Annotated in this window: 49 protein-coding genes (1 of these 49 running past the window's edge); 20 read left to right on the top strand and 29 right to left on the bottom strand. The window is 63.1% G+C overall.

Annotated elements, in window-relative coordinates; translation table 11 throughout:
* The 4 genes from T5B8_RS06480 to T5B8_RS06465 all read left to right on the top strand — a co-directional run.
* Positions 1–47: the 3' portion of a UbiA family prenyltransferase gene (locus T5B8_RS06480; RefSeq protein ID WP_353177246.1), read on the top strand. It extends 1,414 nt beyond the left edge of the window; the window shows 47 of its 1,461 coding nt (coding positions 1,415–1,461); its start codon lies off the left edge, out of view; its stop codon occupies positions 45–47.
* Positions 48–82: 35 nt separating this feature from the next.
* Positions 83–1,411: an FAD-binding oxidoreductase gene (locus tag T5B8_RS06475; protein ID WP_353177244.1), complete on the top strand. Its 1,329-nt coding sequence runs from the start codon at positions 83–85 to the stop codon at positions 1,409–1,411.
* A gap of 280 nt (positions 1,412–1,691) precedes the next feature.
* Positions 1,692–2,429, top strand: coding sequence for an SDR family oxidoreductase (locus T5B8_RS06470; protein WP_353177242.1), 738 nt, complete (start codon positions 1,692–1,694; stop codon positions 2,427–2,429).
* Positions 2,430–2,442: 13 nt separating this feature from the next.
* Positions 2,443–3,888, top strand: coding sequence for a hypothetical protein (locus tag T5B8_RS06465; RefSeq protein WP_353177240.1), 1,446 nt, complete (start codon positions 2,443–2,445; stop codon positions 3,886–3,888).
* Between the two features lie 21 nt (positions 3,889–3,909).
* On the opposite strand, the gene T5B8_RS06460 is transcribed toward T5B8_RS06465, so the two are convergent.
* Genes T5B8_RS06460 through T5B8_RS06450 form a run of 3 tightly spaced genes read right to left on the bottom strand, consistent with a single transcriptional unit; the run spans position 3,910 to position 8,614 of the window.
* Positions 3,910–5,475 carry an FGGY-family carbohydrate kinase gene (locus T5B8_RS06460; protein WP_353177239.1) on the bottom strand — a complete coding sequence of 522 codons (1,566 nt, stop codon included), beginning with the start codon at positions 5,473–5,475 and terminating at the stop codon, positions 3,910–3,912.
* A complete protein-coding gene (locus T5B8_RS06455) occupies positions 5,472–7,010 on the bottom strand; it encodes a glycerol-3-phosphate dehydrogenase/oxidase (protein WP_353177237.1) in 1,539 nt (512 codons plus the stop codon). Before T5B8_RS06455 ends, T5B8_RS06460 begins: the two co-directional genes overlap by 4 nt.
* Before the next feature lie 8 nt (positions 7,011–7,018).
* Positions 7,019–8,614, bottom strand: a complete 1,596-nt coding sequence (locus tag T5B8_RS06450) for an FAD-binding oxidoreductase (RefSeq protein WP_353177235.1) — start codon at positions 8,612–8,614, stop codon at positions 7,019–7,021.
* A 120-nt stretch (positions 8,615–8,734) separates the two neighbouring features.
* Between T5B8_RS06450 and T5B8_RS06445 the strand changes: the two genes are divergently transcribed.
* Positions 8,735–9,745, top strand: coding sequence for an AraC family transcriptional regulator (locus tag T5B8_RS06445; protein WP_353177234.1), 1,011 nt, complete (start codon positions 8,735–8,737; stop codon positions 9,743–9,745).
* A gap of 50 nt (positions 9,746–9,795) precedes the next feature.
* Here T5B8_RS06445 and T5B8_RS06440 read toward each other — a convergent pair whose 3' ends face one another.
* The 3 genes from T5B8_RS06440 to maiA all read right to left on the bottom strand — a co-directional run bounded on the left by T5B8_RS06440 (position 9,796) and on the right by maiA (position 16,576).
* Complete coding sequence (locus T5B8_RS06440; RefSeq protein WP_353177233.1) at positions 9,796–10,893, bottom strand: hypothetical protein; 1,098 nt, start codon at positions 10,891–10,893, stop codon at positions 9,796–9,798.
* Between the two features lie 50 nt (positions 10,894–10,943).
* On the bottom strand, positions 10,944–15,731 hold the full coding sequence (locus tag T5B8_RS06435) for an NAD-glutamate dehydrogenase (protein WP_353177231.1): 4,788 nt from the start codon (positions 15,729–15,731) through the stop codon (positions 10,944–10,946).
* A gap of 188 nt (positions 15,732–15,919) precedes the next feature.
* Entirely contained in the window at positions 15,920–16,576 is a 657-nt protein-coding gene (gene maiA, locus T5B8_RS06430; RefSeq protein WP_353177229.1) for a maleylacetoacetate isomerase, read from the bottom strand.
* 102 nt (positions 16,577–16,678) lie between these two features.
* On the opposite strand from maiA, the gene T5B8_RS06425 reads away from it, so the two are divergent.
* Complete coding sequence (locus tag T5B8_RS06425) at positions 16,679–17,062, top strand: DUF4870 family protein (protein ID WP_353177228.1); 384 nt, start codon at positions 16,679–16,681, stop codon at positions 17,060–17,062.
* Positions 17,059–17,529, top strand: a complete 471-nt coding sequence (locus T5B8_RS06420; RefSeq protein ID WP_353177226.1) for a hypothetical protein — start codon at positions 17,059–17,061, stop codon at positions 17,527–17,529. Before T5B8_RS06425 ends, T5B8_RS06420 begins: the two co-directional genes overlap by 4 nt.
* Positions 17,530–17,542: 13 nt before the next feature.
* On the opposite strand, the gene T5B8_RS06415 is transcribed toward T5B8_RS06420, so the two are convergent.
* Both T5B8_RS06415 and T5B8_RS06410 read right to left on the bottom strand, forming a co-directional pair.
* Positions 17,543–18,484 carry a response regulator gene (locus tag T5B8_RS06415; RefSeq protein ID WP_353177224.1) on the bottom strand — a complete coding sequence of 314 codons (942 nt, stop codon included), beginning with the start codon at positions 18,482–18,484 and terminating at the stop codon, positions 17,543–17,545.
* Positions 18,481–21,903, bottom strand: a complete 3,423-nt coding sequence (locus T5B8_RS06410; protein ID WP_353177222.1) for an ATP-binding protein — start codon at positions 21,901–21,903, stop codon at positions 18,481–18,483. The genes T5B8_RS06415 and T5B8_RS06410 overlap by 4 nt, the downstream gene beginning before the upstream one ends.
* Positions 21,904–22,191: 288 nt before the next feature.
* Here T5B8_RS06410 and urtA point away from each other — a divergent pair, with 288 nt between their 5' ends.
* The 11 genes from urtA (at position 22,192) to T5B8_RS06355 (ending at position 34,465) form a co-directional block, all read left to right on the top strand.
* Entirely contained in the window at positions 22,192–23,430 is a 1,239-nt protein-coding gene (gene urtA, locus T5B8_RS06405; protein WP_353177220.1) for an urea ABC transporter substrate-binding protein, read from the top strand.
* 77 nt (positions 23,431–23,507) lie between these two features.
* On the top strand, positions 23,508–24,431 hold the full coding sequence (gene urtB, locus T5B8_RS06400) for an urea ABC transporter permease subunit UrtB (protein ID WP_353177218.1): 924 nt from the start codon (positions 23,508–23,510) through the stop codon (positions 24,429–24,431).
* Between the two features lie 91 nt (positions 24,432–24,522).
* Complete coding sequence (urtC, locus tag T5B8_RS06395) at positions 24,523–25,617, top strand: urea ABC transporter permease subunit UrtC (RefSeq protein ID WP_353177340.1); 1,095 nt, start codon at positions 24,523–24,525, stop codon at positions 25,615–25,617.
* Positions 25,617–26,357, top strand: coding sequence for an urea ABC transporter ATP-binding protein UrtD (urtD, locus tag T5B8_RS06390; RefSeq protein ID WP_353177217.1), 741 nt, complete (start codon positions 25,617–25,619; stop codon positions 26,355–26,357). Before urtC ends, urtD begins: the two co-directional genes overlap by 1 nt.
* Positions 26,358–26,367: 10 nt before the next feature.
* Positions 26,368–27,054 carry an urea ABC transporter ATP-binding subunit UrtE gene (urtE, locus tag T5B8_RS06385; RefSeq protein ID WP_353177216.1) on the top strand — a complete coding sequence of 229 codons (687 nt, stop codon included), beginning with the start codon at positions 26,368–26,370 and terminating at the stop codon, positions 27,052–27,054.
* Between the two features lie 133 nt (positions 27,055–27,187).
* Positions 27,188–28,420: a formamidase gene (gene fmdA, locus T5B8_RS06380; RefSeq protein WP_353177214.1), complete on the top strand. Its 1,233-nt coding sequence runs from the start codon at positions 27,188–27,190 to the stop codon at positions 28,418–28,420.
* 10 nt (positions 28,421–28,430) lie between these two features.
* Positions 28,431–28,766: an FmdB family zinc ribbon protein gene (locus tag T5B8_RS06375; protein ID WP_353177212.1), complete on the top strand. Its 336-nt coding sequence runs from the start codon at positions 28,431–28,433 to the stop codon at positions 28,764–28,766.
* 109 nt (positions 28,767–28,875) lie between these two features.
* The gene (locus tag T5B8_RS06370) at positions 28,876–29,922 is read left to right on the top strand and encodes an aliphatic amidase (RefSeq protein ID WP_353177211.1); all 1,047 of its coding nucleotides are present in this window, start codon (positions 28,876–28,878) and stop codon (positions 29,920–29,922) included.
* An 80-nt stretch (positions 29,923–30,002) separates the two neighbouring features.
* A complete protein-coding gene (locus T5B8_RS06365; RefSeq protein WP_353177209.1) occupies positions 30,003–31,082 on the top strand; it encodes an AAA family ATPase in 1,080 nt (359 codons plus the stop codon).
* Between the two features lie 146 nt (positions 31,083–31,228).
* Positions 31,229–32,137: a hypothetical protein gene (locus T5B8_RS06360; protein ID WP_353177207.1), complete on the top strand. Its 909-nt coding sequence runs from the start codon at positions 31,229–31,231 to the stop codon at positions 32,135–32,137.
* 342 nt (positions 32,138–32,479) lie between these two features.
* Positions 32,480–34,465 carry a hypothetical protein gene (locus T5B8_RS06355; RefSeq protein WP_353177206.1) on the top strand — a complete coding sequence of 662 codons (1,986 nt, stop codon included), beginning with the start codon at positions 32,480–32,482 and terminating at the stop codon, positions 34,463–34,465.
* A 111-nt stretch (positions 34,466–34,576) separates the two neighbouring features.
* Here T5B8_RS06355 and T5B8_RS06350 read toward each other — a convergent pair whose 3' ends face one another.
* From T5B8_RS06350 to T5B8_RS06310, 9 genes are all read right to left on the bottom strand, one after another.
* A complete protein-coding gene (locus T5B8_RS06350; RefSeq protein ID WP_353177204.1) occupies positions 34,577–35,803 on the bottom strand; it encodes an ATP-grasp domain-containing protein in 1,227 nt (408 codons plus the stop codon).
* A gap of 76 nt (positions 35,804–35,879) precedes the next feature.
* The gene (locus T5B8_RS06345) at positions 35,880–37,307 is read right to left on the bottom strand and encodes an ATP-binding protein (protein WP_353177203.1); all 1,428 of its coding nucleotides are present in this window, start codon (positions 37,305–37,307) and stop codon (positions 35,880–35,882) included.
* The gene (locus T5B8_RS06340) at positions 37,304–37,984 is read right to left on the bottom strand and encodes a response regulator (protein ID WP_353177201.1); all 681 of its coding nucleotides are present in this window, start codon (positions 37,982–37,984) and stop codon (positions 37,304–37,306) included. Before T5B8_RS06340 ends, T5B8_RS06345 begins: the two co-directional genes overlap by 4 nt.
* Positions 37,974–38,624, bottom strand: coding sequence for a tetratricopeptide repeat protein (locus T5B8_RS06335; RefSeq protein WP_353177199.1), 651 nt, complete (start codon positions 38,622–38,624; stop codon positions 37,974–37,976). The genes T5B8_RS06340 and T5B8_RS06335 overlap by 11 nt, the downstream gene beginning before the upstream one ends.
* Positions 38,621–39,448: an SDR family oxidoreductase gene (locus tag T5B8_RS06330; RefSeq protein ID WP_353177197.1), complete on the bottom strand. Its 828-nt coding sequence runs from the start codon at positions 39,446–39,448 to the stop codon at positions 38,621–38,623. The genes T5B8_RS06335 and T5B8_RS06330 overlap by 4 nt, the downstream gene beginning before the upstream one ends.
* On the bottom strand, positions 39,445–40,116 hold the full coding sequence (locus T5B8_RS06325) for an iron-containing redox enzyme family protein (protein ID WP_353177195.1): 672 nt from the start codon (positions 40,114–40,116) through the stop codon (positions 39,445–39,447). The genes T5B8_RS06330 and T5B8_RS06325 overlap by 4 nt, the downstream gene beginning before the upstream one ends.
* A gap of 4 nt (positions 40,117–40,120) precedes the next feature.
* Positions 40,121–41,602: an AMP-binding protein gene (locus T5B8_RS06320; protein ID WP_353177193.1), complete on the bottom strand. Its 1,482-nt coding sequence runs from the start codon at positions 41,600–41,602 to the stop codon at positions 40,121–40,123.
* Positions 41,596–42,201 carry a thermostable hemolysin gene (locus tag T5B8_RS06315; RefSeq protein ID WP_353177191.1) on the bottom strand — a complete coding sequence of 202 codons (606 nt, stop codon included), beginning with the start codon at positions 42,199–42,201 and terminating at the stop codon, positions 41,596–41,598. Before T5B8_RS06315 ends, T5B8_RS06320 begins: the two co-directional genes overlap by 7 nt.
* A gap of 106 nt (positions 42,202–42,307) precedes the next feature.
* Positions 42,308–43,249, bottom strand: coding sequence for an ROK family protein (locus T5B8_RS06310; protein ID WP_353177190.1), 942 nt, complete (start codon positions 43,247–43,249; stop codon positions 42,308–42,310).
* A gap of 613 nt (positions 43,250–43,862) precedes the next feature.
* Here T5B8_RS06310 and T5B8_RS06305 point away from each other — a divergent pair.
* Entirely contained in the window at positions 43,863–45,023 is a 1,161-nt protein-coding gene (locus T5B8_RS06305; RefSeq protein ID WP_353177189.1) for an IS30 family transposase, read from the top strand.
* 624 nt (positions 45,024–45,647) lie between these two features.
* On the opposite strand, the gene T5B8_RS06300 is transcribed toward T5B8_RS06305, so the two are convergent.
* The 6 genes from T5B8_RS06300 to T5B8_RS06275 all read right to left on the bottom strand — a co-directional run bounded on the left by T5B8_RS06300 (position 45,648) and on the right by T5B8_RS06275 (position 51,759).
* Positions 45,648–46,514, bottom strand: a complete 867-nt coding sequence (locus T5B8_RS06300; RefSeq protein ID WP_353177187.1) for an NAD-dependent protein deacetylase — start codon at positions 46,512–46,514, stop codon at positions 45,648–45,650.
* On the bottom strand, positions 46,511–47,152 hold the full coding sequence (locus T5B8_RS06295) for an HAD-IA family hydrolase (protein ID WP_353177185.1): 642 nt from the start codon (positions 47,150–47,152) through the stop codon (positions 46,511–46,513). The genes T5B8_RS06300 and T5B8_RS06295 overlap by 4 nt, the downstream gene beginning before the upstream one ends.
* Before the next feature lie 214 nt (positions 47,153–47,366).
* The gene (locus tag T5B8_RS06290; protein WP_353177183.1) at positions 47,367–47,636 is read right to left on the bottom strand and encodes an acyl-CoA-binding protein; all 270 of its coding nucleotides are present in this window, start codon (positions 47,634–47,636) and stop codon (positions 47,367–47,369) included.
* Positions 47,637–47,845: 209 nt separating this feature from the next.
* Positions 47,846–48,370, bottom strand: coding sequence for a dihydrofolate reductase (locus tag T5B8_RS06285; RefSeq protein WP_353177182.1), 525 nt, complete (start codon positions 48,368–48,370; stop codon positions 47,846–47,848).
* Between the two features lie 56 nt (positions 48,371–48,426).
* Complete coding sequence (locus T5B8_RS06280; protein WP_353177180.1) at positions 48,427–49,968, bottom strand: sensor histidine kinase; 1,542 nt, start codon at positions 49,966–49,968, stop codon at positions 48,427–48,429.
* A gap of 69 nt (positions 49,969–50,037) precedes the next feature.
* Positions 50,038–51,759, bottom strand: a complete 1,722-nt coding sequence (locus T5B8_RS06275; RefSeq protein ID WP_353177179.1) for a putative bifunctional diguanylate cyclase/phosphodiesterase — start codon at positions 51,757–51,759, stop codon at positions 50,038–50,040.
* Positions 51,760–51,844: 85 nt separating this feature from the next.
* Here T5B8_RS06275 and T5B8_RS06270 point away from each other — a divergent pair, with 85 nt between their 5' ends.
* Positions 51,845–51,982, top strand: coding sequence for a hypothetical protein (locus T5B8_RS06270; protein WP_353177177.1), 138 nt, complete (start codon positions 51,845–51,847; stop codon positions 51,980–51,982).
* 60 nt (positions 51,983–52,042) lie between these two features.
* Here T5B8_RS06270 and T5B8_RS06265 read toward each other — a convergent pair whose 3' ends face one another.
* The 6 genes from T5B8_RS06265 to tpx form a co-directional block, all read right to left on the bottom strand.
* Positions 52,043–52,849 (bottom strand): thymidylate synthase, encoded by an 807-nt coding sequence (locus T5B8_RS06265; RefSeq protein WP_502950782.1) that lies wholly within the window; start codon positions 52,847–52,849, stop codon positions 52,043–52,045.
* 2 nt (positions 52,850–52,851) lie between these two features.
* Positions 52,852–53,643 carry a prolipoprotein diacylglyceryl transferase gene (gene lgt / locus T5B8_RS06260; RefSeq protein ID WP_353177174.1) on the bottom strand — a complete coding sequence of 264 codons (792 nt, stop codon included), beginning with the start codon at positions 53,641–53,643 and terminating at the stop codon, positions 52,852–52,854.
* 204 nt (positions 53,644–53,847) lie between these two features.
* The gene (locus tag T5B8_RS06255; RefSeq protein WP_353177172.1) at positions 53,848–54,390 is read right to left on the bottom strand and encodes a GNAT family N-acetyltransferase; all 543 of its coding nucleotides are present in this window, start codon (positions 54,388–54,390) and stop codon (positions 53,848–53,850) included.
* 16 nt (positions 54,391–54,406) lie between these two features.
* Positions 54,407–55,342 (bottom strand): carbohydrate kinase family protein, encoded by a 936-nt coding sequence (locus T5B8_RS06250; protein ID WP_353177170.1) that lies wholly within the window; start codon positions 55,340–55,342, stop codon positions 54,407–54,409.
* A gap of 95 nt (positions 55,343–55,437) precedes the next feature.
* A complete protein-coding gene (gene gcvPB / locus T5B8_RS06245) occupies positions 55,438–56,922 on the bottom strand; it encodes an aminomethyl-transferring glycine dehydrogenase subunit GcvPB (protein ID WP_353177169.1) in 1,485 nt (494 codons plus the stop codon).
* A gap of 198 nt (positions 56,923–57,120) precedes the next feature.
* On the bottom strand, positions 57,121–57,627 hold the full coding sequence (tpx, locus tag T5B8_RS06240; protein WP_353177167.1) for a thiol peroxidase: 507 nt from the start codon (positions 57,625–57,627) through the stop codon (positions 57,121–57,123).
* Positions 57,628–57,671 lie beyond the last annotated feature (44 nt).

The raw sequence follows: 57,671 nt of genomic DNA, 5'->3' as shown, positions 1-57,671 counted from the left end.
GTGTATGCGTGCTGCTCGGGGCGTTGATCATGTTCTCGGCGATCTGATCGATGGGTGCCGCGGTAATCGATAGGCTACGGCCATGAGCGCATCGAGCCATCCATCCTGGGGCCGCTATCCGGCCAGCCACCCTGCCCGCGTCCAGCGCCCGGGCGCGCGGCCGAGCGTATTGCCCGCCTCGGATACGCCGCTACTGGCCTACGGCAATGGCCGCAGCTACGGCGACAGCTGTCTGAACAACGACGGTACGCTGCTGGATATGGGCAGCCTCGACCGGTTCATCGCCTTCGACCCGGCCAGCGGCATCATTGAATGCGAGGCCGGCGTGCTGCTGGCCGATATTCTGGAACTGGCCGTGCCCCAGGGCTGGTTTCTACCGGTCACACCGGGCACCCAGTTCGTATCGGTGGGGGGCGCGATTGCCAACGATGTCCACGGCAAGAATCATCACGTGGCCGGCACCTTCGGCTGTCATGTACGCGAGCTGGAACTGCTGCGTTCGGACGGCAGCACGCTCGTATGCACGCCCGAGGAAAACCGCGAGTGGTTCGCGGCCACCATCGGCGGGCTGGGGCTGACCGGGCTGGTGACCAAAGCCACGGTCGCGCTCAAGCGTATCGAAGGCCCGTTCATGGACGTGGACACGCTGCGCTTTGCCAATCTGGATGAGTTCTTCGAACTATCCGCCGCCTCCGACCGCGACTACGAATATACGGTCGCCTGGGTGGACTGCAGCGCGCGCGGCGCGAATCTCGGCCGCGGCTGGTTCATGCGGGCCAATCACAAACCCGCACTCGGCCAGCAGCCGGACCCGCGCAAGCGCGGCGGGCCGACGTTTCCTTTCGTCACCCCGGTGTCGATGATCAACCCGCTCACCCTGCGCCCGCTCAACACGCTCTATTTTCGGCGCAAGCTCAAGGCGCGCAGCCGCGACACCCAGCACTACCAGCCGTATTTCTACCCGCTGGATGGCATCAGGCACTGGAACCGTGCCTACGGGCCGAACGGCTTCCTGCAGTATCAGTGCGTGGTGCCACACGCCGACGCGCGCGATGCCGTAGCCGAGCTGCTGGAACGTATCGCCGCAGCCGGGGCAGGCTCGTTTCTGTCGGTGCTCAAGGTATTCGGCGATGTGCCATCGCCCGGGCTGATGTCGTTTCCGCGCCCGGGCGTGACACTGGCGCTGGACTTTCCCAACCGCGGGCGCGAAACGTTCGAGCTGCTGGAGGCGCTCGACGACATCGTGCGCGCAGCGGGCGGTGCGGTGTATCCGGCCAAGGATGCGCGCATGAGCGCAGCCGCGTTCGACGAGTATTTCCCCAATCTGGAACGCTTCAAGACCTTTGTGGACCCGGCTTTTTCCTCGAATTTCTGGCGACGCGTAACGGATCAGAACAATCATGGAAAATGAAAAGCCCGCAAATGAACGCCAATGAGCGCAAATACGTACCTTTTACTTACTCATCGACGCTAATCCGCGGCATCTGCGGACCATCGTCTTTTTATGTAGAAATCTCAGTTGATGGCTTGATTGCGCCTGTGGCTAAAAGCCTGCGAATGCAAAGCATTTTCTCCTGCCTTATTTGCGCGTATTCGCGTTTATTTGCAGACAAAATACTTTCCTGGACTCAGCCAGCTGAGTGTCTCACCCAATGCACGAACGTCTTCGTCTAAAAAGTCGAGCGAGTGATATGCGAAAAATCCTGATCGTCGGCGCGACCTCGACCATCGCCGAACAGACCGCCCGTCGTTTTGCCGCCAGCGGCGATGCACTGTTTCTGACCGGGCGCAACGAAGCCCGGCTGAAAGCCATCGCCGACGACCTGAAAGTGCGCGGCGCATCCACCGTGGCCACACAGGTCATGGATGCCGACGATCTGTCTGCCCACGCGCCGATGATCGATGCGGCTGAGGCCGCCCTCGGCGGCCTGGATACGGTGCTGGTTGCCTACGGCACCCTGCCCGACCAGCAGGCCTGCGCGGCCGATCCCGCAGCGGCGGTGGCCGCCTGGCATACCAATGCGGTGAGCGTTGTTGCCCTGCTCACCGATATCGCCAATCGCTTCGAACGCCAGGGCCACGGCACGATCGCCGCGATTTCGTCGGTGGCCGGCGATCGCGGCCGTGCCAGCAACTATGTCTACGGCAGTGCCAAGGCCGGCCTGAACGCCTTCATGGACGGTCTGCGCCATCGCCTGTTCAAGGCCGGCGTGCAGGTGGTGACCATTCGCCCCGGCATGGTCGATACACCCATGACCGCCGATTTCGACAAGGGCCCGCTGTTCGCCAGCCCCGAGAAGGTCGGCGGTGATATTCACAAGGCCATCGAGAAAGGCACGGCCGTGTGCTACACCCCCGGCTTCTGGCGTTTGATCATGACCATCATCACCGCGCTGCCGCGGGCGATCTTTCATCGCACCGGGCTTTAGGGATCGACGGTCCATGAAGAAAGACGCGTTTCATTACCCCTCGGACCATCCGGCACTCTGGCTGATCGGTATTTATGTGATATCGCGGCTGTGTTTCTTCGCCGCGGGCGTACGTTTCGACCTGGAACCGATCGCGACCTCCTGGCAGCTACTCGATCCGGTACTGCTACGCGAAAACCTGGCCGAAAGCCTGTTCTACATGCCGGGCCAGCCGCCGCTGTACAACCTCGTCATCGGCCTGGTGCTCAAGCTCGGGGACGATCCGCTCACCCTCACCATCGCGTTTCGTGCGCTCTACAGCGCGCTGGCCATTGCCAGCGTGCTGCTGCTGTATTCGCTGGTGCGCAAGCTCACCGACAACCCGAAGCTGGCCTTCGGCGTAGCGACGCTGTTCATGCTCACCCCCGCGCTCGTACTCTACGAGGCGATTCCCTATTACACGCTGATGATTCTGGCGCTGCTGGGCACCATCGCCTGGCTGTTTCATCTGTGCATGGAACGCTTCACATTCGTGCGCGCGCTGGCACTGTTTTTCGCCATGGCGGCGTTGATCTATACGCGCTCCATGTTCCAGTGGCAATGGTTCGTGGTGCTGGCCCTGTTCTGCGGGCTGGTACTGCCGGGCCATCGCAAGGCCGTGTTCGCGGCCGCGCTCGTGCCGCTTGTGCTGGTGTTCGCCCTGTACGGCAAGAATCTGATGGTCACCGGCCATTTCGCCACCTCCGACTGGATGGGCATGAGTCTGTCCAAACTTACGACCCTGGCCATCGACAAACCCGAGCGCGAGCGCATGGTCGCCGCCGGTACGCTCACTGACATGGCGCTAATGGATTTCCCCTTCAACACGCCCGAGGCGTATGCCGACATCTTCGACAAGGTCGAACCCACCGGCATCACCGTGCTCGATCAGAAGCGCAAGTCCACCGGCCATGTGAACTACAACCATCTGGCCTATGCGGATGTGTCGGAGCAGGCGCTGGCCGATGCCATCACCGCGGTGCGCATCCATCCCGAGTTTTATCTGCAATCGATGGGCACGGCGTGGTTGATGTTCATGCGCCCCTCCAGCGATTATCCGTTCCTGCAGGACAACCGGGCCGCGATCGAACCCTACAGCCGCGCGTTTTCACTGTTGCTGGCCGGCCAGCCGATCTATCCCACCGAACCGAAATTCGATCTCGAAGACGGCCAGATCGGTATTCTGATCACGATCGGCTATACGCTGGCCGTGCTCTACGGTCTGTTCGTGCTCGTTCGCTGTGCGATCAGGCGCCGGGTGAGCGCAGTCGATGCCACGCTGATCTTTCTGTGGCTCAACATCATGTACGTCAGCGTGATCGGCAATGCCTTCGAAGTGGACGAAAACCAGCGCTTTCGTTTTGCGGTGAACCCGTTTATCGCGGCCACACTGGCGGTGCTGGCCAGCCGGATCGTTGCCACGCTGCGCATGCGCAGCTGACCCGCCCCAGCGCTCGCGGCCTTAATCCGCCTGCGTACCGAAGGTCGTTCGAATCCGACAGAAGACCGGTTTCAAACGCGCGTACAGCCCGCGAAAGACATCGCGATAGATCGTGTCGTAGGCCGCGATCGCGAGCGGATTGGGCACGAAATGCGCGCCCGCATGCACCATCGCCTGGACCGCGGCCGCATGGTCGGCATACCAGCCCAGGCCCACGGCCGTATTGATCGCCGCACCCAGCCCACTGGTTTCATGCGTATGCGCGCGCTCGGCCGGCAGGCCGAATACATCGGCCAGAATCTGCATCGCCTGATCGGACTGGGAGCCACCGCCGGACACCCGCAGGCAGGTGATCGGGCCGTGGGTACGTTTTTCGATACGCTCGCGGCCTTCGCGCAGGGCGAATGCCAGGCCTTCGAGGATGGCGCGATAGACATGGGCCCGGGTGTGGGTATCGGTAAAGCCGATAATCGCGCCCCGTGCTTCCGGGCCGGGTATACGCACGCCGGGCGACCAGGTCGGCAATACCACCAGGCCATCGCTGCCGGGGCCGATCGGCGCGATGCGCTCGTCGAGCAGGGCCTCGGCGGCGCGCTGTTCGCGCGCGGCGGCATCCACGGTGTCCAGCGCGAATTCCTGCTTGAACCACGACACCAGCCAGAAACCGCGATAGATCTGGATCTCGTCGGTGAAATAGCCCGGCACTGCTGCCGGGTAGGCCGGCACGAAGCGTGTGACCTCCCGATAGACAGAGCGGCAGGTATTGATCGTGGCCGTGGTGCCCAGCGATACGCAGGCTGTCTGCGCATCGATTGCGCCACAGCCGAGCACCTCGCAGGCCTTGTCCGCACCGGCGCTGAATACGCCCAGCCCCGGCGCCAGGCCCAACGCACGTGCCGCCCCGTCGGTGAGCATGCCCAGCGGTTCGCCCGGCTCGACCAGTTCCGGCAATTGATCACGTGCGATCGCCACCGCCCGCCATTTCCAGTCGAAGCGCGATGCCCAACGGCGGCGTTTGTAGTCGAACGGCAGATAGCCGACCTGGGCACTCACGCTGTCGCGCCAGACGCCGGTCAACCGATGCACCAGATAGCCCGATAGCAGCACGGCGCGGCGGGTTCGTCGATGCGCCTCGGGCGTGTGGGCGGCGCGCCAGTTGGCGGGGGCAGCACGCTGAAAGCTGTCGATCGTGCCGGTCAGCCCCAGCACGGCAAATAAGGTTCGCCACAGCCGCGGCAGGGCCGGCACTTCGGTCGCCCGGCGTTGGTCGAGCCAGGAAATCGCCGGTCCGATGGGCTGGTCATCGGCATCCAGAAATACGCTGGTCGCGCGTTGTGCGGTCAACGCCATGCCGGCAATACGCGCGCCCATGTCGGGATGTTCGCGGTGCAGGGCCTTGCACGCCGCCACGATCGCATCCCAGAACACCGACGCCTGCTGTTCGGCATAGCCCGGCTCGGGGGCATGATACGGGGGCTCGATGTGACTCTGTATGCGGGCATGCAGTGTGCCGTGGCGATCGAATACCAGCGCGCGCACGCTCTGGGTGCCGACATCGATCGCCAGCAGCCGGTCGCGCGTGCTCATGCTGGCGCGTGCACCTGTTGCCAGTGCGCAAGATAGCGCTCGACTTCCGTATTCCAGCGCGTTGCGTCCCAGCCGAGCGTGTCGCGCACCAGCGATTCCAGAGCCGGCAGTTCGGCCAGCCCGCCCTCGGCGAGCAACAGCCCGGCCCGGGTGCGACGCAGCAACAGGTCATCGAGATGAACCACCGCTTCGTGCGCCAGCGCATAGCGCAGTTCGCGCCAGCGGTAGTCGGTCGTACCCAGGCGCGTGTCGTCGTCGGGCCGAGAGGCCATCTGCACAAATTCCGGCCCGTGCCGCACCGCGCCACGGGCGTGTTCGCCACCCTGCACGCCGTGAATGATGGGGGCCTTTTCATTACGCACGAAGCGCCGGCCGAGTGCGACGCCTACCTGTTCGAGCACATCGTTGGCGGTTACGCGAAAAGTGGTGAGCTTGCCGCCGGTGACGGTGATCAACCCTTTCTCGCGCTCGATCGCCGATTCGCGCGATTCCTCGGACGCCGAGGCGCCCGGCGCGCCGCGCACGATCGGGCGCACACCCGCGAAACTGGAGAGCGCATCGGCTGCCTTTATATCGCGGCCGGGAAAATAATGGCGTGCCGCTTCGATCAGATAATCGGACTCGGCCGCGCTCATGCGCGGCGCCTCGTCCATCGACTGGTCGTGATCGAGATCGGTGGTACCGAACACGGTCGCCCCCTGCCAGGGAATGGCGAACAACGGCCGCCGATCGGTAGGGTGAAACAGCGTGATCGCGCGGGCCACCGGCAGCACGTGAAACGGGAAGACAAAATGCGAACCGCGCAGCGGCCGCAGCTGGGCCGGGCCATCGACCTGGGCACGCAGGCGATCGCTCCAGGGCCCGGTCGCATTGACCACCACGCCTGCACGAATATCGAAGCACTGCCCGGTTTCGCGATCACTGACCCGCGCGCCGACCACGGTATCGGCCTCGAACAGCAATTCGTCGGCGCGCACATAGTTGGCTGCCAGCGCCCCATGCGCGCGTGCTTCGATGAGCACGCGCAGGGTCAGGCGTACGTCGTCGGTGAGCGCGTCCCGATACACGAAGCCGCCCCTGAGGCCGTCGCTGTTCAGATACGGCATATGGCTACAGAACGCGGCCGGCTTCATGTAGTGCGAATAGCGCTTGTGCGCCATCAGATCGTAGACGCCCAGCGCGGCATACAGCGCCCAGCGGCCCGGCTTGTCATGCGCATAGACCGGCAGCATGAAATCCAGCGGCGACACGAGCCCCGGCAGATCGTGCATCAGGCGCTGGCGTTCCTGCACCGATTCACGGGTGAGCCGCCAGTCGCCGCTGGCCAGATAGCGCAGCCCGCCGTGCACGAGCTTGGACGACCAGCTCGATGTGCCCGACGCAAAGTCGTTCTGCTCGATCAGTGCCACGCGCAGGCCGGCACGAGCGGCTTCCAGCGCCACCCCGGCGCCGGTGATACCGCCGCCGATCACGAGTACATCGAATGACTGCTCGGCGGCGGTTTCGAAATCCGATCGCCAGTGCTGGCTCCACATAGGCCTGCCTACCTCGAAACGAGTTTGTGCGGGTTCATCATGCCCTGTGGGTCGAGCTCGGCGAGCGCAGCGCGGATCAGGCCCAGGCCCGCCTCGCCCTTCTCAGCGCCCAGATACCGCGCGTGGTCGAAACCCACGCCGTGCTGATGGCTGATCGTGCCGCCACAGGCGACGATCGCCTCGCTCACGGCCTGCTTGAGTGCGCGCCAGCGCGCCATGTCGGTCGCGTAATCGCGCCCACGCCGCCAGACCACGGTCATGTAGATACTGCAGCCCGCCCCATAGACATGCGACAGATGGGCGAAGGCGAGCGCGCGCTCATCGAAAGCCTGCAGCGCCAGATGGGCCGCCTGCTGCATCGCAGTCATGGTCGCAGTCGCCCGCGACCAGGGCACGGCTGTTTCCATGGTGTCGACCGCAAAACCGGCATCCCACAGCCCATTACGCAGATAGGCCCCGGCAAACCGGTTTTTCGCCCAGACGCGGCCCATGGCCGTGCCCACGTGCACCCCACCCGCATGGCGGGCCAGGGCCAGCGCATCCGCGCGTAGGCGGCGCGTGTCGCGCCGGCTGCCGGTGATGCCAAGCATCATCATGGCCGGCCGATCGCCGATACCACGCACGTTCAAATAACGGCGCAGCCAGGCGATGGCCGATTCGTGGCCCGCAATACGCAGCTGGGTATCGGTTTCCTCTTCGTTGGATACGCGCAGCATCGATACGGGCAACCCAGCCTGCGTCATCGCGCGGGCTGCCGCGAGCGCGGCCTGCCAGTCGGCAAAGAACACGGCATGAAGGGATTCGCGCTCGGCGATCGGGGTGATATGCACTGTCGCCTCGGTCACGATACCCAGCCGGCCTTCGCTACCGAGCACCAGTTCGCGAAGATCCGGCCCGGCCGATGAAGCCACCTGGCCGCCGACCTCGAAATCCGTATTCGGGCAGGCCAGGCGTGCGCCGTGCAACAAACGCTCGATACGCCCGTAACGGCGCGACTGCTGGCCGGCCGAACGGGTGACGACCCACCCGCCGAGCGTGGAATAGTCGAACGACTGCGGATAGTGGCCGAGCACAAAACCCTGCGCACGCAACTGGGCTTCGACCACCGGCCCGGCAGCACCCGCGCCGATACGCGCAATACGATCGTGCACATCGAGATCGAGCAGACGCGCACAGGCACTCATATCCACGCTGACTACCGGCCGGCCGTCGTCGATCACCTTCAAGTGGCCGACCACGCTGGTGCCACCACCATAGGGGATGACCACCGCCCCGGCCCTGCGCGCGGCATCCAGCGCTGCCCGGGTCTGTTCATGGGTTGCAGGCGACGCCACCGCATCCGGAAAGGGGCCGACATGTCCATGCCGAAGCGCAGCCCAATCGGCAAAACTTTGGCCATGCGCATGGCGTAGCCGGGCCTCGGCGGACCGATCGAACCCCGGCAACGCATCGACGCGCGACTCGGGCACCTGGGCACAGGCGTTCGCCAGACTTTCATCGGGCAGCGCATCGCCCCGGCCCAGCCGCGACTCCAGAAACGCGCGCGCCGTGGCCGGCAGCTTCCTGTCGATCGTATCGTCGCCCCAGCCGTTCCATCGCCGCATGCGCTTGGTATTCCTATGCTGTTGATAGGACGAAATTAGCGAATCTTGGAGTCAAAAAAATTGACCCCAGACGCCATCCTGGTTGAATAATAGGCTTTGCGTATAGCCCCTAGTTCGCCGATGCACGCCACCGTCGCGGTTTCACTGGTCAGCGCGCTGCTCGATCATTTGGAAAACGCGGGGCTCGAACGGGCCGCGTTGCTGCATGCCTGCGGCCTGGAGCCGGCCGCGCTGGTGCTGCCCCAGCGTTGTATCGATGCCGCGTATTACGAACAGCTGTTATGGGCAGGCATCGCCCGGCTGCATAATCCATTGATCGGACTGGAATTCGGTATGGACGCGCAGCCAGGCCGCTGGGGGCGGCTGGGATTTTTGTTGCGTCATTGCGCAACCCTGGGCGAAGCATTGGCCTATCAGGCGCGCTTTGCGCATCTGGTCAATGCCATCGGCGAGGGGCGCTTCGTCGAACGCACAGACGACGTGGCGATCGAATGGCACGGCCCGCGCCCGGTCATGCCCGCCGTGCTCGAAGAAGCCTTTGCGGCCTGGCTCAATTTCGCGCGCTGGGCAAGCGGGCACGACGCCTCGCCCCTGCGGGTCGAATTCGAACATCGCGCCCAGGGCGATCCGGCGATTTATCGCCACTTCTTCGGCTGCGACGTGCACTTTGGCTGTAGCGCCTCGCGTATCTGTTTCGATGCCGCGCTACTGGCATTGCCCCTGCGCGGCGCCGATGCCCAGCTGACCGCTTATATGAGCGCCGAAATCGACCAGAGCGCGCGCCGGGTCGCATCGCAGGACATCGTCGACCAACTACAGAACTGGCTGCTGGCCAGCCTCGGCATGCCCGCCCCTACCCTGGCCGATGCCGCCGCAGCCCTGCAGATCAACGAACGTACGCTCCAGCAGCGGCTCAACAGCCGCGACACCAGCTTTCGCAAAAGCCTCGACGCGGCGCGCCATACGCTGGCCCTGCGCTATCTCGGCGATGCCGGACTGTCGGTCGGCGATATCAGCCACCGGCTCGGTTTTTCCGAACAAAGCGCTTTCCAACGTGCCTTCAAACGCTGGACCGCGACCACGCCGCTGGCCTGGCGGCGACAGCGCTATCGGCAGTCAGATCCTGCTTAGCGCGACCCACGACGGCTCGCCTAACCCGTGAAAACCGTCTAGATACGCAATTAATCGCCCCATAACGGCAACAGATGGACGCTGCCCAGCGGCCCGGCAAGCGCCATCCCCAGCAACGCGAGCCCGGTATGACGCGCGCTCAGCGGCCGGGATTGGCCGAACCCGCCATCGAGCAGACGTGTGGTCACGACCGTCAGGCTCAGAATGGCGATCAGTCCCATCCAGCGCGCATAGTCGATACCGAAACAGAACAGGGGCAACACGGCCAGCGGCGACAGGATGAACGGGTCGGCGCTGCGCCCGTTGGTACGGGCAAAGCCGATCACCACGGCTACGGCGGCTAACACCAGGGCGGCCATCACCAGCAGCTCGGCCGCGCCGAACAGGCCCTGGTCGAGTCGTGCGAGTACATAGTGCGGGTTGTCGAGCCCGCTGCGTAGCCAGACATTGAGGGCGTTGTGGTTCGGATCGGCCAGGCGCGTGCCCAGGCTGTCGATCAGCGCCGCGCGGCCGGGTTCATAGCGCCCGGCCAGCGCAATCGTGACAAGCGTTGCAAGCCCCGCGGCGACCGGCCATGCCAATCGGACCACGGCCGTGGCTAACGAGACGGGCCGATAACGCACCCAGGCATGGGCCAGGACCGGTATCAGACCATAAAACAGATAGGCCTCGTGGATGAGCAGGCCGGCCACGCTCACGACCGTGAGCCAGACGATGCGGTTTCGATAGACCAGATACAGACTCAGCGCGAGCAACAACAGATTGAGCTGATCGAGGCGGGCGAAATCGTAGCCGAGGTTCATGAACGTCCACGGCGCGGCGATCCACAAAACGGCCAGCAGGCGGAACTGGTCACGATCCATACGTCTGCGCAGCACGTACAGCAGCCGGGTCACGAGCCCGGCCAGCACGGCGATGACCACCCAGCCGAAAACCACGATCGCCGGCGTGCGCGCGGCCTCGGGTACGGCCTGAAAGAGCGTGCCCACGAGCGCGCGTCGAACAAAGCCGTGCTCGAGATAGTTGATCTCGAAGTGCAGGGCATTGAAGCTGCTGAAACCCGGGGCCGAGGGCGACAGCACAAACTGCACACCAAAGCCCACCGCGGCGAACACGAGCATTGCACCCGGCATCAACGCACCGGCCATGCGCGATCGCGTACCCGCCGGTGAGCCGTGCACCGGCGGCGCGTTGTCGTTCAGGCCGCGCCGCCCAGACTGGTGGGCTGGGCGGTCGCCAGCCGGGCCATGTCGCGTACGGCCACGGTCAGATGGGCATGCGCCGGCTGATCGATGGCCTTGAGCTCGTCCATGCGCGCCGCGATAAAGGCCAGCGTACGGGCATGGGTTTCACGCCATTCGGTGAGCGGATCGTCGCCGGCGAAATCGAGCACCTGGGCGACGATCTGCTGATGAATGCGGTAGCTGTCGCCACGCAGGCTGGTTCGCGCCAGCGCGGCCCAGCGCCCGTCTGCCGGCAAGGCATGGATCGCGCCCTGCAGCCAGTGCACCGACAGCGCGTCGCCGACCGCGAAATACAGCGCGGCAACCGATTCGACATCGCGCCCGCGTTCATCCGCCAGCGATACCACGTCCATGATGCCGCCGCCGGCATCCGCGCTGGCGATCCGGCAGGCAAAGTCGTCGTCCAGGCCGGCTTCGACCCAGGCGCTGCGATCGGCCTGCCAACGCTCGGCATAGCCGCCGACCAGATAGTCGGGCAGACGCGCCAACAGCCGCTGGGCGTCCTGCTGATAGCGTTCGACCAATGACGACAGATCGCCCTGGATACCGGGCGTGCCCAGCCACCAGCTCATCGCGTGCTTGAGCAGGCCGATCACGATCTTGTGCAACGCGTACTGATGCTCGGTGGGCAACTGATTATCCAGCGCCTCGATATCGGTAAACAGCGCTTCGCCGCCCAGCCAGGCATCGGCCAGCACATAGGCACGCACGGCTGCATCCATACGTGCGCCGAACCCGGCCGGCAGCCGGTGGGCCGTGGCGATACCCAGGCGATCGACCATCTGGTTGGTGATCAGCGTGGTGATGAGTTCGCGCTTGAGGCGGTGGTTCAACACCGCGTCCGGGAACTGTTCGACCATGGCCGACGGGAAGCCAGCTTCCAGCAGATGGGCGAACCAGGGATCGTCCGGCAATTCGCTGGCGAGCACGCCATCAGCCAGCGCGATCTTGCTATAGGAAATGAGCACGGCCAGTTCCGGGCGCGTCAGCCCCTGACGATTGCGGGCACGCTCTTCGATGGTTTCGTCGTCAGGCAGGCGTTCCAGGCGCCGGTCAAGACGGCCTTCGCGCTCGAGCGCACGCATGAAGCTCACCTGTTCGTCGAAGCGGGTGAGCCCCTCGGCCTCCATGAGGCTGATCTGCTGGGTCTGCAGATAGTTGGTGGTCAGCACCAGATCGATCACGTCCGGCGTCATCGAGGCCAGTAATGTATTGCGATCCTCACGGGTGAGCGCGCCGCCGGCCTCGACCGTGCCGAGCGCGATCTTGATATTGACTTCCAGATCGGAGGAATCCACACCGCCGGAATTGTCGATGGCGTCGGTATTCAGCCGCCCGCCAGCCAGCGCATATTCAATACGCCCGGCCTGGGTCAGGCCCAGATTGCCGCCCTCGCCGACCGCGGCACAACGCAAATCGCGCCCGTTCACGCGCAGGCCATCGTTGGCCCGATCGCCGACCTTGGCATGGGATTCGGTGCGCGCCTTCACATAGGTACCGATGCCGCCGTTCCAGAGCAGATCCACCGGCGCCTTGAGGATGCGGTTGATCAGTTCCAGCGGACTCAGGCGCGCTGCATCGATATCCAGGGCCGCACGCGCCTCCTCGGAGAGTTCGATGGTCTTGGCGCTGCGATCGAACACGCCACCGCCGGGCGAAATGAGCGTGCTGTCGTAGTCGCTCCAGGCCGAGCGCGGCAACTCGAACAGGCGCTTGCGTTCGGCAAAACTTACCGCTGGATCCGGGTTCGGATCGATGAAGATATGCATATGGTTGAAGGCGGCGACCAGCTTGATCTGCTCGGAAAGCAGCATGCCGTTGCCGAACACATCGCCGGCCATATCGCCGATGCCCACCACCGTGAACGGCTCGCGCTGAATATCGCGGCCCATTTCCCGAAAATGACGTTTGACGCCCTCCCAGGCGCCGCGCGCGGTTATACCCATGGCCTTGTGGTCGTAACCGGCCGAGCCGCCCGAGGCAAAGGCATCGTCAAGCCAGAAACCATAGGCCTGCGACAGGCCGTTGGCGATATCCGAGAACGTGGCCGTGCCCTTGTCGGCCGCGACCACCAGATAGGGGTCGTCGCCGTCGCGGCGCACGACATCCTTGGGCGCCTCGATCGCCTGACCGACGCGATTGTCGGTGATATCCAGCAGCCCGCGAATGAATATCTTGTAGCAGGCGATGCCACGGGCCTGGCGCAGCTCGCGCGATTCGTCGGCGGGCGCGTTCTTGACCACGAAACCGCCCTTGGCGCCCACCGGCACGATGACCGCGTTCTTGACCATCTGGGCTTTCATCAGACCCAGCACTTCGGTGCGAAAATCCTCGCGTCGATCGGACCAGCGCAACCCACCGCGGGCGACCTTGCCGCCGCGCAGATGCACGCCTTCCACTTCCGGCGCGTAGACGAAGGTCTCGAACATCGGCAACGGCCGCGGCAGTTCGGGCATCACCGCCGGGTCCAGCTTGATACTGACATAGGGCTTGAATGCGCCCTGGGTGTCGCGCTGGTAGTAGTTGGTACGCAGAGTGGCCTGCACCACGCCATGGAAAGCGCGCAGCACGCGATCGGCATCGAGACTGGCGACATCGTCGAGCAGCTGATCGATCTCGGTCTGCTGCTGGGCATCGTCGGCGCCGGCCTGGCCCGGCTCGAATCGCGCCTCGAACAGGCGCACGAAGCGCTCCACCAGATCCGCATGGCCGGCCAGCTGTTGCTGGATATAGTCGGGCGAGAACGGCAGCTCGGTCTGCAGCAGATAACGGGTGATCGTGCGCACCAGCACGACCTGACGCGGGGTGAAGCCGGCAGCCACGATCAGCCGATTGAGGCCATCGTTTTCGGCCGCGCCCGACATGACGTCGGTAAAGGCCTCGGCCACGTTCTCGCCGCAGCCATTTTCCATCAGCGCCTGGGCATCCGGGTGATCGGCTTCGTATTCGTGGATCCACTGGCGATCCTGGCCGGCGCGTTCGACCCGGTATGGCCGCTGCGTATGCACCGACAAACCGAAATTCTCGAGAATCGGCATGGTCGCCGACAGCGGCGTCTCCTCGCCGCTGCCATAGAGCTTGAGCTGCACGGTATGACCGTCCACGCCGACCACCCGCAGCACGGGCGCGCCGCCGGCCTGGACCGTGGACAGCAGCGTGGCATCGTCGACCGCGGTCTGGGCGGTAAAACGCCCGCGATAGGCGCTGTCGAAGGCCCGCGCATAGGCCGGCATGACCTGCCCGCGCGCCTCGGCCACGGCAGCAAAGCGGTCCGGCCAGGCGCGTGTGGCCGCGATCAACGTCTGTTCGAGCGTCCGGGCGTCGGGCGTATCGACCGTCTCGGCCTCGATGGCGATCTGATAATGAATACGCACCAGCGCGCCGCGCAGAAACTGGGCATCCGATTCCTGGGCGCGCCCGTGCAGACTGCGTTCGAGTTCGGCCTGAATCTGTGCACGCAGGCGGACCGTGTAGCGCTCGCGTGGTACATACACCAGACAGGAATGAAACCGGGCATAACGATCGCGGCGCATGAACAGGCGCAGGCGCTCGGTTTCCCGCATGCCGAGTATGCCCATGACGGTGTTGTAGAGCTCGTCCTCCGAGGACTGGAACAACTCGTCGCGAGGGAAGGTTTCGAGGATGTAGCGCAGGCTCTTGGCGCTGTGCGAGCGCGGACGCAGCGCCGCCCGGGCCGCCACGTCACGCACCTTCTGGCGCAGCAACGGGATCTGACGCGGACTCATGGCATAGGCCTCGCCCGAAAACAGCCCCAGAAAACGATGGGCGCCGATCACGTTGCCCATGTCGTCCATACGCTTGATGGCGATCACGTCCATGGTTTCGGCGTGATGAATCCACGAGCGTCGGTTGGCCTTGGCCACTACCACGATACGCGGCGACTGGCTGTACTTATCCAGTGCCGCGGCCGGCGCCACATAGCCGTCCGGGTCGATATCCTGACGATCCTCGCGCAGCAGCCCGAGACTGGTGCCGGGCATGTCGACCATGGTGTCGGTATCGTCTTCGCCGATCTGCACTTCGCGCTGACGATAGCCCAGCAGCGTGAAATGGTCGTCCGCCAGCCAGCGCAGAAACGCCTGGGTCTGTTCGCATTCGTCGATATCCATGCCGCTGGGCACGGTATCCAGCTCGGCCACGACCTTTTGCAACTGCCGCCGCATCGCCTGCCAGTCGCCGACCACGCGCGCCAGATCGCCCAGGTTACGATGCACGCGTTCGACCAGCGCGTCGCGATCCAGACCGGCGGGGGCGGCGAATTCCAGACGCAGCAACGATTCCTCGTCGCCGTGTTCGGCGCTGTCCGAGGCGCTGCGAATATCGGTGGGCACGCCGGCCGAATCGCGCGTAACGCGCAGAATCGGATGCATCATCCAGTCGATATCGGCCCCGGCCTCGCGCACGGCCATGCTCACGGTATCCACGATAAAGCTCATGTCATCGGCGAGCACCAGCAAGGCCGTATCACAGGCGCCTTCGCTGGCGTCGAGCGCGCGGGTGAGCACGGCGATGTCCTGCTTCCGGCGCGGCTGGCAAAGCAGCTCGAACTGGTCGCAGACCGCGGTGTAAAGCGCCTCCACCGATCGCGCGGCGAGTTCGTCGAGGGTGATGCCTTCGAACCAGGCATCGACAAAGCGCAACAACAGGTCGCGGCGCTCGGCCGGCTCGAAACCGTTCGCCCTTGCCCGCACATCTGCAACTATCGTGGCTATCGTGCTCATTACCCGCCGCCTACACATCTGGGTGGTCGATGCCGCCACCCTAGACCGGGGTGTGCGTCATTCACAAGCACTACGATCAAACCCTGTCCCGCGCCTTACATGGCGCAACATACGCTTGAGCCAACCAGGGCTTCGCCGTACGCGCAAAACACCGCGCACGGACTGCGACAATAGTCTAAGACGCTACCCTAGCGGCCGGTATCAGGCTGGGTTTCCGGGTCGGCGGCCTGGAATGCGGCAAGTGTCATGCAGGCACGATAAACCCGGCGGATGGTCGGGTAATCGCTGAGGTTGACGTCGTAACGGGCCGCCATGGATACCTGGGGCACCAGGCACACATCGGCCAGACTCGGCTTTTCGGTAAAGCAGTAGCTTTGTTCGTCGTGCTCGCGCGCATGCGCGGCCAGAATCGATTCCATCGGCGCGAAGGCCTTGTGAATCCAGTGTTCAAACCATTCGCGCCGTTTTTCGTAGGGCACGTTCATGGCATCGCGCAGATAGCGCAGCACGCGCAGATTATTCAGCGGATGGGTATCCGCAATGGCGATCTGGGCAAACGAGCGAATACGCGCGCGCTCGGCAATATCGCCATGCAGCAGCGGTCGTTCAGGATAGCGCTCCTCCAGGTACTCTAGAATGGCCGACGACTGGGAAATCACCAGGTCGTCTTCGGCCCAGAGGGCCGGGATGAGCCCTTGCGGATTGACATTGAGATAGCTCAACCGATCGCCACGGGTATGGTCCATGTCGGTGAATATCGACTTGTAGGACACACCCTTGTAATTGAGCGCGATACGCACGCGATGCGCGGAGACACTGCGATGGTGCGTGAACAGTTGAAGCATGCCGGTTCCGAGAATGTTGAGCATCCAGACGAATCACGAGTCTAGCAAACCGCGACGTACGTACCCCATGTTGCCGCCCACGCATTCGAACAGGTCCAGCCGATGAGCCAGCCAGGCGACAAGCTAATCGACAAGCCAATCGACGATACCGGCGTATCCCGCCGCGAGCTCGAGCGCAATGTGCTGCTGGTGACCTATATCCTCTACGGGCTGGGCTTTTTCAACGGCATTACCGCGATTGCCGGCGTCATCATCAACCACGTCAAGATGGGCGACTGTCGGGATCGCGTGGCCTATAGCCACCACCGCTGGCTGATGCGCACCTTCTGGTTCACGCTGGCGTGGTCGCTGATCTGTTTCGTGCTGAGCTTCGTGATGATCGGCTTTATCGGCTACGCGATTCTCTGGGTCTGGGGCGTGTATCGCTTCATTCGGGGCGTGCTCGCCTTTGCCGAACACCGCGCCATGCCGGGCATGACGCCGTGAACACGCCCGTCAACGCAGACGCCACGCCGGTGACGATCGGCTATATCGTCGCCGCGGCCATCGTGGCCGCACTCTGGCTCGGGGTCGGTATTCTGCTGCTGCCGGTCATGGCCGTCATCGCCCTGCTGCACTGGTGGGCGGCCGCCGGCCAGGAGGCGCTCGTGGCTTCGCATCATCGCTGGCTGGGCCGCCATCATGCCCTGTCGGTGCTGGCGTTGCTGTTCGTGCTTGTCGCACCGCTGGCCGCCCTGCCGACGCTTTTCACCAGCGCCATGACCGTACTCAACACGCTGGCCTATGCGCCCCATCCGGCAGAGACGCTGGCCGCGGCCTGGCCGGAACTGGGCATCGGCACGCTCATGCTGGCCGTGTTCATTGCCACCGCCGGCTGGCTGCTGGTCACGCTCTGGCTGAGTATCCGCCTGGTGCGGCGCTGGTTGCGCTGGGCGGATCGACGCCCGGCCTAGGCGCGGGTTCGCGCTAAGGCCCGATCACCTGCAAGGCCGTGGCCGCCGCGGCCGCGCGCGTCTCCACGCCCAGCTTGGGAAAGATATGCTCAAGGTGTTTGTTCACCGTGCGCGGCTTCATCGCGAGGATTTCACCGATATCGCGATTGGTCTTGCCCCGCGATACCCAGAGCAGCACCTCGGCCTGACGCGGGGTGAGCCCGAAGCGCTCGACGAAATCGTTGATCGAGGCTTCGTCGTCGAATTCGATGAGCGTGAGTATCCAGCCATCGCCACCCGCGGGCCCGGCCAGCCGGATCGACAACCGCGCCTGGCCGTCGGCGACTTCATAGGGTCTTGACGACGGCTCGGCCTGGCGCATCCAGCGCACCAGCGCGACCGGCAATAAGCCTTGTCGGTCGACACCGAGATAGCGTTGCAGAAAAGCCGCCGCACGCGAGCTGTGCCAACGGACCCGGCCTTCGTGATCGGCGATGATCGCCGCACGCCCGCCCGCATTGACGACCATATCCGCCCGGCGCTGGGCCTGGGCGCGCTTGAGGTGTGCTTCCACGCGCACACACACTTCGTCCGGCTTGACCGGCTTGGTTACATAGTCGGCACCGCCGGCCCGAAAACCCTTGACGATATGTTCGCTTTCGGTGAGTCCGGTCATGAAGATCACCGGCACGCTGGCAAGTACGGCATCCGCACTCATGCGCAGACATACTTCGAAGCCGTCCATGCCCGGCATCAGCGCATCCAGCAGCACCACATCCGGGGTGATCATGCGGGCCCGCTCGAGCGCGGTCGCGCCATCGGTGGCAACGATCACGGTATAGCCTTCGTGATCGAGCACTTCCGATAACAGTGCCAGCGTTTCCGGCTGATCGTCGACCACGAGCACCACGCCGCGCACGAGCGCCGGCGCAGATGTCGTCGGCCAGTCCGTCGTATTGTCGTAAGCCACGCTCATAGGCTGTCTCCCTCGCTCGTCGCGCTCGATGCCGAGGCCACCAGCCGACGCAGGCGATCGAACTCGAACCGGCGTGCGGCCTCTCTCAAGACGCGCGTTTGCGCCTCACCGTCCGGCACGGCACGTTCGATATCGTCGATCACTGCCTGCACCCCGTTCATGACCCCGGTTTCGAGCGCAGCGGATAGCCGCTGCAAAAGCCTTGGCGGCAGCCCCGCCCCGGCCAGGGTTTCGCCATCCTCGGCCCCGCCCACGGCCGGTGGCAGGCGCGCCGGCGACGCCGGTATCCATTCCAGATGCAATAACGTTGCCAGCGTGGATTGCAGGCGGGTGATATCGACGGGTTTGGGCAGGAACGCATCGCAACCGGCAGCCTGGCTACGCGCGACATCCTCGCCGTAGGCGTTGGCCGAAACCACCACGATCGGCGCGCTACACAGGTTGCGCGCGCGGATGAGCCGGGCGGTTTCGAAACCATCCAGGCCGGGCATGGCGACATCCATGACGATGGCATCGGTCTGTTCGGTGGCCAGCCAGTGCAACGCGCTCGCGCCATCGCTGCATTCGTCGATGGCAAAACCCAGCGGTTCCAGAAAATCGCGCAGGATCGCGCGTTGATCGGCCAGATCATCGACCAGCAATACATGCCGCCGTGGCCCGCTATAGCCGGTGGTCGACGCATTCTCGCCTGAATCGGCGCCGGCCAGGCGCTGCTTGCTGCGGGCCAGAAACAGGCGCAGGGTGAAATGACTACCGCCGCCGTCGGCGTGCTTGACCGCCAGTTCGCCGCCCATGAACTGGGTCAGTAGCCGGCAGATGGTCAAACCCAGGCCGGTGCCAGTGGTCAGGCCGCTCAGATCGGCGTCCAGCCGTTCGAACGGCAGAAATATCTGTTCGAGCTTGTCCTCGTCGATCCCCGGACCGGTGTCGATGACCTCGAATGTGGCGACTTCCCAGGCATAGCCGATCCGCAAACGCACCAAACCGGTGCGGGTAAAGCGAATCGCATTGCCGACCAGATTGATCAGAATCTGGCGTAGCCGTTGTTCGTCGCCACGCACGACGGGCGGGATACGCCCGATTCGCTCGATCCGAAAATCCAGGCCCTTGGCATGGGCCTGCGGAGCGAACATGGCATCGATTTGATCGAGCAGTGCCGCGGTATGGATCTCACCGATATTCAGGCTGATGCGTCCGGCCTCGATACGCGCGATATCCAGCAGACCGTCAACCAGCGCGAGCAGATGTTCGCCGCTGCGCTGAATGGTGGCCAGCTTGGCCGACTGGTCGCTTGCCAGGCGATGATCACGCAGCAGCAACTGGGTATAACCGAGCACGTTGTTCAAAGGCGTACGCAGTTCGTGGCTCAGGCCCGATACATAGCGGCTCTTGGCCCGGTTGGCGGCCTCGGCTTCCTGGGTCGCTTTCTGCAGCTTGGCATCGGTTTCTTCATGGGCGCGGATTTCGCGCATGAGTAGCTGGGTCTGGCGCGAGGTTTCCTGCTGGGCGACGGTGCGTGCTTCGCGGGTGAGCACCAGCCACCAGGCCAGCACGCCGGTCAGCGCGGTCATCAGCAAAAAGGTGCGTATGAAGATATCGAACAACAGCGCCGTATCGCTGGCCGATACCAGCGGCGCGACCTGCGCATAGACTGCGACCAGCGCACCGAATACGACCACGCTGAGCAATCCCAACACCAGCCCATAGCGCACCAGTCGCGTATAAAGATGCGGCAAGACCGACTTCGGCAGTACACGTCGAACCACACTCGCGGCCTGGGCCGACACCGTGGCCTGCGGCCGGCACCGATCGCCACAACGCATATCCAGGCTGCAGCACAACGAACAGATCGTGCCGCGATAGGCCGGACACAGCGCCATGTCCTCCACTTCGAAGCGGTTGCGACACAGCACACAACGCGCCTGGGCGGCGCCATCGGGGGCCAGCTGCAGGGGGCTGGCCGGGCGTCGGGCGCGATAGAAGCGCCCGCCGGTCGCCCAGGCAATCAGCGGTGCGATGGTGAAGGCCCCGCCCAGGGCCAGCAGCGGCGCGGCCGCGCGCAGGGCTTGGCCGAACAGGCCGGTATAGGCCGCCAGCGATAATGCACTGGCAATCGCGAGGGCGCCGATGCCGACCGGGTTGATGTCGTAGAGATGCGCACGCTTGAACTCGATGCCCTTGGGCGAAAGGCCGAGCGGCTTGTTGATCACCAGATCGGCCGCCAACGCCCCGATCCAGGCCGCGGCGACATTGGCATACAACCCCAGCACCCGTTCGATCGCGGAGAACACGCCGACTTCGAGCAGGATGAGTGCAATCAGCACATTGAATACCAGCCATACGACCCGCCCGGGATGACTACGCGTGACCCGGGCGAAGAAATTCGACCAGGCCAGCGAACCGGCATAGGCATTGGTGACGTTGATCTTGACCTGGGAGACGATCACGAACGCTACGGTCGCAGCCAGCACCACGCCGGGCGAATCGAACACATAGCCAAAGGCCACCTGGTACATATGCGTGGGTTCGGTGGCCTGTTCGAAGGGCAACTCATGCTGAAGTGCGAGAAACGCTAACAGCGCCCCGCCGAACATCTTCAGGCCGCCCATGATTACCCAGCCCGGCCCGGCGACGATGACTGCCGACCACCAGCGCAGCCGGTTGGCGTGTTTTTTCTCGGGCAGGAAACGCAGGTAATCCACCTGTTCGCCGATCTGCCCAATCAGCGCCAGCGCCACCCCGCAGGCCGCACCGAATGCGCCCCAGCTGAAACTGCCGTCATGCTGGCGGCCGACGAAACCGACGAAATCGGTAAAGGTTTCCGGCCGTTTGAGGGCCACGCAGATATAGGGCAACACCAGCAGCACCAGCCAGATCGGCTGGGTGAACCATTGCAGGCGGTTGATTGCGGTAATGCCGAAGGTCACCAGCGGAATGACCGCCAGCGCGCTGACCAGATAGGCCACCGGCAACGAGACCCCGAAATACATCGAGATCGCCTGACCCATGATCGCGGCTTCGAGCGCGAAGAATAGAAACGTGAAGCTGGCATAGATCAGCGACGTGAATGTCGAGCCGAGATAGCCAAAGCCCGCGCCGCGGGTAAGCAGGTCGATATCCACACCGTAGCGCGCAGCGTAGTAGCTGATCGGCAACCCGACCAGGAATATGGCGGTACATACGGCAGCGATCGCCCAGGCCGCGTTGACGAAGCCGTAGCTCATCATCAGCACCGCACCGATCGCTTCCAGCGCCAGAAACGAAATACCGCCCAGCGCGGTATTGGCGATCCGCAGCTCGGACCATTTACGAAACGTGCGCGCGGTAAAGCGCAGCGCGTAGTCCTCGAGCGTTTCGTCGCCGACCCAGCGGTTATAGGCACGCCGGATCTTGACGATGCGTTGGGGTGCGTTGTCCATGAAACAAGTCGTTCTAAAGCCCGCAACGGGCACAGCAAAAGGCCGATAGCCCGCCTGCAGGAAACGCGCCATTACGCGCGCATGGCGCGGGCCACGGCCACCCAGCATCGGCCGCGTGGCTGCAGCAGGCGAATGCGTCAAATGACGTAGGCCGGTGCGTTGATCGGCGTATGGGCGGCTCGGATGAGACAGGCCAGTCTGAATGACGAGCGAGGCCGCCGGCGCCGATCCGGCTTTACCCGATGGCGGCGAGCGCGGTCTGTTTCGTTACCCAAAGGGAGACTATCGATGAATTTGCATACCCTGAGCCGATCATGGCTCGCCGGCCTGACCGCCGTGACGCTGGGCGCGTCCACGCTGTTCGGCGCCGCCCAGGCCGCGGCACCGGCCACCGACGAGGTCATGACCACGGGTCTGGCCGTGACCGACGACACCGTGAATGTGGGCATTCTGCATTCGCTGACCGGCACCATGGCGATCAGCGAAACCGGCTCGATCCAGGCCGAAAAGCTCGCCATCAAGCAGATCAACGAACAGGGCGGCGTGCTGGGCCGTCAGATCAAGTACACGGTCGAAGACGGCGCCAGCGACTGGCCGACCTTTGCCGAAAAGGCCCGCAAACTGCTCCAGGGCGACAAGGTCGCCACCGTGTTCGGCTGCTGGACCTCGGCCTCGCGCAAGGCCGTGCTGCCGGTGTTCGAACAGAACAACGGCCTGCTCTACTACCCGACCTTCTACGAAGGCCTGGAGCAGTCGCATAACGTGTTCTACACCGGCCAGGAGGCCACCCAGCAGATCCTGGCAGCCCTGAACTGGGCCAACAAGGAACTGGGCGCCAAGACGTTCTATCTGGTCGGCTCCGACTATATCTGGCCGCGTACGTCCATGAAGATCGCACGCACCCATATCGAGAAGCATCTCGGCGGGCGCGTGGTCGGTGAGGACTACTACCCGCTGGGCAATACCCAGTTCGGTTCGCTGATCAACAAGATCAAGCTCAAGCGTCCGGACCTGGTCTTCGCGGCCGTGGTCGGCGGCTCCAACGTGGCGTGGTTCAAGCAGCTCAAGGCGGCCGGCATGACCGCCAAGCGCCAGCCCATGCTCACCATTTCCGTCACCGAAGACGAAGTGCTGGGTATCGGCAAGCAGAACGTCGAAGGCTTTTACTCGTCGATGAAGTATTTCCAGAGCCTGGATATCCCGGCGAACAAGGACTTTGTCGCCGCATTCAAGAAAGAGTACGGCGAGGACGCCGTCATCGGCGACGTGACCGAATCCGCCTATCTCGGCCCGTGGCTGTGGAAGCGCGCGGTGGAAAAAGCCGGCAGCTTCGATGTCGACAAGGTGGTCGCCGCCTCCGACAACATGGAATGGAAGACCGGCATGCCGCACGGCTATACCAAGGTCGACCCCAACCACCATCTGTGGATGCGCACCCGTATCGGCCAGTGGGGCAGCGACGGCCAGGCCAAGGTGGTCTGGGAATCCGACGTGATCGAGCCGAACCCGTTCCCGGAAGGCTACTAGGCCAACCCCTGACCGCTTGAGCAACACGCGTCTGCCGGGGCATCTCAGCGCCTCGGCAGACGCCCAAGGGAGCAACCATGGGCGACTTCACCGCACAGGAATTGACCGCAATCTTTGTGATGCAGGGGTTTTCAGGCCTGAGCCTGTTCTGCGTCTTTCTTCTCATGGCCCTGGGGCTGGCGATCATCTTCGGCCAGATGGGCGTGATCAACATGGCCCACGGCGAATTCCTGACGCTGGGCGCCTATATCACCTATCTCGTGTCGTACCAGGCTGCCGAATGGGGCGCGACCGCGCTCACCTGGTACTTCCCGGTCGCCATCGTCGCGGCCTTTATCGGCACGTTCGCGCTCGGCTATCTGGTCGAGCGGTTCATGATCCGTTATCTCTACAACCGACCGCTGGATACGCTGCTGGCGACCTGGGGTCTGGGCCTGATTCTTCAGCAGGTGTTTCGCTCGGTCTTCGGCCCGCGCGAAAAGACCGTCACCATGCCGGACTGGCTGCTGGGCTCCTACCGCGCCACCGACATGATCGATATCCCGCTCAACGGGCTGTTCATTCTCGCGATCACGCTGGTACTCACGATCGCCCTGTTTGCCCTGCTCTATCGCTCGCGCTGGGGTATCAAGGTACGGGCGACCACCCAGAACCGCAGCATGGCGAATGCCGCCGGCATCAATACCGACCGCGTCGATCGCATGACCTTCGCGCTGGGCTGCGGCATCGCCGGCGTGGCCGGCGCGGCATTTACCACCATCGCCTCCACGGGCCCGACCACCGGCTCGCTGTATATCGTCGATACCTTCCTGGTGGTCGTATTCGGCGGCGCGGCCAGTCTGCTGGGCACCGTGGTATCGGCATTCGGCATCGCCCAGTCGCAGTCGATCCTGTCGTTCTTCTGGTCGGGTTCGATGGCCAAAGTCTTCACCCTGCTCACCGTGGTCGTGATCCTCATGCTGCGTCCGCAGGGCCTGTTCGCCAGCAAGGTGCGCCGCTAGGCGGCCCGGGAGAGTCATCGTGCAACGTCTCATCAAGGCATTCGGCGGCACATCGGCATTGATCCAGATTGCGGTGATCGCCGCGATTCTGATGGTGCTGCTGCCCGCCACCACCGAAATCTTTCGTCTGAATCTGTTCGGCAAGTATCTGACCTATGCCTTCGTGGCCGTCGGTCTGGTGCTGTGCTGGGGCTATGGCGGCATTCTGAGTCTCGGCCAGGGCGTGTTCTTTGGCCTGGGCGGCTATTGCATGGCCATGTTCCTCAAGCTGGAAGCCTCCACGCCCGAAGCCACCAAGATCCAGACCACACCGGGCATTCCCGACTTCATGGACTGGAACCAGCTCACCGAACTGCCCTGGTTCTGGGAACCCTTCCACAGCTTCGCGTTTACCGTGTTCGCGGTGATCGCGGTGCCGGCCTTCTTCGCCTGGCTGATCGGCTATGCCATGTTCAAGCGCCGGGTGGGCGGTGTGTATTTCGCCATCATCACCCAGGCGATCGCGGTGATTCTGACCATTCTCATCGTCGGTCAGCAGGGCTACACCGGCGGCATCAACGGCATTACCGACCTGCGCACGCTGCTGGGCTGGGATATCCGCACCGACGGCGCGAAATACATCCTCTACTACGCCTGCTGTATTGCCCTGCTGCTATGTCTTCTGGTGGGCAATTTCATCATCAACAGTCGCTTCGGGCGCCTGCTCATCGCCATGCGCGACCAGGAAGACCGAGTGCGTTTCTCCGGCTACGACGTGGCCAACATGAAGGTGTTCGTGTTCGTCATGGCGTCGGTGTTCGCAGCCATTGGCGGGGCGTTCTTCACCCTGCAGGTGGGTTTCATGTCGCCCACCTTCATTGGCGCGGTGGCCTCGATCGAAATGGTGGTGTTCTGTGCCGTCGGCGGGCGTCTGTCGATCGTGGGTGCGGCTTGTGGCGCCTTCATCGTCAGCTGGGCCAAGACCTCGCTATCCGACAGCTTCCCGCAGATCTGGCCGGTGGTCATGGGGGCGTTGTTCATCGGCGTGGTCATGTTCTTTCCGCGCGGACTGGCGGGCCTCGTGTCCGACTACGGCACGAAGCTCATGCCGGGGCGTAAATCCCAACGCCCGGTCAAGCCATCGACCAGTGCGCAAGACACCGCCAAACCGTCATCCACCGGCGCCACCGCCCAGGAGCAAGCCTGATGAACAACGCCATGATTCTCGAGGTCGAGGACCTCGGCGTGTCCTTCGACGGCTTCAAGGCGATCGATGCGCTGAACTTCTATGTCGAACGCAACGAACTGCGCGTGGTCATCGGCCCGAATGGCGCCGGCAAGACCACCCTGCTCGATCTGATCTGCGGCAAGACCCGCGCAACCAGCGGCAAGATCAAGTTCAAGAACAAGGATCTGACCAAGCTTTCGGAGCACCAGATCGTGCATGCCGGCGTGGGCCGCAAGTTCCAGACGCCGTCGATCTACGAAAACCTGACCGTCCGCCAGAACCTGGAGCTGTCCTCGCCGGGCGGGCGCACCGTGCTTTCCAGCCTGTTCTTTCGGCGCACGCCCAAGCTCGTCGCCCGTATTCAGGAAATTGCCGAGACCATCTATCTGGTCGACGAACTCGATATGAGCGCCGGCCTGCTCAGCCACGGCCAGAAGCAGTGGCTGGAAATCGGCATGTTGCTCATCCAGGACCCGGAGCTGCTCATGCTCGACGAACCCGTGGCCGGCATGAGCGTGCCCGAACGCGAAGCCACGGCCGCCCTGCTCAACCGCATCAAGGAAAACCGGGCCGTCATCGTGATCGAACACGACATGGATTTCGTCAAGGACATCGGTCGCAAGGTGACCGTGCTGCATCAGGGCAAGATCCTTGCCGAGGGCCCGATGGAGAAGGTGCAGGCCGACGAACGCGTCATCGAAGTCTATCTAGGCCACTGAGGACATCATCATGCTCAGCACACAGGATCTGCGCGTCAGCTACGGCATGAGCGAGGTCATCCACGGCATCTCGTTCGACGTGGGCGAAACAGAAACCGTGGCCATCATGGGCCGCAACGGCATGGGCAAGACCACGCTGTTCAAATCGCTTATCGGCATCATGCCCGCCAAGGGCAGCATTCGTATCGGCGACGAGGACGTCGGCAAGCGCCAGCCCTACGAACGCGTGCAACGCGGGCTCGCCTATGTGCCCCAGGGGCGGCTGGTATTCGGCACCCTGACGGTCGAAGAGAATATCGCCGCGGGTCTGGAAGCGACGGGCCGGCGCAAGATCCCCGGCGATATCTACGACCTGTTCCCGGTATTGCGCGACATGCGCCGCCGCAAGGCGGGCAACCTCTCTGGCGGCCAGCAGCAACAGCTGGCCATCGCACGAGCGCTGGCGGCCGACCCCAAGGTGCTGTTGCTCGACGAACCCACCGAAGGCATCCAGCCGTCGATCATCAAGGATCTCGCCAAGACGCTCAACGAGATCAAGCGCACGCGCCAGATCAGCATCGTGGTGTCCGAACAGGTGTTGAGCTTTGCCACCGCGATCGCCGACCGGATGCTGGTGCTCGACAAAGGCAAGATTGCCCACGAAGCGGCGGGTGACGAGATCGACGCCAAGCAGATCAGCCGCTACCTGACCGTCTGATGTGCGGCCTTGCGACCAACACGGCGTTACGTCATCCAACGTATTGCCGCGAACCCGACCGCATTCAAGACTGATTCCCGACCCACGCGAGCCGCGCTCGCACCGTTGAAACCGTTCGCAGGAGAACAACGCCATGACCGATACGCTCATCAAGGTCGATCTCGACACCCCGGCCACCCAGAACGAAAAGGTGCACAACCGCTGGCATCCGGATATCCCCATGGCCTGCTGGGTGAACCCGGGCGACGATTTCATCCTCGAAACCTACGACTGGACCGCGGGCGCGATCGCCAACGATGACGATGCCTCGGACGTGCGCGACGTGGATCTGTCGACCGTGCATTACCTGTCCGGGCCCGTAGGCGTGAAAGGCGCCGAAGCCGGCGATCTGCTCGTGGTCGACATTCTCGATATCGGCGCCCTGCCCGGCGCGGAATGGGGCTTCAACGGCTTCTTCTCCAAGCAGAACGGCGGCGGCTTTCTCACCGAGCATTTCCCGCATGCCCAGAAATCCATCTGGGATTTTCACGGTCTTTACACCACCTCACGGCACGTACCGGGCGTGAATTTCGCCGGGCTCATCCATCCGGGCCTGATCGGCTGCCTGCCCAGTCAGGATCTGCTCGATACCTGGAACACGCGCGAACTCGAGCTTATCGCCACCGATCCCGAACGCGTGCCGCCGCTGGCCAACCCGCCTGTCGCCGAAACCGCGCATATGGGCGCGCTCTCGGGCGAAGCCCGCGACAAGGCCGCAGCCGAAGGTGCACGCACGGTGCCGCCGCGCGAGCATGGCGGCAACTGCGATATCAAGGATCTGTCGCGCGGCTCGAAGGTCTATTTCCCGGTCTATGTCGACGGTGCGGGCCTGTCGGTGGGCGATCTGCACTTCAGCCAGGGCGACGGCGAAATCACTTTCTGCGGCGCCATCGAAATGGCCGGCGGCTGGGTGCACATGAAAGTCGAGCTGATCAAGGACGGCATGAAGAAATACGGGGTCAAGAACCCGATCTTCAAACCCAGCCCGATCGTGCCGACCTACAACGACTACCTGATCTTCGAAGGCATTTCGGTCGACGAATCCGGCAAACAGCATTATCTGGATGCCAACGTGGCCTATCGCCAGGCCTGCCTGAACGCGATCGAATACCTCAAGAAATTCGGCTATTCCGGCGCCCAGGCGTACTCGATTCTCGGCGTGGCTCCGGTCCAGGGTCATCTGAGCGGCGTCGTGGATATTCCCAACTCCTGCGCAACGCTCTGGATTCCGTCGGAAATCTTCGACTTCGACATCATGCCCGGCGCCGACGGCCCGACGAAGTTCCTCGACGGCAGCGTCGACATGCCCATCGCCTACGACCAGTAGGAGATTCGTCATGCCGATGTACGAATACGCCTGTCACGACTGCGGCACCTTCAGCGCCATGCGTCGCATGGCCGAATGCAGCCAGCCCACCGACTGCCCCGACTGCGGGGCAGCCTCGGCACGCATCATCTCGGCGCCGCGCCTGTCGCTGATCTCAAGCCACGCCCGCGTGGCGCACGAGACCAACGAACGCAGCGCCGATCGGCCGCATACGTCCAAGACCTATGACAAGCGCCACCCCGCGGGTTGTGGCTGCTGTTCGAGCAGCAGCCGCAAGAGCAACACGGGCGCCCCACCGGCGATCAAGACCAAGACCGGGCCCCGACCCTGGATGATCAGCCACTAGGGCCTGGCACAACGATTGCTCCCGGCGGCGTCGACCGTTTCCGAACGGCGGCGTCGCCACCTTTTCAGATCCGCGTCGCTAGAACCGGCGCGGTCAACCGGAGAACCGAATGCGACACGGAGATATTTCCAGCAGCGCCGATACCGTCGGCGTGGCGGTGGTCAACTACAAGATGCCGCGCCTGCATACCCGCGCCGACGTGCTCGACAACGCAAACAAGATCGCGGACATGATCCAGGGCATGAAGATTGGCCTGCCCGGCATGGACCTGGTGGTCTTCCCCGAATACAGCACCATGGGGATCATGTACGACCCGGACGAAATGATGGACACCGCTGCCACCATTCCGGGCGACGAAACCGCCGTATTTTCCGAAGCCTGCCGCCAGGCCAATACCTGGGGCGTGTTCTCGATCACCGGCGAGCGCCATGAGGATCACCCCAACAAGGCGCCCTACAACACGCTGATTCTGATCGATAACAAAGGCGAAGTCGTTCAGAAATACCGTAAGTGCATTCCCTGGTGTCCGATCGAAGGCTGGTACCCGGGCGACAAGACCTATGTGGTCGAAGGCCCCAAGGGGCTCAAGATCAGCCTGATCATCTGCGATGACGGCAACTACCCGGAAATCTGGCGCGACTGTGCCATGAAAGGCGCCGAGCTGATCGTGCGCTGCCAGGGCTATATGTACCCGGCCAAGGAACAGCAGATCATGATGTCCAAGTGCATGGCCTGGGCCAACAACTGCTATGTGGCCGTGGCCAACGCCGCCGGCTTTGACGGCGTGTATTCCTATTTCGGCCATTCATCCGTGATCGGCTTCGACGGCCGGACGCTGGGCGAATGCGGCACCGAGGAAAACGGCATTCAGTATGCCCAGCTGTCGGTTTCGGCGATTCGCGATGCCCGCGCCAACGACCAGTCGCAGAATCATCTGTTCAAACTGCTGCACCGTGGCTACAGCGGCACGAACGATTCCGGCGAAGGCGACAAGGGCGTCGCGGATTGCCCATTCGAGTTCTATCGCAGCTGGGTGCTCGATGCAAAACAGACCCAGGCGAATGTCGAAGCCATGACCCGCAGCACCGCGACCACAGCGGATTGCCCGGTCGGCACGCTCTCGCATCCCGAGGTGGAAAAAGAGGCCGGCGCCTGAGCCGAAGCGCCCTGTTCGCTGCCCGTGCCCGTACTGCGTGACAACGCGGGCATGGGCAGCAGCAGAAGGCAGCCGCTGTCATGCCGTTCATCAATGACATGCTCACCGACGGCGAACGCAGGCCACGCCCTGAGCAGACGTTGGCCAATCCAAGTTCGCGTTTTAAATTCGAGCCCGCGGCGGTCATGGGCCTGCTGCGCGAACGCATCGTCGGTCAGGACTCGGCCCTGGAGACGATCGAGACCACACTGAAAATCATCAAGGCCGATATCGGTGATCCGGAACGTCCACTGCACGTCGGCCTGTTGCTGGGCCCGACCGGGGTCGGCAAGACCGAACTGGTACGCGTGCTCGCCGAAGCCATCCATGGCCGGCGCGATGCGATCTGCCGCATCGACATGAACACACTGGCCCAGGCGCACTATGCCGCCGCGCTGACCGGCGCGCCGCCGGGCTATGTCGGCAGCAAGGAAGGCACCACCCTGCTCGATGCTGACCAGATCGCCGGCCATTTCAGCGCCCCCGGTATCGTGCTCTTCGACGAGATCGAGAAAGCCGATGACTATGTGCTGCGGGCATTGCTCAACGTGTTCGACACCGGCTGGCTGACACTGACATCCGGTGCAAAGCGGATCGATTTTCGCAACGCGCTGATCTTCATGACCAGCAACCTCGGCGCCCGTGAGCTCGCCGCGCATCTTCATCGCATGCAAAAGGGCTGGCGACGATTATTGCCATCTTTTTCACGCCGGCGCCTGCACGACATCGTCGATCATGCGCTCACGCAACGATTCGACCCCGAGTTCGTCAACCGTATCGATACCGTCAGCCGGTTCGACGCGCTGGAATACGACACGCTCGATACGCTCATCGATATCGAACTGCGCAAGCTCAACAGCCGTCTGGCCCGTATCGGTCAACGGGCCGAACTCGACGCCTCGGCCCGTGCGCTGCTTCGAAAGCGAGGCTTCGATCGCCGCTACGGCGCCCGCGAAATGCGCCGGGCGTTTCGCCGTCATGTCGAACTGCCGCTGGCCGAAGCCTTGGCTGACGCCGACCTGCGAAAACGCGACGCCAACTCGCTACAGACCCGCTATGGCCGTGCCTATAAAACGGATCAGCTGAAGTTCTATAGCGACGCGACTTCTGACCGTTCTTAAACCGATTTTAAGAATGCGTCATTTGACTTATATCAGGGTGTTACCGAGACGTTCCCATTAACAATTATTGGCGCGCTTCGTGCTTTTTAATGACCGGGAAACCCGGTTTCGGGTCGTTTTCAATCGGACATTTTTCAGGGAGACACATGAACACCAAAGTCACCACCTCGCTGGGCTGCGCGGTCGCCGTGCTGCTATCCGGCGTGAGCCCCCTCGTCTTCGCACAGATGGGTGAAGACACCCCCCATACTGCGCCCAACAGCGATTCGCCCTCGCAGGCCCAGTACGAAGCCGCCACGCCAACGGGGCCTGCGGACAAGATCCATGGCTCGGTAGGTCTGGACTTCGCCTCGCATTTCGTATCCTACGGCGGCGATGTCTGGGGCGGCGGTCATGATTTCTATGGCTCGCAATCCACCAAATTCGCCTATATCGATCTCGGTGCCGATCTGCCCAACGGCTTCGCGCTCACCTTCGGCGCGTGGAGTGATATCAACAACAACGCCGATGAAGACACCATCGGCGGCAATATTCAGGAAATCGACGTCTACGGCGGTCTGACCTATACCACGGGTGCGGTCACACTCGGCGCGATCTACCAGCAGTGGTATTACGGCGGCGATACCGAGCGCGTGCTCGATTTGAGCATCGGCTACGACGACAGCGCCCTCTGGGGCGGCGATTTCGCGCTCAACCCGAGCTTTTTGACCCATATTCGTGTCAACGGCCAGGAAGGCCAGGACGACGGCGCCGTATTCGTCGGCGCGATCGAACCCGCCTTCGATCTGGTCGATAGTCCGAGGACACCGGTCACCCTGTCGATTCCGGCCAGCATCGGTTTCATGACCGACGACTTCCAGGGCGGCGACAGCGGCTTCGGCTATGCCTCGATCGGCGCAACCGCGAGCATGGGGTTGGGCTTCATCCCCGCGGGCTACGGCGATTGGTCGGTCGCTTTCAATACCACCTACTACCACACCGATGAAGACGTCATCCCGGGCAATCCGGAAGACGACTTCCTCACCGGTACGGTAAGTATCGGCATGGCGTTCTAGCCCACCAAGAAAATCAGCTACGACAGCCGGCTGCAACGGCCGGCTGTCGCTTTCAAACCGACCATTGCGACACAGGCCAGCAGATCGCCGCGACACCGCCCGTCGTTAAGCAACCGGCATTTGCGCCGATAACATGGCTACGACCATGCATGGCAGGTGCGTAGAACGCCGGCCGCGCTGTGTTAACGTCCACCCTTTAATTTTAACGGGCAGACAACCGGTTGAGGACGTTCGACCGTCGGCGAGCCAGCGTACGACACCCGAACCGCACGCCAGAACGACCAACGCCGGAGCCCGTGCCCGATGGCCCGTCAAGGCCATCCGTTCACTGGAGGGCGATCCATGGCCCAGGTCACAGTGGGCAGCCTGAGCGATCCAGGCCGCCTCGCAGAAGATTTCGAACAGGTACTCGAACGCCTGGAAGCCGCGCGTTCCTTTGGCAAGGCGATGCAGCAGCAGCAACTGCTCGCCCGTGCCCAAAAACTGCTCAGAAGCCGCGAAGGCGTGGGTCATCTCTATGCCTATGCGCCGCGCTTCGGCGCGGCGGGCGTATTCGCCAATGGCGACTGGGAAAACCCGGAAGCGCTCCAGCCCGCGCTGGTCAGCACCACCCTGCGCGCCGGCGGTGTCAACGCCACACTGGAATGCTTGAGCGAACTGCGCATGCTGGCCATTGCCGAGCAGCTTACAGACGCCCAGACCATGACGCCCGACCAGGCCCGGCGTTTTCTGCAACAGATTCTGGCCAGCAATCTCGATCTGCTTTTCCCGGTGGCCACCGAAGAAACCCGCGAAGCCGATCCCGCGGCCGCCGAGCGCGTCAAGAACCTGTTCGAATTCATCCTCGATCGCCTGGGGGCATCGGCGATTCTGGATGCGCTGGTCTACGAAGCCGAGCGCGTACTGCTGCAACGCCCGATCATGGTTCAACGCGTCGAGGCGCTGCTGCGCGCAGCCGATCGCGCCACCACCGAACTCCCCGACGACGACCCGTCCGTCGCGCGTGCACGCGAATGGATGCACGCGCTCAACGGCCCGACGCCGCTATCGCGTATCGGCACGCGCGAGGATTATGCGGCCGCGCTCGAACAACTGGATATTAACGCCCTGGCCGAAGAGGCCAACAATTTCGGCCAGGCCATGGCCCGTACCGGGCTGGTATCCGCCCAGCATGCCGACCTGTTGCGGCATCTGGTCGATAATGCCCCGGAACTGGTTGGCCCGGCGCTGGCCCTCAACGCCGTCGGCAAGGTCAGTCTCGGCGCCCATCAGACGCTCATATCGGACATCATCCGTTTCGCCATCTGGCGCGAAACCGCGCGCTCGATCTACGGCCTGTCGAAACTGCTCGAACAGGGCATGACCTTCATTCGCCCGGTGCTGCCGGGGTTGCGCCGTCTGATGGTGCTGGCCATTCATCCAACCGTGGCCGAAAACCTGCGGGCAGCCAGCGAGTGGCAGGATCCGCCCGATGCCAACGTGCTGCTGCTTGCCGGTACGCTGTCGGTACTGGGCCAGCCGCGCGGCGTCGACCAGGGCCACAATCCGACCTGTCAGGCCGCACGTGCGATCAGCCTGTGGGCACAGAACGATGTCGGCTATCTGCTGGAGCTGATCGCCTTCGCCGCCCGCGAGAACGAACTGCTCATGCATTTCGAAGGCCAGACCATTCGTTCCAGCGAGCTGTCGTTCGGCTTGGCCACCACCCTGCATACCGAGCTCGACCCGGTCTCACTGCTGCTCACCCCGCATCTCGACCGTATCTATATGGAAATGAGTCGGCGCACCATCGGGCGTGAAGGCGATGGCCACCGCTGGGTCAACCCGGAACTGCACGGCTGGTGGGTACACCGCGGGTTTGGCGAACTGCTGGATACGAACACCGGTGATGTACATGGTTTCGACGCATTCGTGCGCGATTTCTATGCCTCCTACCATCCGCTCTACAACGGCGGTCGGGATCTGGTCTATGCCCAGCCCTGCGGTATCGCCACCACCAACTTCAACGCCGAACTCGTCGGCTGGCATGCCATTTCCATTCAGCGTGTGGCCTACGATCCGGCCGGCGAGTGGCGCGTGTATTTCTTCAACCCCAACCGCGACAAGGGTCAGAACTGGGGCCAGGACATCGTCACCTCGACGCACAGCCACGGCGAGCTCGAAGGCGAATCCTCGCTGCCGTTCGAACAATTCACCTCGCGGTTGTATGTCTATCACTACAAGAACCGCGAAATCGGCGATGCCGAGGCCGTGCCCGACGAAGCGGTCGCCCGCATCCGTACCCTGGTCGCCGAGGGCTGGGCCGCTGGCCGCGGCTGGCAGGACTAGGCTTTAGCCGGGCTCGAGACCGCGGATCACGCACATGAAAAAGGCCGCATCGGTTAACCGATGCGGCCTTTCTGATTATGCGGCACAACGGCCGCAAGCCATCAGGCGCGACTAGACATAGAAGTCCAGTTCTTCCTGATGCTTGAGCAGATCACGCAACTGATGCGGATTGTCGCCAAAGAAGAACACCAGCCCCCAATGGGTACCGAAGGCGGTGCGCTTGGTGACCGTATCCTGCAACGGTGCAGTCAGCTCGTGGAAATCGAAGTACGGATGCTCTTCGGTTTCCTTCGGGATTTCGAGCTTGCTGACCACACGCTTGCGCGGATACACGCCAAAGCAGCCGGCATAGCCCTTGGCATCCTTGACCGGCTCGGGGAAGAACGCGTCGATCTCGTCCTGCTTGGTCTTCGGATCCATGACCAGGATCGTGGCCTGATAGGCGTTGAAGCCGTAGGCACGCTCGATGAGTTCGAAGGCCTTGAAGCCCGGCGGGCGATAGGCGACTTCACCGAAGTACATGGTGCCATCGGAGGTCACGAAGTACTCGGGGTGGATCTGGCCGAACTTGATATCGAAGGTCTTGATGAGCTTCTCGATCTGTTCGGTGATCGCGTTACGCCAGCTCTCCAGCTCCGGCGTGGCCGGCACAAATACCGAGTAACCCAGGGTCACGTACTCGGAGATATTCAGGAACTGGATCTTGCCGTCCCAGATCCAGGCTTCGACCGCGAATTCCCAGCCATCGAGATGGCTTTCCATGAGCAGCGGATATTCGCTGTCCGGAATGGAATCGATCTCTTCGGCCGACTTGATCATGCGATGACCCAGACAGCCGGCCTTGTCGAAGGCCTTGAGATGGATCGGATCTTCCGGGTCACCGTCGAGCTTGAGCAACGTCTGGTTCACGCGCTTGAAGAAACGATAGACGTCGTCCTTTTCGTGCGCTTCCTCGAAAATGCCCACGCGAATGCCGCCGAGCTGGGCACGGCGTTTCATCAGTGCCTTGTCACGGAACAGTACAGCCTGACCGTGCAGGCGCGGGTTGTCCATGAGCACCGAGTTGATGGCGCCGGCCCATTCCACCGTTTCCTCGAACAGCGGAATGGCGACGTCGACGCCCTCTTCCTTGAGCTTTTCCGCGATTTCCATCGAGCGGTCGTTCAAACGCTCGAAATTCCACGGAATATACGGGATATCATGTTGTTTACAGTAGTCTTCTGCCCAATCCGGGGCGACGACTACATAGCGCCGATCAAAACGATCCGCCGCTTCGACTGCGCCTAGCGACCAACCCAGCAGGGCCACATAGCCCTTTTCGGGATTCTTCTCGGCCATAACCACTCCTCTTGAGGAAAATACCCTATTGACTCTAGCATAGTAACTTGTGAGTCCAAGCCGGCGGCGCCCGGTTTCATGCCGTCTTAAGGCGGATACGCACGCACAAACCGCCCATATCGTCGCGTTCAAGAAGTTCCAGCTCAGCCCCGTGCTGCTCGGCAATTCGCGCGCAGATCGCCAGGCCTAGACCGCTGCCCTGCCGGTTCGAACTCAGCCGGCCGAAGCGCGCCATGGCCGCGGCCCGCTGGCTTGCCGGAATGCCCGGCCCTTCATCCTCGATAAGCAGGGTCGGGCGCCCCGCCGCCAGGAGCGCCCGAATATGTACGGTGCCACCGGTGGGCGAATGGCGGATCGCGTTATCGATGAGATTGCGCAGCATCAAACCGAGTAAGCCGGGTTCGGCGCGAACCGCGGGTATGCCCGGCTCTGCCTCGAGCGACAGCGATATACCCGCCCGTTCGGCCAGTGGCGCCATCAGCGCGGCTTCTTCGCGAAGCAGCGGCGCGAGCGCCGTGGGCTTGAGGGCGATCGCGACCTCGTTGGATTCGATACGGGCCAGTGTCAGCAACTGTGACGCCAGATGCGAGCCCCGATTACTGGCCTGGAGCAGGCGATCGAGACTGCGCGCGCGTGCTTCGGCATCGGTTTCCGTAGCCAGGGATTCGGCATGCAGCTGAATCGCTGCCAGTGGCGTACGCAACTCGTGGGCGGCCTCGTCGAGGAAGCGGCGTTCGCGCGACCATGCACGCTGCAAACGCGCGAACAGCGAATCCAGCGCCGTGACGATCGGCCGCAAGTCGCGTGGCGCACGAATCGCAAGCGGGCCGAGATCGCTTTCATTGCGTGCCCGGATGGTCTCGGTGAGCCGTGACAGCGGCCGCAAGCCTAGGCCCACCACAAGCCAGACAAGCAACGCCATCAAAGGCATGCCGTACAGACTCTTCTGGACGGTTTTCCAGGCAATGCGACCTTCCAGTTCGCCGCGGATATCCTCGCGCTGGCCAACCTGCAAAGTACCATCGGACTGAGCCAGCGGCAGCACGAACACGCGCCATGCACGCCCGCTCAGGCGCACCGTGTCGTAGCCCTGCTCGATACGGGTGAACGGCGCCTGGGGCGCACTCAGCGTCTTCGCCTGTATCCGGCCCTGGGCATCGAGCAGTTGAAAAGCCAGCTTGCTTTCATACTCGTGTCCGGTGGCCGCGATTTCTGCGCCTTCGTGCTGATCCTCGGCCTCGTCTTGTTCGTCGTAGTCGCCCATGCCCTGCCAGCCGTGACGCTCGAGCGACTCGCGCAATACCGATGCCGACTCGGGCGTGCCCGCGGCGAGCAGGCCCTCCAGCACGCGTGCGGACTGGGCCAACTGGGCATCGAAGATTTCGTTGATTTCGTGGCGGGCCGCAGTATAGCTCGACGATAACAGCGCGGCGTTCATGCCGAGCATGACCACGATCAGCCCGACCAGCAGCCGTGCGCGAATCGATCCCGGAAGCAGGCTCACGAAGCCTCGGGCACCATGTAACCGACCCCACGCACGGTACGAATCAACCCGTCCGGTAGCTTGCGTCGCAACGCATGGATATGAACCTGGATCGCGTTGCTCTCGATATCGGTATTCCAGCCGTAGACCGCGGCCTCGAGATGATCCGAGGTCAGCACCCGCCCTTCGTTGCGTAGCAGTTCGGCCAGCAGCGCGAATTGGCGCCGACTCAACGCCACCGGTGCGCCGTCGACCCGGGTTTCCCAGGACGCGGTATCGAGTTCGACCGCGCCGTGACTGAGGCGGTGGCTGGCCTGACCCACGCCACGGCGAATCGCCGCGCGCACACGGGCGAGCAGCTCCTGGAGGGCGAACGGCTTGAGCACATAGTCATCGGCACCGGCATCGAGGCCACGTACACGCTCGTCGAGCGCATCTCGCGCACTCAGGATCACCACCGGCACCGTATAGCCGTCACGCCGGATACGCTTGAGCAGGCTGACACCGTCCATATCCGGCAGACCGAGATCGAGCACGATCACCGAGAACTCGTGTACGGCCAGCGCGGCCAGCGCGCTGACCGCATCGCCCGCGGCCACGATACGAAAGTGGGCCTGACGCAGGCCGCTATCCAGGCCGGCACGCAGCGATTCGTCGTCCTCGATGACCAGGACGGCCGGTACCGGATCAGTGGCCAAGGTGCGCCTCCACATCATCGCGCAGTGCACGGATCTCGGCCCGACGCCCCGCATCGGCCACTGGGCGTTCAGGTCGCCTGGGCGCCGCCAGCGCCCGGTCAAGATATTGCAGCGCGCTGCGATAATCGGCTTTCTCCTCGGCGAGATACTGGGCATAGAAATAGTTGGGATCGATACCGTGCGGATTGATCGCCAACGCCTTTTTCAGCTGCGCCTCGGCCTTGTCATCGCTGCCGAAGCCGATCGGCCAGCCAGGTACTTTGTAGTAGAGCACACCCAGGCTCGTATGCGCCGACCCGGCCAGCGCGCGCGAATCGATAGTGATGGCCTGTTCATAATCCTTGCGGGCGCGCTTGACCAACCCCAGTGCGCCCAGACCACCCTGCGCGCCCGCCTGGCTGGAAAGAATGATGCCGTCCCAGATCAGCGGCTCGGCGCGGTTCGGATAGTCCGCAACCAGCTCTGCAGCGCGCTGCTCCAGCGCTTCGAACGCCTTGGCCTGGGCGTCATCGCCCTGGATTTCGTAATTCACATGCGCCCATTCATGCTGCAAATCGAGCAGCCGGACATCCATCGTGTCGGCCGCATTGGCCAGCGGCAACCACAGGGCCAGCAAGACCCCGATCAACATCTTTTTCATGAATCACCTCGAACCGACTCTGTCGGCAGATACGCCAATCGGGACCGAATGATCGGCAACTGCTTGCGCAGTGCACCGTCGACCACACCGGGGGCCATACGGTTCACCCGGGCGAAAAACCGCTCGGGCCAGCCAATGCTGCGCTCTGCGCGCGGGCTGCGAATCATCGTGGTCACGGCTTCGGCGATGCGTGCCGGCGGGTCCACCTTCATGTTCATGGCGGTCTGCAACGCACGAATACGGCTGTCGTTCAACCCGGTATCGACCGCCCGTGGCGACAGCAGTGCCACGCGCAGGCCCGTGTCGGCATATTCACGCCGCAAAGCTTCGGCGAAACCGCGCAGGGCGAATTTGGTCGCACTGTAGGCCGCGAAGCCGGGATAGCCGAGCGTGCCGAAACCCGAGCCCATGAACAGCAGCAGCGCCTCGCGCTGTTGCTGCAGGGCCGGCAATACAGCGCGGGTCAGCTGTATCGGCGCGCTGATGTTGGTGGCCACGATATCGTCGATCTGACAGTCGTCGAGCGACTCGAACAGCCCACTCACATTGCGTCCGGCGTTGTGAATGACCACGTTCACCCCGCCCTGCCATTCGCCGGCTAGGGCGGCCAGCGCGTCGCGGTCGGCGGCATGGGTCAGATCAGCCGGCATAATGGCCACTTGAGCGCCGCGCTCACGCAGTACCCGCGCCAGGCGTTCGAGTTCGCTGGCGCGGCGCCCGGTGAGCAGCAAAGCCGCGCCTTCGCCCGCCAGGCGTTCGGCGATAGCCTCGCCGATACCACCGGTCGCCCCGGTCAACAGCACACGTACCTGTTCGAGCTTCACGAGGCCACCTGCGTATCAGCCGGCAGCGGCAGGGTGCGGAACATGTCGCCGTAGAGCGTAAAGATCACACGCGCGGTATGCGTGACCGCGGCCTTGTCATCGTCGTCGTCGAGCCGGTTCATGAGTTTTTCGAAGAACTTGATATGGTCCTGGTCGAGCGAGCCGTGCGTATTCAGATAGGTCAGTGCCTTGTCGGGCAGACCGAGCTGCTTGCGGATGATTTCGGCCGCAGGCGTGGCGAGTTGAATACTGGTGCCCTCGAGCACGTTGACCATGCCGAAAAAGCCCACGGGATTGCCGCGATCGATCACGTGATAGGCATAGCTGACCATCAGCTCGGTGGGCAGTTCGGGCGTGCCATGACGTACGGCTTCGGCGCCGCCGCCCATGCGCTCGATATCGCCCAGAATCCATTCCTGATGGCCCATTTCCTCTTCGATATATTCGCCGATGGCCTCGCGCAGCCATTCCAGCCGGGCCGGCAACCGCGAACCACAGGCCATGAGCAGCGGCACGGTGTGCTTGACGTGGTGATAAGCCTGGGTCAGAAACGCGATATAGCTCTCGCGCGAGGCGCGGCCATCGAACACCGCCTTGATGATCGGCGCCGAATGCAGGTATGCACGTTCGGCCTCGGTATCTTTTTGTAGCTGATCGTAGAAATTCATGGGGTCAAAGCTCCGTTGATGTGGGACTGGATAGGCTGGGCGCGAGCGCCTGCGCTGTTTCATGAATGCGGCTTCGGTAGTGCTGCCAGATCGCGTCACGGCGTAGCCGACCGTTCGCCGTGGCCAGGCCATTGGCGGCAGTAAACGGCGCGTCGGCGACGAACCAGCCGCCGATGCGGGCATACCGCGGCAACTGGGCATTCGCCGTGGCAATCGCGGCTGTCACCGCGGCCTGCTGGGCCGCACCGGGCACGACCACGGCGATATTCACCGCCATCGCCTCGCCGAAAATCGCCACCTGGCGTAATGCGCTCGTCTGGGCGAGCAACGACTCGGGCCACTCCGGATTGACGTTGCGCCCGAAGCTGGTGGTGAACTGGTTTTTCTTGCGGCCGCGCACATACAGAAACCCGTCTTCGTCGAAGGCCCCCAGGTCCCCGGTGGCAATCTCGCCGCCCACGGCCGGCTCGCCGAGATAGCCGAGCATGGCGTTGCCCGAGACATGGATTTCGCCGTCCTCTGCGATGCGCACCCGCACATGCGGCAACGGCCGGCCCACACTGCCCGCGCGCGTATGGCCCGGTCGGTTCAGGCTGACCACCGACGCGCATTCCGACAGGCCGTAGCCTTCATGCACCGGCAACCCGAGCGCCCGGGCGCGTTCGATTAGCGCAGCGCCGACCTTGCCGCCCCCGACCGCCATGAAGCGCAGGCTCGCCGGCATCGGTGCGCCGTGTTCACCCATCACCACCAGCGCCTTGAGCAGTTCCGGCAGCACGATGACGCTATCCGGTGCCCAGTAATGCAGGCAGGCGAGAAAGCGCTGGGGCTCGAACCCGCCATCGGCCGTGAAGCCGACTTCGGCGAGCGGCGGCGCGCAGACCGCCGCGCCGATACCCAGGGCCGCATAGCTGCCGGCGACGTTCTCGAGCAAGGTCGCGTAGGGCAGTACGCTCAGGTGGCGCCGGATACCCAGCGCTGCCAGCGTGCCGGCCAGCGACTCGGCCAGCCGGGTGGCGTTCGCCGCCCCCAGGCACACGCCTTTCGGCTGGCCGGTACTGCCGGAGGTGAACGTCATTTGCACCGTATCCGGATGCAGCGCAGGCGCGGCCGCGACCTCGCGGGCGAGCACGGTGAAACCGCGATCGCTGCCTACGTGCCGCAGCCCGCTATCCAGACCAGTCAGACGCTGCGGCGTATCGGTGAGCACATGATCGATGCCGGCGTGGGCGATGACGTGTTCAAGCTGGGTGTCGGCAAAGAACGATGGCAGCGCCACGCATACGGCGCCGGCCGCGCGGATGCCCAGATCGGCGGCGATCCACTCGGGGCTGTTGTCGGCCAGCAGCCCGACCACGCGTGCCGCGCGGGCCGTAACGAGCGCGCGCCAGCGATCGATTTCGTCGAGCAGTACATCACGCTCGAACGACCGCCCGGGCGCTAGAACCGTACAACCCCGGCCCAGCATGTCGGCAACACTCAACATGCCTGGGCCTGGCATGCAGCGGGTAAGGTGCGTGCGGCACTGGCGCCAATCAGGCCGGCATAGACCCGTGGCGCATGGGCGTAATAACGGCCCCAGTCGGTATCGGCCGGCATGAGTCGCCCGGGCTCGGCGCTGCCCAGATCGAGCGGGCTCATGCCCAGGCGGATAAAGCTGTTCACCAGTCCACGCGTGGCCGTAAAGGCCGCCACGCTGTAGCCCGCGCCGTGCAGCCAGGCGATGGCCATGACGATCAGCCGTCGGCCGGCGCCTGCCCAGTCGGCAGCCAGCCCGCCCACTTCGACGATATGAGAACGCACCAACGACGGCCCCAGGCGCCCGCCAATCGCCCGTTCGACGGGCATCTGCAGGTATTGCTCGAGAAAAAGCGGCCCGTCACTGGCGGTACGAAACCCCAGACAGGCGCGCAGCCCCTGATTGTCGAACAGCGCCAGCTGATGCGGATAGAACTCGGCGACCTGGGCCGAATAATGCAGCGCGTACTGATCGGCGGCGAAGCGTTCCACAACGCTGCGCCCGCAGGTTTGCGGCTGGTAATAGCGCAGCCACGGCCCACGGATCGGTTTCGACCTGCCTGTCATCGCTCGCTCCACGAATAATGAGGATTCGCAGCGAGACTAGGGATCGAAACTTAAGGTTCGCTTATGTATCTACCCGGACGTATTGACCCTGGGGCCGATAAAGTTGTCAGCTGCCCGAGTCCAGCGGCCAGAGACGCGCGGCGCCGCGCACGCCGGAGGCATCGCCGTGGATCGCGGCGACCAGGGGCGTGTCGATATGCTCGGCGAAGGCATGCTGAGCCCAGATCTTGGGGACCTCACTGTAGAGCCAGCGAATCTGGGAGAGCCCGCCGCCCACGACGATGACATCCGGATCGAGAATATTCACGATCATCGCCATCGCCCGCGCCACGCGTTGCAACCACGCCTTGAGGGTAGCGCCGGCCAAGCGTTCGCCGGCCTCGGCGCGCTCGACGATGGCCCGCGCCGGTATATCGTAGCCGCCGCGGCGTACATGGTCGGCCGTCATGCCCGGCCCGGAAATCCAGGCTTCCAGACAGCTGTCGAGCCCGCACCAGCAACGCGGCGGCTGGCGTGTTTCCGCCGCCGACGGCCACGGCAGACACACATGGCCCCATTCACCAGCCAGGCCGTTGCGGCCGGTGATCAGCTGTTTGTCGACGACCACCCCACCGCCTACACCGGTGCCCAGAATTACACCAAAGACATTGCGATGCGCAGCGGCCGCGCCGTCACGCGCTTCCGAAAGCGTCAGACAATCGGCATCGTTGGCCAGGCGCACCGGCCGCGACAGCGCGGCTTCGAGATCGGCGCCGAGCGCACGGCCGTTCAAACACTGGGAATTGGCGTTGCGCAGCCGGCCCGTGCCGGCCACGACACTGCCCGGGGTGCCCACGCCCAGCGGCAATCCGCTGGCGCCGACCTCGGCTTCCAATGCCATGACCAGATCGATGATCGCCTCGAGCGTGGCGTTGTAGCCGTTTTCCGGCGTGTCCACGCGCCGCTCGGCCCGGACTTCGGCTTCGCCATCGAGCACGATACCGGCGATCTTGGTACCCCCGAGGTCGATACCGACACGCAGATTGGGATGGGCGCTGGGCTGGCTCATGTCACGCTCGCGTCACAGTGGCGAACCATACTGTCGATCACGGGACCGGATGACACGACACGCACATTCGGAGATGGATTCATGGTTCGCAAGCAGATCAGATTTGTCGGCTATGTTATCGCGACGCGCCTCGTTGTGGGGGCCGTGCCTTTCGGCAGTGTCGATGCAATGCCGCGCACACCGCGCTAAGCGCCTTTTTGATGAGACATGAAACGCAGCTGGCTATGCGCAAGCAAGCCGTTTGTCCGCCAATCAACGCCAATACACGCCGATAAGGCGAAAGACAGATGGTTTGACGGCCACGTAGGCTGCTGCGCTCACCGCATGCTGAAAGCCATCCGCAGACGCAGCACGATGGGTGCGATGTCGGTAATCGACTCTGTGATGGCTTCGTTCCTTAAGAGGAACCGCAGATTTCGCCGATTACGCAGATGAACAAGTGCGCCCCATGCGCCGGACAAAAGCGAACGACCGCGATGGCCTATCTTAGACCCGTGTGATCTGCGTCGATCTGCGGACTTGTCCATCAAGCAAGCAAATTGTCCGCAAATGAACTGCGGTTTCAACCGATCGATGCAACACACTGCGCATAGACAAGGCAGGAGTTGTATCAGTGAGAGGCAGGAAGCGGATTTACTACACGGCTGCACAGCGCGCCGAGATCTGGGATCGCTGGCAACGTGGCGAGACGCTCGAACAGATTGCCCGTCAGTTGGATGGTCGGCGCCACGCGGTCAAACGCCTGATCGCAGCATCCGGCGGCATTCGCCCCGCAGCGCGCCGCCGGGCACGACATACACTACGCTTAGACGAACGCGAAGAGATTTCGCGGGGGCTGGCGCAACACCAGTCAATCCGCGCTATTGCGCGATCACTCAGCCGATCGCCGTCCACGATCAGCCGAGAGATTGCCCGACATGGCGGCTCGGCCCGTTATCGCGCGACGACGGCCGACCAGCGCGCATGGGATCGGGCTCGACGCCCCAAGCGTTGTAAGCTGGCGGTTCACGATACGCTGGCCAACGAGGTGGCCACGGGTCTGAAAGCCTGGTGGTCGCCACAGCAGATCGCCGGCTGGCTCAAACGCCGCTATCCCGACCAACCGAGCCGACAGGTGTCACACGAAACCATCTATCGCACGCTATTCGTCCAGACACGGGGTGCGCTCAAAAAAGAACTGCTGTCGCATTTGCGTCGAACGCGCGCGATGCGCCGGTCGCGCCACCACACGCTCAAGTCGGGACAACGTGGCCAGATCACAAACGCGGTCTCGATCAGCGAGCGACCGCCGGAGGTCGAGGATCGTGCCGTACCGGGGCACTGGGAGGGCGATCTGGTCTTCGGTGGCCGTAACAGCCAGATTGCCACTCTGGTGGAGCGACACACGCGCTATGTGATGCTGCTCAAAGTGGCCGACCGGAACACCGAGACGGTCATTAATGCCTTGATCGATAATGCCAATCGATTGCCGCGCGAACTCTATGGCTCTTTAACCTGGGATCGCGGCTCGGAAATGGCCGATCATTGCCGCTTTACGCTGGCTACCGATATTCAGGTGTATTTTTGCGATCCTCGGCATCCTTGGCAACGTGGATCGAACGAGAACACCAACGGCTTGCTCCGGCAATACTTTCCCAAAGGTATGGACCTGTCCGCCGTTTCTCAGAAAGAACTCGATGCCGCCGCAAGAAGCCTTAACGGGCGGCCTCGCAAAACACTAAACTTTGAAACGCCCGCAGAGCGGTATGAAAAAATCGTTGCAACGATCTATTGAGACCGCCACGCGAATACACGCGAATAAGGCGAAAGACAGAGCGCTCAAAGGCTGCGAAAGCTGCTGGCCACGCCGCATACAAAAGGCCATCGCAGACGCAGCGCGATATATACGGCTACCGGTAATCGACCCTGCGATGGCTTCGTTCCTTAAGAGCAACCGCAGATTTCGCAGATTACACAGATGAACAAGCGCGGCCCATGCGCCGGACAAAAGCGAACGACCGCGATGGCCTATCTTAGACCCGTGTGATCTGCGTCGATCTGCGGACTTGTCCATCAAGCAAGCAGGTTGTCCGCAAATGAACGCGAATACACGCGAATAAGGCAAAAGTCAGATGGTTTGACGGCCACGTGGGCTGCCGTGCGCGCCGGATGCCCACCTGTTGGCATAACCCATAGCTACCCAACATTTGCGTTCATTGGCGTGCATTCTCGGACGGTTTTTTCCTTGTTTGAAGAAGAAAAACCGCAGATGTCGCAGTTTGCGTGTCCAGCGGGGCACGCGAATAAGGATCACTCGAGGCCGAGTGGCTGGCTGTTCGCGTCGTATGCGCAACCGTATACATGATCAAGAACGCTTTTGAACCGTCGGGCGAAAGGCCGGGCGCCGGCGCCGTTGGTATCAATCGATTGCAGTGCGCAGTAATGCGACGCAATCGGCGTCGAGCTTGTGGGTGATCAGTTCGTCGGCACGCGTGCGTCCATGATTGATCGCCATGATCGGCAGCCCGCGTGCCGCTGCCTCGCGTACGAAACGAAAGCCCGACCACACCATCAACGACGAGCCCACGATGAGCATGGCCTCGGCGCGGGCCAGCCCGGTCCAGGCTCGGGCGACCGTCTTTCGCGGTACCGCCCCGCCGAAAAACACGACGTCCGGTTTGAGAATGCCGCCGCAGACCGGGCAGTCGGGCACCACGAAACGTTGATAGTCGACGTCGCCGAGCTCGATATCGCCGTCCGGGCGAATGGCATCGCTATCGTGCAGCCAGTTGCTATTGCGTTCGACCAGCATCTCCTGCACGCGGTGGCGCGCTAAGCGCGTATCGCAGGCCAGGCAAATCACGCGGTCGAGGCGGCCATGCAGATCGATCACGCTGCGATTGCCCGCTGCCTGATGCAGACCGTCGACGTTCTGGGTCACCAGCGTACCGATATGGCCGGCCGTGGCGAGGCGGTAGAGCGCATCGTGCGCCGCATTCGGCCGGGCACGGGCCACCGCGGGCCAACCGGCCATGCTGCGCGCCCAGTAGCGCTGGCGTTTGCCGGCCTGGCTGATGAACGCCTGGTGCTGGATCGGTTTTGCCCCCTTCCAGCCGCCATCACGATCGCGATAGTCGGGAATACCCGAACCGGTGCTGATACCCGCGCCGGTAAGCACGAACAGACGCCGGCCGGCGGCCAGGAACTGGCGTAGCGCATCAACCTGATCGGCACGCGGCGCTTCATCGCCATCGCCAGGGGCGCGCAGCGCGTCGGGGATATTCATGCCACCCCCGCCACGCCAAGCGCGGCCAGATCGCGACGCAGAGATTCGATATTCTCGAAACGCAGCGCCTGCCAGCCGGCGGCTTTCGCACCGTCGACATTGATCTGGCGATCGTCAATAAGCAGACAGGCGCCCGGCTCGGCTTCGAGCGCGTTGGCCACATGGGAGAAATCGCGCCGATCGGGTTTTGCAAAGCCAATTTCCTGAGAGGCGAACGCGCGCTCGAGTACATCGAAGAAACGAAAATGTTGCTGCATGTAACGCCAGTGCACCGCATTGGTATTGCTATAGCAGGCCAGACGATGATGCCGCGCGAGCGTCTGCATGAGCGCGCGCATTGCTTCGTGCTCGCCCAACAGCATCGCTTCGAGTTCATGGGTGAGCCGGTCGGTCGTGATCGGCTCGACCAGGGTGTGATTGAGCGCGGTATGAAAACCGGCTTCATCGAGTTCACCGATCTGAAACCGCTCGGCGAGCGAGAACGGCTGGGTAGTAAATCGCTCGCGCAATACCTCTGCCAGATGGCCGCTGCTCGTGCGCGTCTGCTCGGCGAGTTCGGCCAACATTTGCGCAGCGGGTTTAACGTCTACGACCACGCCGCCCAGGTCGAAGACCAACCAATCGATGGAATCGTTCATGGCGCGCAGTTTACGCAAAGCAGGCGAACCGCGATGCGTCGTGGGCGCGATACCCGCGCATCGGTCCGCCCTGCACTAAGCAAAACCCCTGGCCGAATCGGCTCGAATTCGCGCACGGCGTTGGATACGTGCTGCCAAGCCCGGCTCGGCCCGCGCGAGCACGCGGGCCGAGCCATGGACCGTCACCAAGCCTGCATTGCAGCCAGGCGGCGGCTTATTTGTCAGCGTCGAGCAGCGAATTGACCTTGTCGATATAGGCCTGCATCGCGGTATCGGTATCCATGCCTTCGAGCTTGGCCCAGGCGTCGTACTTGGCGCGGCCCTTGAAATCGGTCATGCCGGGGCGCTTGCCTTCGACATCGCCGACCGTGGCTTGTTTGTAATGGGCATACAGGGCGAGCAGGTCGTCGTTCTTGGGTCGCGACGACAGGGTTTCGACATCTTTCTGGGCCTGCTCGAAACGCGACTTGAGGTCTTCTGCCATGGTTTTCTCCTTGGGGCCTGCGGCGGTTGCCGGACATACCGTATCGACGTACACGACTTGCAAAAGCCGCGTCGTGAACGCGGTGTCCCAATGCTACACGAGCCGCCGGCCGCGCCGTAGCGCGGATGCGCGACTTCGCGTCGTCGACCATCGTCATGCGCCGGACGACCTGCCGGCGCTGACGAGCGACAGGCTTCGAACGCGTCGTTTCAGACCCGCCGCTGCCAGGTCATGAACCGATGCGCGGGCGTATCGGCGGTGGCGGGTACGTAATCTTCGTACACCCGCTGCCACTGGGGCCAGTCGATTTCGGGAAACCAGGTGTCGCCGCGATAGGTGGCTTCGATACGGGTCAGCTGCAGCGTATCCGCACGATCGAGGGTGAGTCCGTAGACCTGGGCGCCGCCGATGACCATCAGCTCGCCTGCCCCCTGGGCCGCCGCCCACGCGATCGCCGTATCGATATCGCCGACGCGCTGTACACCCTCGGCGTGAAAGTCCGGATCACGGGTCAGCACAAGATTGTCTCGCTTGGGTAACGCCCGGCCGATGGATTCGAATGTACGCCGGCCCATGAGAATCGGTTTGTGCAGCGTTTGTTGCTTGAACCAGCGCAAATCGCCGGGGATATGCCAGGGCATGCCGCCGTCAGCGCCGATCACGCCATTCTGATCCATGGCGGCGATCAGGCTCAGGCGGACATCGGCCGGCGATCGTTCGGTTGCTGCGGACATGGCGTGCTCGGTCAAATTCGAAAAATGGATAACGCCGGGCCGACACGCGCGGCGGCTCAATCGTGCGCGGCGCTCCCCTGTTCGGGCAGATCCCTGAGCTCCAGAATAAACCGTGTGCCGGTTTCGTCGGTACGCTCGATACGCAGATCGCCGCCGTGGCGACGACAGATCCGCCGGCAGAGCGACAGCCCGATACCGGTGCCATCGGCATGCGCCGAACCCGCGTCGCGCCGAAATGGCTGAAACGCTTGTTCCGGCGAACCGATGCCGCGCGCATTATCCTGATAATACACGATTTTTATACCCGAACCGGTGTGTTCGAGATCGGCTTCGATCCGAATGACCGGTGCCTCGTCGGGGCGTCGGTAACGAATGCTGTTGTCGATGAGATTCTGGAACAGTGCGCGCAGCTGAGCGCCATCACCCCGAATCGCGCCCAGAGGCTTCAATTCGAAGCGGACCTGATGTTCTTCACTCAGCAAGGCCAGGTCATCGCGCACTTCGTCGATGAGCGTATTCAGATCGTGGCGTTCGATCGTGCCCGTACCCGTGTCGATACGTGCCAGGCGCAGCATGCCGCCAATCATGTGCTGCATGCGATCGGCCGCGCCGCGCAGTGCAGCGAGCTGTTGGCGCCCGCTTTCACTCATACGCGGCGCTTCGCTGGCTTCCAGCTGGCGGGCGTTATGTTGCATCTTGCGCAATGGTTCGCGCAGATCGTGTGCTGCGGCCAGCACGCCGGCGCGATCACTGGCCCGATCCAGCCCCAGGCACGATTCGCCGCCGGTAGGCTCGGCCGACCGTACGGCATCGCCGGCATCGATGAGCAGGGTAAAGCCGTTCAAACGGCCATCCGCACCGCGTAGCGGTAATACACGCGCCGTACGCGTGGGCATATCGGCCGCCGCGCCGACCGGGCGAACCGCCAGGCTGATGGGCTCGCCCGAACGAACCGCGCGATGGAGCACCACCGGCCAGGCCGGCTCGTCGCGCAGTTCGACACAGGCCTGAATGCCACGCCCGAGGGTGTCTTCGACATCGCAGCCCATCCAGCGTGCCGCGCTTTCGGCCAATCCCGCGATCCGCGCGGCCATATCGATACCGATCCAGGCCGGCTCGTCGCTGGCGCGGGTCAGATTCAGGCGATGCGCAGCCAGCAGATTTTCATTGGCGTTGACCGCATCGGCAGCCCGCCGCGGCCCTGTCGCCCGCAACAGCACGATAAAGCCGATCACATCGTCAGCGGTATCGGTACGTGGCGTCAGATCAATACTGCACAGCCGGCGTTGACCGGTGCGCGTCATCAGCGCGGCCTCGAAACGCGCCCGGCCACGGGCACTGGCTTCGAACAGGGCGCGCGGCAGGTCGGCTTCGAAACGACGCTCTTCGGGCAACAGGGTTTCCAGCCGCTGGCCTTGGACCTGCGATGCGATATGGCCGAACAGCGCTTCCGCACTGGCGTGCCACATTTCGATCACACCCGCGCTGTCGAGCAGGCACAGCCCCGCGTCCGGCATCTGCTCGAGCAGCAATGCCAGCGCGGCCGTGCCCAGCGAGGCATGCTCTGTTTCCGGGCCGTCACTCGTGGCAGAACTCATGACACACCGCCACATGCGCGCATAGCGCGCTGCTGAGCGCTGCGGCGCGAACTGCGCCGAGCAAAGGCGCTAGTGATAAAGCATGCTGGCGGGCGTTTCTTGCTGGAGCAAGCGGGTGCAATCGGCGACCGGCAAACCCGGTGCATAGAAAAACCCCTGGCCGAACGCGCATTTGTTGTCGACGAGAAACTGGCGCTGATCGCTGGTTTCCACGCCCTCGGCGACCACGCGCAGGCCCAGGCTGGCGCCCAGGGCGATGATCGCCCGCGCCATGGCACGGTCGCGGCTGTTGTCGGATACGCCATGTAAAAAGCTCAAGTCGATCTTGAGTGAATCCACCGGTAGCCGGGTGAGATAGCTCAAGGAGGAATAACCTTTCCCGAAGTCGTCTATAACGACCTGAACCCCCAATCGCTTGAGCTGTTCGACCAGCGGGTTGGTATCGTCCGGGCCGAGAATGAGCGCGTTCTCGGTAAATTCGAGTTCCAGCAGCTGGGCCGGCATGGCCAGCGTCTCGATGAGCTGGCGCACCATCGGCAGGAAATCTTCATCGCGGGCATGCTGCGACGAGACATTGACCGCCAGCACGACATCGGCGTCCAGCACGCCCGCATCGCGCCAGTTCAGATACTGGCGGCAGGCCGTGGTCAGTGCCCAGCGGGTAAACGCACGGATACAGCCGCGCGATTCGGCCATGGGCACGAATTCTTCCGGCGAAATCGGGCCCAGGCGCGGATGATTCCAGCGGGCCAGCGCCTCAAGGCCCACGACGCGCCCGGAGTCCAGATCGAACTGGGGCTGGTAGACCAGATGCAGTTCGCTGGCCTCGATCGCGGCATGCAGTTCGTTATCCAGGCCGCGACGCGAGCGCGAACGGCCATCGTTTTCGCCATCGAACCAGTGCACGGTATCGCGCCCGCCCTGCTTGGCCTGATACATGGCCGCGTCGGCGTTGTTGATCAGCGCATCGGCATCATCGCCATTGGCCGGGTACATCGCCACACCGATGGAAATGGTTACGAAGATGCGGTGGGTATCGATGACGATGGGCTGGCGAAAAGTCTCCAGCACGTCGGCCACGAGTGCTTCGACTTCGCGGCGATCGGGACTGTCGACCACGGCCACGAACTCATCGCCCCCCAGGCGCGCAAGCAACGGATGGGCTGCACAGACCTTGCGAAGACGACTCGCCGAGGTATACAGGGCCCGATCGCCCACGCCATGACCCAGGCTGTCGTTGATCGATTTGAAGCCGTCCAGATCGAAATAGATCACGGCAAACGCATGGCGTTCGGCTTGCGGGCGTTCGAGCATGTATTGCAAGCGCTCGAGCAGCACCGCCCGATTGAAAAGACCGGTCACCTGGTCGTGGCGCGCCAGATAGGTAAATTTTCGCTGATTTTCGTAGTGCTGGATCGAGTAGCGGATGGTGCGCTCGAGCAGGGTCGCGTTGAGATCCCCCTTGGGCAGGAACTCTGCAGCCCCGGCTTCCATCACGGCGACATCGATCTCGTAATCGTCGTGGCCGGTGAGCACCACGATCGGCGCATGCAATGCCGCCGCGGCCGGGCTGCGCAGCAGATCCAGACCGGTACGGCCGCCGAGTTCGTAATCGAGCAGGCAGATATCGAAACCGCCCTGGGCGAGCGCCGCGAGGCCTTCGTCATAACTGGCCGCCATGGTCAGCGCATAGCGATGCCGCGGCCCGGAATGCAGCAAATCGGCCAGCAGCGCCCGATCTTCTGGATCGTTGTCGATAACCAGCACGCGTACGGTTCGAGATCGAGACATTGATACACACACCAGTCAACCAGGCTGGAGCGCAGTCTAGCGTACAAGCCAGTCGAGTTGCGGACCTTTCGGGCACGATTAATTAATGGCAACGATATCTGGCGACATCGCGCTTTATCGTGACGATACGCTCGCCATGTCGAATACTGCGCTACGCAAGCTGGAAAATCGAAAAATGTTTCGTTTTGCCTTCGAAGCCATGCCCGAGGCGCAAAGCGCCTGAGCATGACGGTATCGCATGACTATTGAATAACTGAGACCGGTTTGGCAAGCAAGCGCGTGCTTAGACGGCCACCGGCGCGCTGATCCGCGCATGGCTTTCATAACCCTCGAGGCGAATATCGTCGAAGCCAAAGGCAAACAAATCGTCAATTTCCGGGTTGAGCCATAGCGTGGGCGGCGCCAACGGCGAACGCGCGAGCTGTTCGTCGGCCTGATCCAGATGGTTGAGATACAAATGCGCATCGCCGAGCGTATGCACGAAATCGCCCACCTGTAGCCCGCAGACCTGCGCGATCATATGCGTGAGCAGCGCATAGGAGGCGATATTGAAGGGCACGCCGAGAAATATATCCGCACTGCGCTGATACAGCTGGCAGGACAGACGCCCCTCGGCGACATAGAACTGGAACAGCAGATGACAGGGCGGCAGGGCCATATCGTCGACCTGCGCCGGATTCCAGGCGGTCACGATATGCCGGCGCGAATTCGGGTTGTGGCGGATCGACTCCACCACCCGGGCAAGCTGGTCGACCGATTCGCCATTCGGGGCCGGCCAGCTACGCCATTGATAGCCGTACACCGGGCCGAGGTCGCCGTTTTCATCGGCCCACTCGTCCCAGATACGCACTCGGTTGTCCTTGAGATAACCGATATTGGTATCGCCCGCGATGAACCACAGCAGTTCGTGGATGATCGCGCGCAAGTAGAGCTTCTTGGTGGTGAGCACCGGAAACCCCCGGCTCAGGTCGAAACGCATCTGACGACCGAACACCGATAACGTGCCGGTGCCAGTGCGATCGGCCTTGCGGGTGCCGTGCTCGCGCACCTCGCGCATGAGATCGAGATAGGGCTGTTCGAGCGACGGCATACTCATGAGGCCACCCTATCGCGACGATACGCCAGCGCCAGCAACAGAATGCCGCCCAGAATCATCGGCGTGCACAGCACCTGGCCCATGGTCATCCAGTCGAAGGCGACGAAGCCGAGAAACGAATCGGGCTGGCGAAAGAACTCCGCGAAGAAACGCAGGCAACCGTAGCCGATCAGAAACAGCCCGGACACCGCCATGCGCGGGCGCGGCTTGCTGGCGAACCACCACAGGATCGCGAACAGCAAAAGACCTTCCAGGCCGGCTTCATAGAGTTCCGAAGGATGGCGCGGCGCCATATCGACCCGCGGATAGATCATCGCCCAGGGCACATCCGTGACCCGGCCGATGAGCTCGCCATTGATGAAATTGGCGATACGCCCGAAGAACAGGCCGACCGGCACGATCGGCGCCACGAAATCGGTGATATCGAAAAAGGCGCGCTGGGTACTGCGCGCGAACCAGCCGGCAGCGGCGAATACGCCGAGCATGCCGCCATGAAAGGACATGCCGCCCTGCCAGATATAGAACAGCTGCAACGGGTTTTCCAGCAACAGGCCCGGCTGATAAAACAGCATATAGCCCACGCGTCCGCCCACGACCACGCCGAGAACGACATAGAACAGCAGGTCGCCCACTTCCTCTCGCTGCCAGTGGATATGCGCCTGCTTGGTGCGCACGATGCCCAGCCCCCAGCCGATGAGAAAACTCAGCAGATACATCAGCCCGTACCAGTGCACGGCAAGCGGGCCAATGGAAACGGCGACGGGGTCGATATCGGGATGCACGAACATGGCGACGAATTCTATGGCGTGTTGCGCTTTGTTGCGAGCGCCGCGTGGGCGCACACCGCGCGTGGATGGCAGGCCCGCGACCGACAGCGCGTCATATCGCGCTGGGCACGGCCCCCTCTAAACGAGCGTCATGTTATGGCAAGCGCGCATTGCAGCGTTCTTACGCAACCGGCACGCGACGCGCTGTAATCACCGGGCGACCGGTCAACGTACCCAGGCATACATGAACACATCCCGCGGCGCGCGCTCGGCATCCGGATGATTCGGCCGTGACGACCAGCGCCGCAGCCGCCCTTCGCAGGTCATGTCCAGGGCTTCGAGAATACGGCGCGAGGCGATGTTTTCGGTATCGCAGGTCGCCCAGATCCGATACAGATCGTCGATCGCCTGCGCGGCCTCGAATACCGCGGTGGCCGCCTCGCGCCCAAAGCCCTGGCCCCAGGCCGAGCGCGCCAGGACATAGCCGATCTCGGCGCCATGTTCGTTGAACGAACAGGCCACGGTACCGATGCCGCCGCGCTCGGGGTGTTCGATCAGCCAGCAGAAATCCTCGCCGGACGACCAGCCCTCGGCCACGTCGTCGAGAAACTCGACGCTGTCGTCGATATCGACATGCTGCGCCCAGGTCATGAACTGCGTCACCGTCGGGTCGCTGGCAAAGGCGAAGATCGCCTCGGCATCGCCACGCTCCGGTTCGCGCAACAACAGGCGCGGCGTGGCCAGGCGCGGTGGCATGCTGATCATCATCGAACCTCCGGCTGTATCAGGCCAGTTCGCGTTCGAACTCCTGCTTGTAGCGCGCCTTGAACTCATCCATTGTGAAACGGTGGTTCTGAGTGCCCGGGCGTTCGATCTTTATCGTACCCATGAGCGAAGCCACGCGGCCGATGGTCGGCCAGTCCAGGCCCTGCTGCAGGCCCCAGATCAGCCCGGCACGAAAGGCATCGCCGCAGCCGGTCGGGTCGGCCAGCGCGGTGGGCGAACCGGCCGGGATCTTGATCTGTTCGCCGTCGGCATGAATCACCGAGCCTTCGCCGCCCTTGGTCACGATCATGGCCTTGAGCTGTTTGGCCATATCGGTCACCGACAAGCCGGTACGATCGCACATGAGTTCGGCTTCGTAGTCGTTGACCGTGACATAGGCCGCCTGATCGAGAAAACGCCGTAGTTCGTCACCGTTGAACATGGGCAGGCCCTGGCCCGGATCGAAGATGAAATCGATCCCCGCTTCAGCGAACTGGGCGGCATGCTGGACCATGCCGTCCTTGCCATCGGGCGAGACGATGCCCAGCGTGATGCCGGCATCGGCGGGCACCTGCTGCTCGTGCGCATAATTCATCGCGCCCGGATGAAAGGCCGTGATCTGGTTATCGTCCAGATCGGTGGTGATATAGGCCTGCGCGGTGTAGGCATCATCCACGCCCTTGAGGTATTCGCGGCTGATGCCGTGCTCATCCATCCAGGCGGCATAGTCGTCGAAATCGGTGCCGACCGTGCCCATGGGCACGCCCTCGCCACCGAGCAGTTTCAGCGAATAGGCGATATTGCCGGCACAGCCGCCGAACTCGCGCCGCATTTCCGGCACCAGAAACGAGACATTCAGCATATGCACGCGATCCGGCAGGATTTCGTTCTTGAAATGGCCGGTATAGACCATGATCGTGTCGTAGGCGAAGGATCCGCAGATCAGAGCTGACATAGCTTGTCCTTTGTTCGGTGAAACTGGGCGCAGGCAAGCGCGCCGCACTTCAAGATCAGCCGCGCATCATGCCACAGCATGCGCGCTCGCCCGGCTCAAACGCCGGCGGCGGTGGCTGAATCGTGTTTGAGATCGAGATGCTTGGCTGCCGCGACTTCATCGAGACGCCGGACCGGCAGCTTGACCGGTGCTTCTTTCAGGGTCGTGGCATCGACCTTGGCTTCTTCCCAGATGGCAACCATCGCCGCGACGAAGGCATCCAGCGTTTCCTTGGATTCGCTTTCCGTCGGCTCGATGAGAAAACACTCGGGCACCAGCAACGGGAAATAGATCGTGGGCGCATGAAAACCGTAGTCGAGCAGCCGCTTGGCCACATCGGTGGCGGTGATATCCAGCTGCTGCTTCTGGCGCTTGAGGGTGACGATGAATTCGTGGCTGGCGCGGCGTTCGGGAAAGGCCAGATCGAAGCCCGCCGCGCGCAAACGCGTCATCAGATAATTCGAGTTCAGCGTCGCGAACTCGGCCACACGGGTCATGCCCTCGGCGCCCAGCAGCCGCGCATAGACATAGGCCCGCAGCAGCACGCCGGCATTGCCCATGAAGGCCGACAGCCGCCCGATGGTGTTCGGAATATCCTTCTCGGTGAGCCAGCGATAGGTTGCGTTATCACCCTCGCCGTCGCGCCCCACCACGGGAATGGGCATGAAATCGCGCAGGCGCTTGCCCACACCGACCGCACCCGAGCCCGGGCCGCCGCCGCCATGCGGCGTCGAGAAGGTCTTGTGCAGATTCATGTGGATGACGTCGAAGCCCATATCGCCCGGGCGTACCTTGCCCAGAATGGCGTTGAGGTTGGCCCCGTCGTAGTAGAGCAGCCCGCCCGCGCCGTGCACGATCTCGGCGATTTCGAGAATGTCCTGTTCGAATACGCCCAGCGTCGAAGGATTGGTGAGCATGATGCCGGCCGTGCGCTCGGATACCGCCTCGCGTAGCGCGGCGATATCCACGTCGCCGTCGGCATCGGTGGGGATCTCGACCACGGTGCAACCGCACATGACCGCCGTGGCGGGATTGGTGCCATGGGCCGCATCGGGCACCAGAATCTCGTCGCGTGCGTGATCCCCCCTCGCCTCGTGATAGGCCTTGATCATGGCCACGCCGGTGAATTCCCCCTGCGCGCCCGCCATGGGCGTGAGCGATACCGCCTGCATGCCGGTGACCGTGGTCAGCATTTCCTGCAGCTCGTAGAGACAGGCCAGCATGCCCTGGCCGTGGCTGGCCGGCGCCAGCGGGTGCCGGTTGAGAAAGCCGGGCAGCGAGGCGAGCGTATTACAGGCCCGCGGGTTGTACTTCATCGTGCACGAACCCAGCGGGTAGAAATGCGTATCGATGGAGAAATTCAGCTGCGACAGCCGGGTGTAATGGCGTACCACATCCATCTCGGAAGCTTCCGGCAATCCGACCGGCGATTCACGCCGCAGCGCCGCCGGAATATCGTCGATCGCGGGTGCCTCGGCCGGCGCCTGCGCCAGCGCCCGACGGCCGGGCCGGCTGTGTTCGAAAATGAGTTTTTCGGTCATGACGTGGTTACTTTCGATGTTCGGGGTCTTCAAGACGAAGCCATTGGAGTCCGCGAATGAACGCCAATAAACGCGAATGCAGAGAACATCGGCTGCCCAAGTGCCTAGCCACCGGGCTACCGCCTATCCTTAATCTTTTATTTGCTTTTATTTGCTTTAATTCGCGTTCATTTGCGGACAATGTCTTCCCTCAACGACTCAGACCTTGAGTGCGGCCAACGCGTCTTCGTAGTTCGGCTCGTCGGCGATTTCGGGCACGAGTTCGCTATGCAGCACGGTGCCCTGCTCGTCGGCCACGATCACCGCGCGGGCACACAGCCCGGCCATGGGGCCGTTGGCGATGAGTACGCCATAGTCCTTGCCGAAGCGCTTGTCGCGCATCATCGACAGCGTCGTACCGTTGTCCAGGCCCTCGGCGCTGCAAAAACGCGAGTGCGCAAACGGCAGGTCGGCCGAAATCTGCAGCAATGCAATATTGTCCAACGCATCGGCCTCGGCATTGAAACGCTTGACCGACATTGCACAGGTCGGCGTGTCCATGCTCGGAAAAATATTGAAAATCTTGCGCTTGCCGGCGAATGTGTCGAGGCTGACGTCCTTGAGATCGGCCCCGGTCAGGCTGAAATCGGGCAGCGTGTCGCCCGGTGCGGGCAGGCGGCCTTCGACATCGATCGGATTGCCTTTGAGCGTAATCTGCTGGGTCATGAGGTGTCCTTTAACAAACGTGAATAATCGGCGAATCGCTTCGT

Source organism: Salinisphaera sp. T5B8 (genome assembly GCF_040361255.1).
Classification (GTDB): domain Bacteria; phylum Pseudomonadota; class Gammaproteobacteria; order Nevskiales; family Salinisphaeraceae; genus Salinisphaera.
Note: the sequence above shows the minus strand (reverse complement) of the source record. Positions and strands in the feature narration are given on the sequence as shown.

Excerpts from the sequence above, each read along its gene's own strand:
- T5B8_RS06410 (WP_353177222.1), bottom strand. The coding sequence starts at position 21,903 with ATGGACAACGCACCCCAACGCATCGTCAAGATCCGGCGTGCCTATAAC.
- T5B8_RS06445 (WP_353177234.1), top strand. The coding sequence starts at position 8,735 with ATGCACGCCACCGTCGCGGTTTCACTGGTCAGCGCGCTGCTCGATCAT.
- T5B8_RS06275 (WP_353177179.1), bottom strand. The coding sequence starts at position 51,759 with ATGTCTCGATCTCGAACCGTACGCGTGCTGGTTATCGACAACGATCCA.
- T5B8_RS06450 (WP_353177235.1), bottom strand. The coding sequence starts at position 8,614 with ATGCGGCGATGGAACGGCTGGGGCGACGATACGATCGACAGGAAGCTG.
- tpx (WP_353177167.1), bottom strand. The coding sequence starts at position 57,627 with ATGACCCAGCAGATTACGCTCAAAGGCAATCCGATCGATGTCGAAGGC.
- lgt (WP_353177174.1), bottom strand. The coding sequence starts at position 53,643 with ATGTTCGTGCATCCCGATATCGACCCCGTCGCCGTTTCCATTGGCCCG.
- T5B8_RS06425 (WP_353177228.1), top strand. The coding sequence starts at position 16,679 with ATGAGCCAGCCAGGCGACAAGCTAATCGACAAGCCAATCGACGATACC.
- T5B8_RS06295 (WP_353177185.1), bottom strand. The coding sequence starts at position 47,152 with ATGAACGATTCCATCGATTGGTTGGTCTTCGACCTGGGCGGCGTGGTC.
- T5B8_RS06360 (WP_353177207.1), top strand. The coding sequence starts at position 31,229 with ATGAACACCAAAGTCACCACCTCGCTGGGCTGCGCGGTCGCCGTGCTG.
- gcvPB (WP_353177169.1), bottom strand. The coding sequence starts at position 56,922 with ATGACCGAAAAACTCATTTTCGAACACAGCCGGCCCGGCCGTCGGGCG.
- T5B8_RS06255 (WP_353177172.1), bottom strand. The coding sequence starts at position 54,390 with ATGATGATCAGCATGCCACCGCGCCTGGCCACGCCGCGCCTGTTGTTG.
- urtD (WP_353177217.1), top strand. The coding sequence starts at position 25,617 with ATGAACAACGCCATGATTCTCGAGGTCGAGGACCTCGGCGTGTCCTTC.
- T5B8_RS06290 (WP_353177183.1), bottom strand. The coding sequence starts at position 47,636 with ATGGCAGAAGACCTCAAGTCGCGTTTCGAGCAGGCCCAGAAAGATGTC.
- urtE (WP_353177216.1), top strand. The coding sequence starts at position 26,368 with ATGCTCAGCACACAGGATCTGCGCGTCAGCTACGGCATGAGCGAGGTC.
- T5B8_RS06350 (WP_353177204.1), bottom strand. The coding sequence starts at position 35,803 with ATGGCCGAGAAGAATCCCGAAAAGGGCTATGTGGCCCTGCTGGGTTGG.
- urtC (WP_353177340.1), top strand. The coding sequence starts at position 24,523 with ATGGTGCTGCTGCCCGCCACCACCGAAATCTTTCGTCTGAATCTGTTC.
- fmdA (WP_353177214.1), top strand. The coding sequence starts at position 27,188 with ATGACCGATACGCTCATCAAGGTCGATCTCGACACCCCGGCCACCCAG.
- T5B8_RS06285 (WP_353177182.1), bottom strand. The coding sequence starts at position 48,370 with ATGTCCGCAGCAACCGAACGATCGCCGGCCGATGTCCGCCTGAGCCTG.
- T5B8_RS06250 (WP_353177170.1), bottom strand. The coding sequence starts at position 55,342 with ATGTCAGCTCTGATCTGCGGATCCTTCGCCTACGACACGATCATGGTC.
- T5B8_RS06325 (WP_353177195.1), bottom strand. The coding sequence starts at position 40,116 with ATGAATTTCTACGATCAGCTACAAAAAGATACCGAGGCCGAACGTGCA.
- T5B8_RS06370 (WP_353177211.1), top strand. The coding sequence starts at position 28,876 with ATGCGACACGGAGATATTTCCAGCAGCGCCGATACCGTCGGCGTGGCG.
- T5B8_RS06465 (WP_353177240.1), top strand. The coding sequence starts at position 2,443 with ATGAAGAAAGACGCGTTTCATTACCCCTCGGACCATCCGGCACTCTGG.
- urtA (WP_353177220.1), top strand. The coding sequence starts at position 22,192 with ATGAATTTGCATACCCTGAGCCGATCATGGCTCGCCGGCCTGACCGCC.
- T5B8_RS06375 (WP_353177212.1), top strand. The coding sequence starts at position 28,431 with ATGCCGATGTACGAATACGCCTGTCACGACTGCGGCACCTTCAGCGCC.
- T5B8_RS06280 (WP_353177180.1), bottom strand. The coding sequence starts at position 49,968 with ATGAGTTCTGCCACGAGTGACGGCCCGGAAACAGAGCATGCCTCGCTG.
- T5B8_RS06470 (WP_353177242.1), top strand. The coding sequence starts at position 1,692 with ATGCGAAAAATCCTGATCGTCGGCGCGACCTCGACCATCGCCGAACAG.
- T5B8_RS06310 (WP_353177190.1), bottom strand. The coding sequence starts at position 43,249 with ATGAGCCAGCCCAGCGCCCATCCCAATCTGCGTGTCGGTATCGACCTC.
- T5B8_RS06315 (WP_353177191.1), bottom strand. The coding sequence starts at position 42,201 with ATGACAGGCAGGTCGAAACCGATCCGTGGGCCGTGGCTGCGCTATTAC.
- T5B8_RS06300 (WP_353177187.1), bottom strand. The coding sequence starts at position 46,514 with ATGAATATCCCCGACGCGCTGCGCGCCCCTGGCGATGGCGATGAAGCG.
- T5B8_RS06435 (WP_353177231.1), bottom strand. The coding sequence starts at position 15,731 with ATGAGCACGATAGCCACGATAGTTGCAGATGTGCGGGCAAGGGCGAAC.
- T5B8_RS06355 (WP_353177206.1), top strand. The coding sequence starts at position 32,480 with ATGGCCCAGGTCACAGTGGGCAGCCTGAGCGATCCAGGCCGCCTCGCA.
- T5B8_RS06265 (WP_502950782.1), bottom strand. The coding sequence starts at position 52,849 with ATGCCGTCGCTCGAACAGCCCTATCTCGATCTCATGCGCGAGGTGCGC.
- T5B8_RS06320 (WP_353177193.1), bottom strand. The coding sequence starts at position 41,602 with ATGTTGAGTGTTGCCGACATGCTGGGCCGGGGTTGTACGGTTCTAGCG.
- T5B8_RS06335 (WP_353177199.1), bottom strand. The coding sequence starts at position 38,624 with ATGAAAAAGATGTTGATCGGGGTCTTGCTGGCCCTGTGGTTGCCGCTG.
- T5B8_RS06365 (WP_353177209.1), top strand. The coding sequence starts at position 30,003 with ATGCCGTTCATCAATGACATGCTCACCGACGGCGAACGCAGGCCACGC.
- T5B8_RS06440 (WP_353177233.1), bottom strand. The coding sequence starts at position 10,893 with ATGGCCGGTGCGTTGATGCCGGGTGCAATGCTCGTGTTCGCCGCGGTG.
- urtB (WP_353177218.1), top strand. The coding sequence starts at position 23,508 with ATGGGCGACTTCACCGCACAGGAATTGACCGCAATCTTTGTGATGCAG.
- maiA (WP_353177229.1), bottom strand. The coding sequence starts at position 16,576 with ATGCTTCAACTGTTCACGCACCATCGCAGTGTCTCCGCGCATCGCGTG.
- T5B8_RS06475 (WP_353177244.1), top strand. The coding sequence starts at position 83 with ATGAGCGCATCGAGCCATCCATCCTGGGGCCGCTATCCGGCCAGCCAC.
- T5B8_RS06460 (WP_353177239.1), bottom strand. The coding sequence starts at position 5,475 with ATGAGCACGCGCGACCGGCTGCTGGCGATCGATGTCGGCACCCAGAGC.
- T5B8_RS06415 (WP_353177224.1), bottom strand. The coding sequence starts at position 18,484 with ATGAGCGTGGCTTACGACAATACGACGGACTGGCCGACGACATCTGCG.
- T5B8_RS06270 (WP_353177177.1), top strand. The coding sequence starts at position 51,845 with ATGGCAACGATATCTGGCGACATCGCGCTTTATCGTGACGATACGCTC.
- T5B8_RS06455 (WP_353177237.1), bottom strand. The coding sequence starts at position 7,010 with ATGTGGAGCCAGCACTGGCGATCGGATTTCGAAACCGCCGCCGAGCAG.